Here is a 57671-nt window from a genome sequence, read left to right as displayed (position 1 = left end):
GGTCGCCTCGGCGTCGGCATGGGGCTGGAGCTACGGCACGATCGAATGGATCGGCATCCTCAGCCTGGCCGGCCTGCTGCTGATCTGGTTCCTTACCTACTGGCCCCGCGCGGCGCTGGCCGCCGGCGGCGCGTGCGCGCTGGCTGCGCCGGTGCTGGCCTGGGCCTGGGCCTGACGCCGACACGGCGACATCCGCGGCAACGCCTGGCCCGCATACCGTGCCGGAGTAAACTGCGGCTTTTCCTTCGCATCCGCCGCAGTCATGAACACCCGCGTCCTTACCGGCATCACCACCACCGGCACTCCCCATCTGGGCAACTACGCCGGAGCCATCCGGCCGGCCATCCAGGCCAGCACCCAGGCGGGCGTGGACGCGTTCTTCTTCCTGGCCGACTACCACGCGCTGATCAAGTGCGACGATCCTGCCCGCGTGGCGCGCTCGCGGCTCGAACTGGCCGCGACGTGGCTAGCCTCGGGCCTGGACCCCGAGCGAGTCACGTTCTATCGCCAGTCCGACATTCCCGAGATCACCGAGCTGTGCTGGCTGCTTACCTGCGTCACGCCCAAGGGGCTGATGAACCGCGCGCACGCCTACAAGGCGTCGGTGGACCAGAACGCCGCCAAGGGCGTGGATCCGGACGACGGCGTCACCATGGGCCTGTTCTCGTATCCCATCCTGATGGCCGCCGACATCGTGCTGTTCAATGCCCACAAGGTGCCGGTCGGCCGCGACCAGATCCAGCACCTGGAAATGGCGCGCGACATCGCTCAGCGTTTCAACCATCTGTATGGCAGCGACTTCTTCGTGCTGCCCGAGGTGGTCATCGAGGAAGAGGTGGCCACGCTGCCCGGCCTGGACGGCCGCAAGATGTCCAAGAGCTACAACAACACGATCCCGCTGTTCGAGGGCGGCGCGTCGGCGCTGCGCTCGGCGGTGATGCGCATCGTGACCGATTCGCGCCAGCCCGGCGAGCCGAAGGACGCCGAGGGCTCGCACCTGTACACGCTGTATCGCGCCTTCGCCACGCCCGCGGAAAGCGCGCGCTTTCGGGCAGAACTCGAGGGCGGCATGGGCTGGGGCGATGCCAAGACGGCGCTGTACGACCGTCTCGAAGGCATCCTGGCGCCGATGCGCGAACGCTACGACGCGCTGATGGCGCGCCCCGAGCGCATCGAGGAAATCCTGCAGGCCGGCGCACAGAAGGCCCGCGCCATGGCGGCGCCCGCACTGCTGGTGCTGCGCGAAGCGGTGGGCCTGCGCAACCTGGGCGGCTCGCAGCCGGCCGCCAAGACGGCCCAGCCGGCCCGCAAGGCCGGCAAGGGCGCGCGCTTCGTCAGCTTCCGCGACGCGGACGGCAGCTTCCGCTTCCGCCTGCTGGCGGCCGACGGCGAGGAGCTGTTGACCTCGCAGGCCTATGCCGATCCCAAGCAGGCCGGGGCCGCGATGAAGCGCCTGCCCGCCGACGGCCTGCTGCAAGAGGCCGACCAGGGCTACGCGGCTCATCTGGACGGCGCCGTGGTGGCGGGCAGCCCCGCGGGCGCCGACGCGGCCGACGTGGCCGGCATGCTGGCCCGCGCGCGCGAGGCCCTGGCGGAGCTGGCGCAGCAATAGCCACCGATAACGGCGTTCCTCCAGCAGTCATCTTCACGGGCATTTCCCGGCCAATTTACGCCGGAAAATGCCCGTAGACATTTTGTTTCGCCTGACACATGCCGTGTTAAGTTTTCGACTCCGTCGGAGACTGACCGCGGCGCCGTAAGGCGCCCGGCGCCGGGATGGCCGCCGGACCTCCACGGCTTCCATCACGTTTCAAGCGAGCATCATGTCCATATCCCTGCGCCCCGCCATGCGGGCTGTCTGGACCATATTGCTGTGTCTGGCCTGCAGCGGTCATGCTCGCGCCCTGGAACTGAATCCCGAACGGCTGCGCAAGACCGCCGAAGCCGCCTACGGCCCCCAGGCCGTGCAGGCGGTGTCCGCCTGGCTGCTGCAGCTGCGCAACGACGCCGCGCTGCCCGAGCGCGACAAGCTGGACCGCGTCAACGACTTCTGGAACCGCAGCGTGCTGCCCGACGATCCGCCCGCCGCGCGGCGGGCAATGAACTGGGCCACGCCGCTGGAGATCCTGTCCCGCGGGCGCGGCGCCTACGCCGACTACGCCATCGGAAAGTACTTTTCGCTCGCCATGCTGGGCGTGCCGATCGACCGCCTGCGCTTCATCTACGTGCAGGCGCAGCGGCCAGATGCCGCCGAACCCATTCCGCACATCGTGCTGGGCTACTATCCGACGCCCGGCGCGATGCCGCTGGTGCTGGACAACCTCGCCGATACGGTGCTTCCCGCCGTGCAACGCGCCGACCTCACGCCGGTATTCAGCTTCAGCACGGGCGGCCTGTACCTGGACGAGCGCGGCGCCGCGCCTGTCGATCGCGCGGGCCGGTGGCGGGAACTGCTGCTGCGCATGCGGCAGGAAGGCCTGGAACCCTGATTGGAGCGAGTAGGAAAGTGTCGAAGTCGATCCTGCGACGGTTGTTGCTGAGCGTCTCCGGGGCCGTCGCGGTCATCCTGGCCGGAGTATTGGCGCTCAGCGTGTCGGCGGCACGCGAATATCTTTCGGGGCAGTTGCAGATGCAGAGCCGCGACGCGGCCGTCGCGCTGGCGCTGTCGCTGTCGCAACCGGGCAGCGCCGACCCGGCGGTGCGCGCGCTGCTGGTCACCGCGCTGTTCGACGGCGGAAACTTCAGGGAAGTCAGCTTCCAGGACGCGCAGGGCAACCCCGTGGTGCAGCGTCGCGCCGGCCAGGCGCACCCGGCCGTGCCAGCCTGGTTCCGCGACGTGGTGCCGCTGCGCGCCCGGTCGGCCACACAGGCCGTCAGCGACGGCTGGCGGCAGATGGGTACGGTGACCGTCGTGGCCGACGATACTTATGCGTGGGAGTCGCTGTGGCGCAGCTGCGTGCGCATGACGGCGCTGGTGCTGGCGGCCGGCCTGCTGTGGGCGCTCTCGGCCTGGTTCCTGGTGCGGTGGCTGCGCCTTCGCGTGCTGCCCGAACTCGGCGACGAGGTGCGCGCGCTGGGGCAGGGAATCTGGGAGGGCCCGCCCGCGGCGCCCCGCGTGTCGGAGCTGGCCGGCCTGGCCCAGGCCGTGAACCAGGCGCGCGAGCAGCTGCGCGCCCAGGCCGAGTCGCAGGCGGCACGCACCGAGTCCATGCAGGCAGAACTCGACCGCGACCTCGTCACCGGAGCGGCCAGCCGCAAGGCCTTCCTGCACGAGCTCGAGTGCGCGCTGGCCGAGTCCGGCGAAGAGGCCGCCGCGCATCGGCGCTATCCCATGGGGCACGTGCTGGTGTTCCGGCAGCGCGACCTGGCCGGCATCAACCGGCACATGCACCGTGCGCTGGTGGACCAGTGGCTGCGCATGGTCTATGACCGCATCCATGCCGCGGTGGCGGCGCGACGTCATCCCGGTGCGGTGCTGGGCCGGTTGAACGGATCGGATTTCGCGCTGCTGTTCCCGCATTCCACCACGCCGGTGGCCACGCTGCTGGCCGAGCGTCTGCGCGCCGAATTGCGGCACCTGCGGATTCCGGTGGGCGAGGGCGAACTGTGCCGCTGGGCGCTGGCGCTGACCAACTACACGCATGGCGCGCGGGTCGGCGAAGTGCTGGCGCGGCTGGATCATGCGCTGATGCAGGCCGAGAACGCGGGCGACGACCGCTTGCAGCTGGCTCCCGAGGAGGTTCCGCCGGCGCTGACCATGGGCGAATCGGCCTGGAAGGAAGTGATCCAGAATGGCCTGCGGCTGAGCCTGTACGCGCTGGCGGTCGAGCCCGTCGTCGACCTGGACGGACACGTCGTGCGTCACGAGGCGCAGCTTACGCTGCAGGCCAGCGGCGAGGCCGAGCCCATGCCGGCCAGCATGTTCATTCCCGTGGCCGTGCGGCTGGACCTGTCGGCCGACTGCGACCTGCAGGCCGTGCGCCTGGGCCTGGAGTGGCTGGCGCAGCACCGCGGCGAGCTGTCGGTGCGCCTGTCGCTGCCGTCGCTCAGGCAGTCCGGCTTCCTGGTGCAGTTGCAGCGCCTGCTGGTCGAGTCGCCGGCGCTGGCACGCCGCCTGTATGTGGAAGTCGATGCCCATGGCCTGGTCGAACAATACGCCAGCATCGAGGACCTGTGCCGGCTGGCGGCTCGCATGGGCACGCGGGTGGGACTGCGCCGCCTGGCGCAGCAGTTCAACGCACTGACGCGCCTGCACGGCCTGCCGCTGGCCTATGTGAAGCTGGGCGGAAGCTTCGTGGGCGGCCTGGCGGCCAGTCCCGGCAGTCAGGCGCTGGTGTCCACGGTGATCGACCTGGCCAGCCAGCGCGACATCGACGTGTGCGCCGAGGACGTGCCGGACGCGGCCACGCGCCGGGTACTGGAGCAGTTGGGCGTGCGCTTGATGCGCGGGCCGGGCGCGACCGTCTGAGGCAGCCGGCACGCGCGCGGGCGCGGGCGCCGTGACGAAACGGGGGCATCGTCCCCGTGCCTTCAGCGCTTGAGTTTGGCGAAGGCCTCGGCCATGGCGTTGTTCGCGGGCGCTGCCGACCGCCCGGCGTCCTGCCCGGACCGCCTGCCGCCGCGCTCGCCGCCGGCGCCGCGCGGCGCCGCGCCAGGGCCGTTGCCGCCCCGGCGGGCCGGCTCGGCGGCGTCGTTCAGCCGCATGGTCAGCGCCACGCGCTTGCGCGCGACGTCGACCTCCAGCACCTTGACGTTCACGGTCTGGCCCACGCGCACCACGTCGCGTGGATCCTTCACGAACTTCTCCGCCAGCGCGGAGATGTGCACCAGCCCGTCCTGGTGCACGCCGATGTCGACGAACGCGCCGAAGTTGGCCACGTTGGTGACCACGCCCTCGAGCACCATGCCGGGGTACAGGTCGTTCAGCGTTTCGACGCCTTCCTTGAACTGCGCCGTCTTGAACTCCGGGCGCGGATCGCGGCCGGGCTTTTCCAGTTCGGCGAAGATGTCGCGCACTGTCGGCAGGCCGAAGCGCTCGTCGGTGAAGTCCGCCGGCGACACGCCCTTCAGGGCCTCGCGCTGGCCGATGATCTGCTTCACGTCGGCCTTGATGCGCGCCACGATGCGCTGCACCACCGGATAGGCCTCCGGGTGCACCGCCGACGCATCCAGCGGATTGTCGCCATTGGGAATGCGCAGGAAGCCGGCCGCCTGCTCGAAGGCCTTGTCGCCGAAGCGCGGCACGTCTCGCAGCTTGTCGCGCGTGGGGAACGCGCCGTTGGCGTCGCGCCAGGCCACGATGTTCTTGGCCAGCAGCGTGTTCAGGCCCGAAACTCGCGCCAGCAGGGCGGCAGAGGCCGTGTTCACGTCCACGCCCACGGCGTTCACGCAGTCTTCGACCACGGCGTCCAGCGAACGGGCCAGCTCGCGCTGGTTGACGTCATGCTGGTACTGCCCCACGCCGATGGCCTTGGGATCGATCTTCACCAGCTCGGCCAGCGGATCCTGCAGCCGGCGGGCGATGGATACCGCGCCGCGCAGCGTGACGTCCAGGTCGGGAAACTCGAGCGCCGCGGTTTCGGAAGCCGAGTACACCGAGGCGCCGGCCTCGGACACCACCACGCGGGTGAGCGCAAGATCGGGGAAGCGCGCCATCATGTCGGCCACCAGCTTCTCGCTTTCGCGCGAGGCCGTGCCGTTGCCGATGGCGATGAGCTCGACCTTGTGGCGCGCGGCCAGCGCGGCCAGGGTGGCGATGGTGCCTTCGCGGTCGCGGCGCGGCTCGAAGGGGTAGACGGTGGCCGTGTCCACGACCTTGCCGGTGCGGTCGATCACCGCGATCTTGCAGCCGGTGCGGATGCCGGGGTCCAGGCCCAGCACGGCCTTGGGGCCGGCAGGCGCGGCCAGCAGCAGGTCTTTCAGGTTGGCCGCGAACACGCGGATGGCCTCGGCCTCGGCGCTGTCGCGCAGCCGGCCGAACAGCTCGCTTTCGAATGCGGTCAGCAGCTTCACGCGCCAGGTCCAGCGGCACACTTCGCCCAGCCAGCGGGCGCGGGGCGGGGCGTCCAAGGCGAACAGTCCCGTTCCCAGCTTGAGGAAGTTCGCGACGCGCGCCACGCAGGGGTGGGGCGTCAGCGCCTCTTGTTCGGCCTCGAGTCCGACGCGCAGTTCCAGCACGCCCTGCTGGCGGCCGCGCATCAGCGCCAGGACGCGGTGCGAGGGCAGGGTGCGCAGCGGTTCGTTGAAATCGAACCAGTCGCGGAAGTTGGCGCCCTCGGCTTCCTTGCCGTCGGCCACCTTGGAATACAGCACGCCCGTGGCCCACAGGTGCTCGCGCATGTCGGCCAGCAGGTCGGCATTCTCGGCATAGCGTTCGGCCAGGATGTCGCGCGCGCCGTCCAGCGCCGCCTTGGCGTCGTTGATGGAGGCCTCGGGATTCAGATACTGCGCGGCCAGTACGGCAGGGTCGCAGGCGGGATCGCCCAGGATGGCGTCCGCCAGGGGTTCGAGGCCGGCCTCGCGGGCGATCTGGGCGCGCGTGCGGCGCTTGGGCTTGTAGGGGGCGTACAGGTCTTCCAGGCGCTGCTTCGTGTCGGCGGCGGCGATGTCGCGCTGCAGGTCGGGCGTGAGCTTGCCCTGCTGGGCGATGGATTCGAGAATGGCGCCGCGGCGCGTTTCGAGTTCGCGCAGATAGCCCAGGCGCACTTCGAGGTCGCGCAGCACGGTGTCGTCCAGGCCGCCGGTCGCTTCCTTGCGATAGCGGGCGATGAAGGGCACGGTGGCGCCGCCATCCAGCAGTTCGACCGCCGCGGCGACTTGCGTGGCGCGCACCTGCAGCTCGGTGGCCAGTTGGGCGACGATGCGGGCAGGGTCGACCCCGGCCGCGGGGTTCGTGATGGAGGAAGTTTCGGACATCTCGCTACGGCGGCAAAGGAAAACAAGGGGCGGATTTTGCCATAAGCGGCCGCGGCGGCCGCAGTGAAGCCGGCCCTGCGCGCATATGTGTCTTTTGGTTTCGCGCTAGGAGTTCGCCGCGCCTGCCGCATCGATCCCGCGCTGCAGCGCCTCGCGCAGCTCGGCCAGCGGCGTGCCAAAAACAGCCCTGTGGGCGGGCCGTGCGGCCGGGGACCACCGCCGCCCGGGTATCATGCAGGCCAACACTGTGTGCAAGTCATGCTGGATCTGGACATCTCTGAATTTTTTGCCGCCGATGGCCCGCTGGCCCGCGCCTTGCCGGGCTATCGGCGACGCGACGCGCAGGTCGACCTGGCGCGCGCCATCGAACGTACCATGGCGGGGCGCGGCACGCTGGTGGCCGAGGCGGGCACCGGCATCGGCAAGACGTGGGCGTACCTGATCCCGGCCTTCGCGCAGGGCGGCAAGGTGCTGGTCTCCACCGGCACGCGCACGCTGCAAGACCAGCTCTTCGCCCGCGACCTGCCGCGCGTGCGCGCCGCGCTGTCGCTGCCCGTGACGGCCGCGCTGCTCAAGGGCCGCGGCAACTACGTCTGCCACTATCACCTCGACCGGCTGCAGGGCGACGAGCGCGCGCTGAAGTCGCGCGCCGAAATCTCGCAGCTGCGCCAGATCCAGGTATTCGCCGGCATCTCCAAGACCGGCGACCGCGCCGACCTGGGCCAGGTTCCCGAAGATGCCGACATCTGGCAGCGCGTCACCTCCACCCGTGAAAACTGCCTGGGGCAGGACTGCCCGCGCATCCGCGACTGCTTCGTGGTGAAGGCGCGCCGGCAGGCGCAGGAGGCCGACGTGGTGGTGGTGAACCACGCGCTGTTCATGGCCGACATGGTGCTGCGCGAAGAGGGCGTCACCGATCTGTTGCCCGAAGTCGATACGGTGATTTTCGACGAAGCCCATCAATTGCCCGATACGGCCACGCGCTTTCTGGGCAACAGCGTGTCCACGCACCAGTTGCTGGACTTCGGCCGCGCCATGGAGGCCGCCGGCCTGGCCTATGCGCGCGAGGCGGCATCGTGGGGCGAGGTCTCGCGCCAGGTCGAGACCGCCGCGCGCGAATTGCGCCTGGCCTGTGCCGCGCTCGAGCGGGCGCCCGGCCGCAAGGCCACGTTCGAGGCCATGCCGGACCCCGAGGTCTTCGATGCCGCGCTGGCCGAACTGCGCAAGGTGCTCGATGCCGCCACGCGTGCCCTGGCGGGCGTGGCCGAGAAACATCCCGACCTGATGGCGGCCGCACGCAGCGGCGCCGAACTGGTCACGCGCCTGTCGCGCTGGGCCGCGCCGGGACGCCCGGGACAGCCGGCCGAGCTCGATCCCGGCTGGGGCTCCGACGTGAACGGTCCTCAGGCACAGGAGGCCGCTGAAACCGTCGACCCGGCCGTGGCGGCGGCGCAGGCGGCCGGACGGGCGGTGCTGCAGCAAGCCGCCGCCGAAGCATCATGGAGCGGTCCGGCCGTGCGCTGGGTCGAGCACGGCCAGCACCACGTGCGCCTGCACGCCGCGCCGCTGTCGGTGGCGCAGGCGTTCTCGCGACATCGCAAGCCCGATCAGGCCTGGATACTGACCTCCGCCACGCTGTCGGTGCACGGCGACTTCAATCACTTCACCAGCCAGCTGGGCCTGGACGATGCCGAGACCGGCCGATGGGAATCGCCCTTCGACTACGCGTCGCAGGGCTTGCTGTTCGTGCCGCGCGACATGCCCGAGCCGCAGTCGCCGCGCTTCCACGACCGCTTCATCGAAACCCTGATGCCGCTGCTCGAGGCCAGCCCTGGCGGATCGCTGGTGCTGTGCACGACGCTGCGGGCGGTCGAGCGCGTGGCGCAGGGCCTGGCGGACGCCTGCGACGACGCGGGGCACGACTGGCCGATCCTGCGCCAGGGCGAGGCCACGCGGCGCGATCTGCTCGAGCGCTTCGTCACGCTGAAGCATCCTGTGCTGGTGGGCAGCGCCAGCTTCTGGGAAGGCATCGACCTGCCAGGCGATGTACTCACGCTGGTGGCCATCGACAAGCTGCCTTTTGCGCCGCCGGACGATCCGGTGGTCGAGGCGCGGCTGCGCGCCTGTCGGGCACGCGGCGGCAATCCCTTCGAGCAATACCAACTGCCCGAGGCGGCGATCGCGCTCAAGCAGGGCGCGGGACGGCTCATCCGCACCGAGAGCGACTGGGGCGTACTGATGGTGGGCGACGCGCGGCTGGTCGAGAAGCCGTACGGCAAGCGGCTCTGGCGCGGCCTGCCGCCGTTCGCGCGCACGCGCGAGCTGAACGAGGCGTTGGGCTTCTACCAGCGAGGCATGCTGGAGCGAGGCATCGCCGATCCGGATGCCGCGGCCAGCCAGGAAAAGGAATAGCGCGGGCGGAGCCGCCCGCGGCGGCGTTCTGCGATGTCAGCCCGCGATGTGAACAGGGCCGCCGAGGCGGCCCTGCGCATCAACGCCACGAGAAGGGATTCCACCAGCTCTTGTCGGCGGACAGGCCCTCGGTTTCGAACTTGCTGTTGGGATAGTTCTGCTTCAGCACGCGCTGCGCGTCGCCCTTCAGGTCGGTCATGCCGAGCTTGTCGTAGGACAGCTGCAGGATGTACAGCGCTTCTTCGGCTGCCGGCACGCCCTCGAAGTCGGTGATGACCGTCTGCGCGCGATTGACGGCGGCCACGTACGCGCCGCGCTCGTAGTAGTAGCGCGCCACGTAGACCTCGTTCATGGCGATGGCGTTGACCAGCCAGGTCATGCGCTGCTGCGCATCGGGCGTGTAGCGGCTGTCGGGGTAGCGTTTGACCAGGTCGGCGAACGCGTCGTAGGACGCGCGCAGGCCCTTGGGGTCGCGCTCGGCCGGATCCTGGCCGGTGATGTTGGTCATGAAGGCGCTGGCCGGCGTGAAGTTGATCAGCCCCTTCAGGTACAGCATGTAGTCGGTACCCGGGTGATTCGGGTAGAGCTGCTGGAAGCGGTCGATGGCGGACAGCGCCTGTTCGTTCTCGCCGTCCTTCCAGTTGACGTAGGCCAGTTCGATCAGCGCCTGTTGCGCGTGGATGCTGAACGGATAACGGCTTTCGATGGAGGTGAGGCGGGTGCGCGCCTGGTCCCAGTTGCCCGACTGGACTTCTTCCTTGGCGTCGGCGTAGAGCTGTTCGGCGCTCCAGCCGGCGGTGGGATCGTACTCGCTGTTGGTTCCGCCGCAGCCGGCGACCAGCAGCGCGGCGGACAGCGCGATCGCCGCACGCAGGGCCGGCCCGCGTCGGAAGCTGGAGTACGAGGGGGCAGCGTTGCGGTGAATCACGAGGGCAGTTTCCTAAGTGGTAGCATGGCAGGCCGATTATATGATTTGTCTCCATGTCTGATATAGCCGTCTCGCCAGACCCGCTTTCCGACGACGAGCCTTTCGTGATCACGCTGCCGTTGCGGACCCAGGCCGACCGTCTGGACAAGGTGCTGGCCGGGCTGCTACCCGGGCATTCGCGCAGCCGGCTGCAGGGCTGGATCGAGGCCGGACACGTGCACGTGAACGGCGCGGCGGCCAAGGTTCGGCAGATCGTCGGCCCCGGGGACCGCCTGGCGGTGTGGGAACAGCCGGCTCCGGAAGACCTGGCCTTCGCGCCCGAACCCGTGGCCTTCGCGGTGGTGGCCGACAGCGCGGACTGGATCGTGGTCGACAAGCCGGCCGGGCTGGTCACGCATCCCGGCGCCGGCAACTGGAGCGGCACGCTGCTCAACGGCCTGCTGTATCGCTACCCCGAGCTGACCCGCGTGGCGCGCGCAGGCATCGTGCATCGACTGGACAAGGACACCTCGGGACTGATGGTGGTGGCGCGTACCGAACTGGCCCAGACGCACCTGGTGCGGCAGCTGCAGGCCCGCACCGTCGGCCGCGAATACCTGGCGCTGGCCCACGGTTGGCTGGCTGCCGACGGCACGGTAGACCGCCCCATCGGGCGCGACGCGCGCGTGCCCGTGCGCATGAGTGTCGACAGGCCCGTCGCGCCCAAGCCCGCCATCACGCATTACCGCGTCGACCGGCTCGGCGCCGCGTCCGAGGCCGAGCGCGTCACGCAGGTCATCTGCAGGCTCGAGACCGGCCGCACGCACCAGATACGCGTGCACCTGGCCAGCCTCGGGCATCCCCTGCTGGCCGATACGCTGTATGGCGGCCGTCCGCTGGCCGGGGCCCAGCGCCAGATGCTGCACGCTCGCGCGCTGCGCTTCGACGATCCGGGCGGTGGCGGCGCCGTCGAATTCCAGTCGGCGCTGCCCGCCGACATGACCGACGTACAGGATGGGTTGCAATGGAACGCCTGATCCAAGGGCTGCCGGTGGTCGGGGGTCAGGCCTGGCCCGGCGTGCAATATTTCTGCACGACCCGCGGCGGCGGCGTGGGCGTCGCCCCGCACGACACGCTGAACCTGGGCTTGCGCGCGGGCGACCGGCCCGAAGCGGTTGCCGAGAACCGCCGTCGCGTGCGCGCCGCCGTGCCGGGCGAGCCGCTGTGGCTGCGGCAGGTGCATAGCGCCCAGGTGATCGATGCCGACGATGCCGCCGTGCCCGACGAACCCGCTGCCGATGCCAGCGTCACCGTCCGGCCCGGCCGCGTGCTGGCCGTCATGGCGGCCGACTGCCTGCCCGTGGCGATCGCAGATGAAGCCGGCACGGTATTAGGAGTGGCGCATGCCGGCTGGCGCGGGCTGGCGGGCGGCGTGCTCGAGAACACGCTGAACGCCATGCGGGCCAAGGCGCCGCGGGCCGCGGGATGGCGCGCCTGGGTCGGTCCGGGCATCGGCCCGTCCGCCTTCGAGGTCGGCGAAGACGTGCTGCGGGCCTTCGCCGATCGCGATGCCGAGGCGGCGGCTTTTTTCGTGCCGCGCGACGGCGTGCCGGGCAAGTGGATGGCCGACCTGCCGGGACTGGCTGCACTGCGCCTGCGCCGTGCCGGCGTGGCGCATCCCGAGCTCAGCGGCCTGTGCACATACGCCGATGCGCGGCGCTTCTTCTCGTATCGTCGCGATCGCGAGACGGGCCGCATGGCGCTGCTGGCCTGGCTGGAGCCGCGGGTGTGATCCGCGGGCGCCGTGCCGTCGCGCAGGGTCCGCTTTTCCGGGCTCACGATGGACGCCGCGCACGCGCGAAATGTCCCAGGTCAAATTATCCTTACATACCCGCATTGACAGTGTCAGGCCCGCAATGCACCATCGAATCGCGCAGTTCCGATAACAAGGTGTCGCAGTGACCGCTCATCTATCCGCTGCATGGCCCGTTCCGGTGAGCGTGGCACCGGACGCCTTGGCAGAGATCCATGCCGATTTCTCACGCGACTGGCTGCGCTTGTGCGAAGACGCAAAGCGCGGCGCGCTTGCGCCTCCATCGGATCGCCGCTTCGCCGGTTCCGCCTGGACCCGCAGCAGCGAACACATGCTCATCGCCCATGCCTACCTGCTCTCGGCGCGTGCCATGGGCCGCATGGTCGACGCCGCGCAGGTAAGCGAGCCGCTGCGTGAACGGCTGCGCTTTTCCATCATGCAGTGGGTCGACGCGCTGTCGCCTTCCAACTTCCTGGCGTTCAATCCCGACGCGCAGCAGTCCATCGTCGAGACCGCCGGCCGCGCGTTGACGGCCGGGCTGGCGAACCTGGTGCAGGACCTGCGCAAGGGCCGCATCACCCAGACGGACGAGACGCAGTTCGAAATCGGCCGCAACGTGGCGGTCACGCCCGGCGAGGTGGTGTACGAGAACCGGCTGATGCAGCTGATCCAGTACGCCCCATCCACCCGCACGGTGTATGCGCGTCCGCTGGTGGTGGTGCCGCCCAACATCAACAAGTACTACATCCTCGACCTGCAGCCCGACAACTCATTCGTGCGGCATGCGGTCGAGCAGGGCCACACGGTGTTCATCGTGTCGTGGCGCAATCCCCTGCCCAACGACGGTGATGGCGTCGACAAGGCGACCTGGGACGACTATCTCGACGAAGCCGTGCTGCGCGCGCTGGCCGTGGCCGCCGACATCACCGGCCAGGACCAGGTCAACGCGCTGGGCTTCTGCGTGGGCGGCACCATGCTCGCCTCGGCGCTGGCGCAGGCCCATGCGCGCGGCCAGCGGCCGGCCGCCTCGCTCACGCTGCTGACCTCGCTGCTCGATTACCACGACACCGGGGTGCTGAAGGTCTTCGTCGACGAGGGCCATGCGCTGCTGCGCGACCAGCAGCTGGGCAAGGGCGGGCTGATGCCCGCGCGCGACCTTGCCACGACGTTCTCGTTCCTGCGGCCCAACGAGCTGGTCTGGAACTACGTCGTGGGCAACTACCTGAAAGGTCAGACGCCGCCCGCCTTCGACCTGCTGTTCTGGAACGCCGACAGCACGAACTTGCCAGGGCCTTTCTTTTCCTGGTACTTCCGCAACACGTATCTCGAGAACAACCTCAAGGTGCCGGGCCGCGCGCAGGCCAACGGCGTGCCCATCGACCTCACGCGCCTGGACATGCCGGCCTACCTGTTCGGCTCGCGCGAAGACCATATCGTGCCCTGGACTTCGGCCTACGCCTCCACGCAGCTGCTGCGCGGACCCAGGCGCTTCGTGCTGGGGGCTTCGGGCCACATCGCCGGGGTGGTCAATCCGCCGGCGCGCAGGAAGCGCAGCTATTGGGTGGCAGCCGACGAGACCGGGCTGCCTGGCGATCCCAACGCCTGGCTGTCGGCGGCCGCCGAGCATCCCGGCAGCTGGTGGACGGACTGGGCGCAATGGCTGGCCGGACACGGCGGCCCCCAGGTACGCGCCCGCACGAAATTGGGCAACACCCGTTATCGGCCGATCGAGCCGGCGCCGGGCAGGTATGTGAAAGTCAGGGCGGTCTGAGCGTCCGCCGCGCCGGCGGACCAGGCAGCGACACAAAACGTGCGGCATATAGGAGGAAGAACCATGAGCGGCAAACTGGCATATGTGACGGGCGGCATGGGCGGCATAGGCACGGCGATCTGCCAGCGCCTGGCCAAAGAGGGTTTTCGCGTCGTGGCGGGCTGCGGTCCCAGCCGCAACTATCAGCAGTGGATCGACGAGCAGGCGGCGCAGGGCTACACCTTCCACGCCTCGGTGGGCAACGTGTCCGACTGGGATTCCACCAAGGCCGCGTTCGAGCGCGTGACCGAGGAGCTGGGCCCGGTCGACGTGCTGGTCAACAACGCCGGCATCACCCGCGACGGCCTGTTCCGCAAGATGTCCGTCGACGATTGGCGAACGGTCATCGACACCAACCTCAACAGCCTGTTCAACGTGACCAAGCAGGTGCTGGACGGCATGGTCGACCGGCAGTGGGGGCGCATCATCAACATCAGCTCGGTCAACGGCCAGAAGGGCCAGTTCGGACAGACCAACTATTCCACGGCCAAGGCCGGCATCCACGGCTTCACCATGGCGCTGGCGCAGGAAGTCGCCAGCAAGGGCGTCACGGTCAACACCATCTCGCCGGGCTACATCGGCACCGACATGGTCCGCGCCATCCGGCCCGACGTGCTCGAGAAGATCGTCGCCACCATTCCGGTGCGCCGCCTGGGCACGCCCGAAGAGATCGCCTCGATGACGGCATGGCTGGCGTCCGACGAATCGGGCTTCGCCACGGGCGCCGATTTCTCGCTCAACGGCGGCCTGCACATGGGCTGAGCGCGCCGCGCCGCCGCGAGACGAATGCGGCCGTCGAGGAGGACGGCCGCGGCAGTACACTGCAATTCAATGCCATTAGAAGAGATCGCCCGATCTCGGGGACAGTCATGACGCAAGCACAGAATGGCGCGACGCCGCGCCTGATAAAGAAATATCCGAATCGCCGCCTGTACGACACGCAGACCAGTACCTACATCACGCTGGCCGACGTGAAGCAACTCGTGCTTGCCAGCGAGGAATTCCAGGTGGTCGACGCCAAGAGCGGCGAGGACCTGACGCGCAGCATCCTGCTGCAGATCATTCTTGAAGAAGAGAGCGGCGGCATGCCGATGTTCTCGTCGACCATGCTGTCGCAGATCATCCGCTTCTACGGCCACGCCATGCAGGGCATCATGGGCTCGTATCTCGAGAAGAACATCCAGGCCTTCATGGAGATCCAGCAGCGCATGGCCGAGCAGTCCAAGGGCGTGTACGGCAGCCAGTTCGGGCCCGAGGCCTGGACGCAGTTCATGAACGTGCAGACGCCCATGCTGCAGAAGATGATGAACAACTACATCGACCAGAGCAAGAACCTGTTCGTGCAGATGCAGGACCAGATGCAGGACCAGACCCGCGCCATGTTCTCCAGCTTTCCGTTCCCGCCGGGAAGCACGCCGGGCAATCGCAAGTAAGCAGGCACGGGGCGGGCCGCACCGCCCCAGTCACGGCTGCGTGACGATTCAGTGCCATGTCAGCTCATCGCGCTACAGTAATGAAAACTGTTCTTGTTTAAGTTCCCGGGCCGCGAGCCCGGGGCGCGTTGACTGAGGAAGTCCTGATGATCAAGCAAACCGTGGCCCTGGCCGTAGGCCTGGGCCTGTCGGTTGCCGCCAGCGCGGCGGAGTATCCCATCGGCAAGCCGGCCGAACGCGGCGGGATGGAGATCGGCGCGGTATACCTGCAGCCCATCGAGATGGATCCCCCGGGCATGATGCGCGCGGCCAAGGATTCCGATGTGCACCTCGAGGCGGACATCCATGCCACCGGCGACAACAAAAGCGGCTTCCCCGAAGGCGAGTGGGTGCCCTATCTGGTGGTGAAGTACGAATTGCAGAAGGCCGGCAGCGCCAACGTCATCAAGGGCACGTTCATGCCCATGGTGGCCAACGACGGGCCGCACTACGGCGACAACGTCAAGCTCGAAGGACCGGGCAAGTACCACCTCAAGTATTCGATCCTGCCGCCTGGCGCAGACGAAATGGGCCATTTCGGCCGCCATGTCGACAAGGAAACCGGCGTGGCGCCGTTCTTCCAGCCCTTCGACCTGGAGTACGACTTCGTCTACGCCGGCACCGGCAAGAAGGGCGGGTACTGATGCGCAAGGCGTTGGCCGCCGCGCTGCTGGTCCTGTCCGCGGGCGCCGCCGGCGCGGCCGAGCTGCCCACCTTCACGCTCACGTTCAAGCCGGACGGCACCTTCGAGCCCGAGCGCCTCGAGGTGCCCGCCGGCCGTTTCAAGATCGAGCTGATCAACGCCAGCAACGAGCCGGTCGAGTTCGAGAGCATCCCGCTGCGCAAGGAAAAGGTGCTGGGTCCGGGGGTCAACTCTTTCGTGGTGATCACCATCTCGCGTCCCGGCGAGTATCCCTTCTTCGATGATTTTCACCAGCAGGTGCGCGGCACGCTGGTGGTCAAGCCCGAGTAGCGGGCCCAGGTACATGGAACAGGTTCTCTTCATCGTATGGCGCGAAAGCGTCGAGGCGCTGCTCGTGGTGGGCATCCTCTACTCGTGGCTGCGCGCCGCGCCCCAGGGCGCGCGCGGGCTGCGCTATCTATGGGGCGGCGTGGCCGCCGGCCTGGCGCTGGCCTTCATGCTGGCGCTGGTGCTGCTGGGCATTTCGTCCTGGCTCAGCGACGAGGGGCAGGAATGGTTCCAGGCGGGCATGTCGCTGGTGGCATGCGTGCTGGTGGTGCAGATGGTGGTCTGGATGAAACGGCACGGACGCACCCTGAAGCGCGAGCTCGAAGGCGGCGCTCGCCAGTCGGTGGCCCAGGACAACTGGTGGGGCCTGCTGGTGCTGGTGATGATCGCCGTGGCCCGCGAAGGCAGCGAAACCGTGGTGTTCCTGTATGGCACGGTGTCGGCGGGACAGGGCGGATCGCCCGCGATGCTGGCCCTGGCCGGCGTGGCTGGCTTCGTCATCGCCATATTCACCTTCTGGCTGCTGCAGCTCGGCGGCAAGCTCATCACCTGGCGGCGCTTCTTCCGCCTGACCGAGGTATTGCTGCTGCTATTGGCCGGTGCGCTGCTGGTGGGCGGGCTGGACCACCTGATCTCGCTGGGCGTGGTGCCCCCGCTGGTGGACCCGGTGTGGGACAGCTCATGGCTGCTGGACGACAGCAGCGGCGTGGGCAAGGTGCTGGCGGATTTCGCGGGTTACCGCGCCTACCCGGCGCTCACGTCGGTGCTGTGCTGGCTGGCCTATTGGCTGGTGGTGTGGGCGCTGCTGCGCCGCGCCGATCGGCAGGCCGCCGCGGCGCCGGCGAGCGCGCCCGCGCAATGACTTAGGGTCCGGCCCATGCAGCCGCATGGCCGGGCAAGGATGGATCTTCATGGCTGCCGTACTCGGACGGGCAACCGTCCGCATCGCGGATTTCCTGCGTGACCATGCCCCGCTGCTGCGCAAGCTGCAGTGGGGCATCGTCGCGATCTACGCGTTCCTGCTCATCGTGCCCGCGCTGCTGCCGCTGCCCGACAACGCGGCCTCGGTGTTCGACAATCTCACGGTGGTTGCGCAGTTCGCGTTCTGGGGCGTGTGGTGGCCCTTCGTGCTGGTGTCCATGCCCATACTGGGGCGGGCCTGGTGCGGCTGGCTGTGTCCCGAAGGCATGCTGACCGAATGGGCCAGCGAACGCGGCCAGGGGCATGCGATTCCCAAGTGGATGCGCTGGGGCGGCTGGCCGTTCGTCGCGTTCGCCATCACCACCGTGTATGGCCAGCTCGTCAGCGTCTACCAGTATCCGCTCGCCGTGCTGGCGGTGCTGGGCGGATCCACGCTGGCGGCCATGGCGGTGGGCTGGCGCTACGGCCGCAGCAAGCGCGTGTGGTGCAAGTACCTTTGCCCCGTGAACGGCGTGTTCACGCTGCTGGCCAAGCTGGCGCCCTGGCACTTCAAGGTCGATGAAGAAGCATGGCGCCATCCGGTCATCCGCATCCAGCCGGTGAACTGCGCGCCGCTGGTGCCGCTGCGGCACATGAAGGGCTCGGGCGATTGCCATGTATGCGGACGATGCAGCGGCTATCGCGGCGCCATCGCGCTGACCCCGCGCTCGCCCGAGCAGGAGATCGTGCACGTGGCCGATGGCGACCCATGGCAGACCGCGCTGATCTGCTTCGGGCTGATGGGCATCGCGGTGGGGTCGTTCCTGTGGAGCGCCAGCCCCTGGTTCGTCACGCTGAAGCAATGGGCCGCCACCTGGCTGGTCGAGCGCGACATCATGTGGCCGCTGCTGGACAACGCGCCATGGTTCGTGCTCACCCACTATCCCGAAGTCAACGACAGCTTCTCTTGGCTGGACGGCGCCGCCATCCTGGCCTTCGCGGCGGGGGCGGCCGCCGTGGTGGGCGGCGCTTCCTTCGCCTCGCTGTGGCTGGTCGATCGCATCGTTCCCATGCGCGAGCCGGCCACGCGCCTTGGAGGCCTGCACAAGCTGGCGCAGGCCCTGATCCCGTCGGCAGGCATCGGCGTGTTCCTGGGCCTGTCTGCCACCACCATCTCGCTGCTGCAGCACGAAGGCATGGGCACGCGCTGGGTCGGCCCCGTGCGCTTCACGCTGCTCGCCCTGGCGGTGTTGTGGTCGCTGCGCCTTGCATGGCGCGTGTTGGCGCTGCGGCCCGGCGGGGCGGCGCGCCGCGTCGCGGCGTGGGCGGTCTTCGCGGCCGGGCTCGCGCCGTTCTGCTGGGCATGGGTGCTGTTCTTCGCGCTCTGGTAGCGCCGCGCAGCCGCGCGGCGCGGCCGGCGGCATCACAGTTCCGCGCATGCGGACCGGAACAGAGTTGCGCTAAGGTGTCGGGCATTCCCCGTCTGGAGTCCCGCCATGCCCTCGTATGCATTCCGCCTGGTCAACGTGTTCGCCGAAAGCACCTTCGGAGGCAATCCGCTGTGCGTGTTCGAGGATGCGCGCGGCATGGACGACGCACTGATGCTGAACCTGGCAGTGCAGTTCAACCTGTCCGAGACCACCTTTATCTTTCCGTCCGAGCAGGCCGATGCGCACGTCCGCATCTACACGCCCGGCTATGAAATGCGCTTCGCGGGCCATCCCACGCTGGGCACGGCGCACGTGGTGCGCGACCTCGGCATGGCCGGCGATGCGCTGACGCTGGAGGTCAAGGCGGGCGTCGTGCCTGTCGTTGCGCAAGGCGATCGGTGGACCTTCACCGCGCCCAGCCGCGGCGCGCCTGCCGTCACGCCGCCGTCCGCGCCGGCCGGCGATATCGCCGCGCTCATGGGGCTGTCCGCCGACGATCTGCTCGACGAGCCCATGTGGGTCGACACCGGCATCGACCAGTTGCTGATTCCGGTGAAAAGTCTCGAAGCCGTGCGCCGCGCGCGGCCCGACAGCTCTCGTCTCGACGCCTGGCCTCGCAGCAGCCTGGGGCGGCGCACCGCATACGTGTTTGCGTTCGGCGACACCGCCGACGACGGACGGCAGGCGGTGCTGGCGCGTTATTTCTTCGCCAAGGACGCGGGCGGCGTGGTGGAAGATCCCGCCACCGGTTCGGCTTGCGCCAACCTCGGCGGGTGGCTGCTGGCCGGGCGGCGCCCGATGCCGGCGCGCATCGCGGTCAGCCAGGGCGAGCAGGCGGGGCGCCCGTGCACGCTTTATCTGGACGTGGAGGCAGAGGGCGTGATTCGTGTCGGCGGCCGGGTGGTGGCGCTGGGGCGGGGAGAGATCGTGTTGCCTGACGCAACCGCCGCTCGCAGCGCCATGCAGGGCACGGGCCGCTGAAAGGCATGGACTGAAAAAAACCCGCCAGCGAACTGGCGGGTTCCGCAGGGGACGGTCCAGGCTTACTTCGCCTTGGACGGGTCCACCTTGATGTTGTTCTTGACCTGCTTGACGCCGTCGACGCCGCGGGTCACGTCAGCTGCGTGGTTAACCTGCTCGGCGGTTGCGACACTGCCGGTCAGGGTAACGACGCCGTTGTTGGTTTCCACGGCGATGTCCAGGGCGCTGAGCGCCTTGTCACCCACGAAGGCGGCACGCACCTTCGTGCTGATTGTGGCGTCCGATACGTACTCGCCCACCGACTGTTTCTCGCCCGCGCCATCCGCCGCATGGGCGGTGGCGGACAGGGCGGTGCCGGCTCCAACGAGCACGGCGGCCATCCATTTGCGTGTCATCATCATGCATAACCTCCGTTATCGTCGGAAGGCGCCGCCCAGGATCGAGAGCAGGGCAAGCACCAGGAATACGAAGAACAGGATCTTGGCGATACCGGCCGCGCCCGCGGCAATGCCGCCGAAGCCCAGGACCGCCGCGATGATGGCGATGACGAAGAAAACTACAGCGTAGTAGAGCATCGTGTTTCTCCTCGAGAGTGGGGCCGCGCCCTATCAGGGATTGCGGTCGAAGAACTCGCGCACTTCGCGCTGCGCGTCTTCGCGCGTCTTGCCGTAGCGCTCCTGGATCAGGCCGGCCAGGCGTTCCGCGTTGCCCTCGGTGCGGGTCAACTCGTCGTCGGTCAGATCACCCCAGGCAGCCTTGGCCTTGCCCTTGAGCTGCTTCCACTTGCCAGCAACGATGTCGTTGTTCATGTCGTCCTCTCCTTGCCAAGATGCGGGAGACTTCCGATGGCCGTCGGTTGCCGCCGCGATTGAGTACGAAAGCTGATCAGCTTGCTGTGTAGCCACTACACCAGGGGGTCACAGGGGCTGTCAAACAGGCGGTGTGGGCAAATGTAAATGCTGCGGAAGCCGTATTCTGCGGGGCAGGCGCGGCCGGTCGTGCGCGCGCGCGCAGCCCGCATAGGAGCCGCAATCGCGACGATCGCCGGACCGCGTGGCCGGCGGATGGGGCGCCGCGAGCGGGTCGTCCAGGGGCTGTTACACCTGGGTGACCATTTGACCGTCTTTGAGGGGAGTACGTAACCGAGGCTGTCGGGCTTATCGCGCCGGCGCCACGGCCACCGCGGCATTGCGCTCGCTGACGCGCTGCGCGATGTGCGCCAGCGCCTCTTCCACCTGGTCCACCAGAATCAGGCAAAGGTCGCCGGGCGCGAGACGGGCCAGCGCCCGATCGATGGCCAGGAACTCGCCGCGGATCTCTTCGATGGCGCTGGCTCGCTGCGCGCGGGCCAGGCCCTGGCGCAGCAGCGCTAGCACTTCGCCATCGGCGCGGCCGCGCTGGCACTGGTCTTCGTACAGCACCACCTCGTCGAAGGCGTCGCCCAGGATCTCGGTCTGGCGGCGCAGGTCTTCGTCGCGCCTGTCGCCCGCGCCGCTGATCACGACGCTGCGGCGGCGCGCGGGCAGGGCGTCGACGGCCTTCACCAGCGCCAGGATCGCATCGGGATTGTGGCCGTAGTCCGCGATCAGCGTGGCGCCGCCGTAGTCGAACATGTTGAAGCGTCCCGGGGCGGTCGCCGCGTCGTTGACGAAGCCCGCCAGGCCGGCGCGTATGGTGTCCCAGGGCAATCCCAGCGCCCAGGCGGCGGCCACGGCCGCCATCGCGTTCTCGATCTGGAAGGCGATGGCGCCCCCGCGCGTGAGCGGTATGGCCGACAGCGGCAGCAGCACGCGCGTGTCGCCCTGGTGGGCGACGATGGCGTCGTCCTGGCGATAGACCACGCGCTGGCCCTGCGCGCGGTGGGTGGCAATGATGGGATGGTCGGGGTCGTTGGCGAAGAACGTGACCGAACCCGGGCAGGCGCTGGCCATGTCGGCCACGATGGGGTCGGCGGCGTTCAGCACCGCCATGCCGCCCGGGCGCACGTACTGCACGATCACGCGCTTGACCACGGCCAGGTCTTCCACCGTGGCGATGTAGCCCAGGCCCAGGTGGTCGCCCATGCCGATGTTGGTGACGATGGCCACGTCGCAGCGGTCGAAGGCCAGGCCCTCGCGCAGGATGCCGCCGCGCGCCGTCTCGAACACGGCCGCGTCCACGCCGGGATGCAGCAGGATGCGGCGCGCGCTGCGCGGACCGCTGCAGTCGCCGGTGTCGATGCGCTGCGACTGCACGTACACGCCGTCCGAGTTCGTCATGCCGACGCGATTGCCGGCGCAGGCCAGCAGGTGCGCGGTCAGGCGCACGGTGGTGGTCTTGCCGTTGGTGCCGGCCACCGCCACCACGGGAATGCGGCCGTCGTCGCCGTCGGCGAACATCTGCCCGACGATGGCTTCGCCCACGGGGCGTCCCTTGCCGAACGAGGGGTTCAGGTGCATGCGCAGGCCCGGCGCGGCGTTCACTTCCACCACGCCGCCATGCTGGTCTTCCAGCGGCAGGTGCACGGTCTCGGCCACCACGTCCACGCCGCAGATGTCCAGGCCTATCATGCGCGCGGCAGTCACCGCGCGCGCGGCCAGGTCGGGATGCACTTCGTCGGTGACGTCGGTGGCCGACCCGCCCGTGCTGAGGTTGGCGTTGTTGCGCAGCACGACCAGCGTGCCGGCCGGCGGCACGGTGTCTGCGTCATAGCCTTGCTTGGCCAGCGTGGCCAGCGCGATGTCGTCGAAGCGGATGCGCGTCAGCGAGGTGGCATGGCCATCGCCGCGCAGCGGATCGGCGTTGACCTGTTCGACCAGCTGGCGGATGGAATGCACGCCGTCGCCCGTGACCTGCGGCGGATCGCGCCGCGCCGCCGCCACCAGATGATTGCCCACCACCAGCAGGCGGAAGTCGTGGCCGGGTATGTAGCGTTCGACGATGACGTCGGAGCTGATGTCGCTGGCGGCCTCGTAGGCCTGCATCACGCGTTCGCGCGTGTCGATGTTGACCGCCACGCCGCGCCCCTGGCTGCCGTCGCGCGGCTTGACCACGACCGGGCCGCCCAGCTCCTGCGCGGCTTCCCAGGCCTCTTCGGCCGACTCGACCAGCCGGCCGCTGGGCACGGGCACGCCGGCCGCGTCCAGCAGCATCTTGGTCAGGTCCTTGTCCTGCGCGATGGATTCGGCGATGGCGCTGGTGTTGTCCGTTTCGGCGGCCTGGATGCGGCGCTGGCGGCTGCCCCAGCCGAACTGCACCAGGCTGCCCTGCGTCAGGCGGTGATAGGGAATGTTGCGCGCCACGGCGGCGGCCACGATGGCGCCGGTGCTGGGGCCCAGTCGGATGTCCTCGTCCAGTTCGCGCAGCCGCGCCAGCGCGGCCTGCAGGTCGAACGGCTGGTCGTCGCGCGCGGCCTCCAGCAACGCGCAGGCCAGTTCGAGGGCCAGCTTGCCTACCGCTTCCTCGCTGTATTCGACCGCGATCTGGAACACGCCAGGCTCGACCGTGGCCGAGGTGCGGCCGAAGGTGACGGGGCAGCCCGCATGGGCCTGCAGGCTGACGGCGATGGCCTGCAGCACGTGCGCCATCGACACCGCGCCCTGATGGCCCTCCGGCCGCAGCAGCCCGATCTGCGGGAAGCGGGCGCGCAGCCGCGCTTCGAACTCGGGCATGTCATCGATGGAGCATTCGGGATCGCTGCACGCCACGATGGCTTCGATGGCCGTGTTGCGGCTCCAGAGGTTGGGGCCGCGCAGGGCGCGGATGCGGGAGACTTCCATGGCGGATTTCCTGTCTCGGAAACGAACGAAAAAGTCAGGCGTGCTGGATCCAGCGCCGCACCGTCTCGGTGGTGGGCCCGGAGTTGGCTTCGTCGGATTGCAGCAGCACCAGATCGCCGGGCTGCGCCTGCGCCAGCGTGTGGCGGATGGCGGTGGCATGGTCCGGCTCGTCGCGAATGTCGCGCGCGCGGCCGCCCTGTTCGGCGCCCTGGCGCAGCAGCGCGCGGGCCTGGCCGGGCGCTCGCTTGGTGGGCGTGGTGGCATCGTCGTAGAGCACCAGGCTGTCGAAGGCCTGGCCCAGCAGCCTGCCCTGTTCGAGCAGGGCGTCGTCGCGCCGGTCGACGCCGGCGCCGTACACGGCGGTAAGCCGCGTGCCGCCGAATTGGCCGATGGCCGCGATCAGCGCGCGCAGCGCGGGCGCATTGTGCGCGCCGTCCACCACCACCGTGACGCCGTCGCGCTCGAACACGGTGAAGCGCCACGGCGCGTCGTTCTGGTCCACGCCGAAGGTCTCGACGCCGACGCGTATCACGGCCAGCGGAATGTCCAGCGCCCAGGCCGCCGCCACCGCGGCCAGCACGTTCTCGATCTGGAAGGCGACGCGGCCGCCGCAGGTCAAGGGCACCGCCGAGACCTGCGCCACGGCCTGTTCGTCGCGGCCGCGCGCCAGCACGATCTGGCCGTCGCGCACGGTGACGGCGCGCTTGCCCAGCGCCAGGTGCGAAGCCAGCGTGGGCAGGGCGGGATCGAGCCCGAAGTACACGACTTCGCCATCGGACAGACCGGCCATCTCGACCACGCGCGGATCGCGCGCGTTCAGCACGGTGGCGCCGCCGGGCAGCACGACGTCGACCTGCGTGCGGAACACGCCGTACAGCCGGTCGGCATCGCCGATGTCGAAGTCGCCCAGGTGGTCGCCCTCGTCGATGTTGGTCACCACGCCGACCTGGCAGCGGTCATAGGCCAGGCCCTGGCCCAGGATGACGCCGCTGTCGTTCTCGATGACGGCGGCTTCCAGCGTACGGTTCATCAGCAGGCGGCGGCCCGCGGCCCAGTCGGCGCGGTCGCCGGACTGCAGCATGCGGCGGTCGATGTAGAGCCCTTCGCTGCATGCCAGGCCGGTCTGCCGGCCGGACAGCTGCAGCAGGCGGGCGATGAGGCGCGACACCACGGTCTTGCCGTTGGTGCCGGTGACGCCCACCACGGGGATGCGGCCGTCGTCGTCTTCGCCGAACAGATGGTCGACGATGGCGCGGCCCACCGGCTGCGGCTTGCCGTCCGCGGGCTTCAGGTGCATGAGCAGGCCCGGGCCCGCATTGACCTCGACGATGGCGCCGCGCTGGTCGGCCAGCGGGCGCGAGATGTCTTCGGCCACCAGATCCACGCCCGCGATGTCCAGGCCCACGGTGCGGGCCGCCAGCACCACGGCGGCCGCGGTGTCGGGATGCACGCGCTCGGTGACGTCGAAGGCCACGTTGCCGCTGCGCTGGATGAGCACGCGGCGGCCGGCCGGGGGCACGGTGTGGGCGTTCATGCCCTGGCGCGCGATCTCCAGGCGCGCCGCCGAGTCCAGGCGCACGGGGTTCAGCGGGCAGGTCTCGGCGCGGCCGCGCCGCGGGTCGGTGTTGATCTGGATGTCGATCAGGTCTTCGATGGTGGACTTGCCGTCGCCGGTGACCCAGGCGGGCTCGCCGGCGGCCGCGGCCACCATGCGGCCGCCCACCACCAGCAGGCGATGCTCGTTGCCCAGGACGAAGCGCTCGACCATCACCCCGCTGCCTTCCTCGACGGCCACGGCATAGGCCGACTCGACCTCTTGCCGGGTCATCAGGTTGGTGAACACGCCGCGCCCGTGGTTGCCGTCATACGGCTTGACCACCACCGGCAGGCCGATGTCCTGCGCGGCTTCCCAGGCGTCTTCGACGCTTTCCACCAGGCGGCCCTCGGGCACCGGCACGCCGCAGGTCTGCAGCAGCGACTTGGTCAGGTCCTTGTCGCGCGAGACGCCTTCGGCGATGGCGCTGGTGCGGTCGGTCTCGGCGGTCCAGATGCGGCGCTGGCGAGCGCCATAGCCTAGCTGGACCAGGTTGCCGTCGAACAGGCGGATGTAGGGGATGTCGCGATCGTCGGCGGCATCGACGATGCAGGCCGTGCTGGGCCCGAGGCACAGCGAGTCGACCATGCCGCGCAGCCGCGACACGGCGCTGTCCACGTCGAAAGGACGGTCTTCGATGGCGGCCATGACCAGGTCGCGGCCTTCCTGCAGGGCGGCTCGCGTGACGTCTTCCTGCCAGGCGCGCACCACCACCTTGTAGACGCCGCGGGTGGAAGTTTCGCGCGCCTTGCCGAATCCGCCGGGCAGGCCGGCCAGGTTCTGCAGTTCGAGCGTGACGTGCTCGAGGATATGGCCGGGCCAGGTGCCTTCGCGCAGCCGCATCAGGAAACCGCCGCGCACGCCCGGGCTGCAGCGGTGCTCGATCAGCGTCGGCAGCCACGTGGAGAGCCGTTCGTAGAACCCGGGAATGAGATTCGAGGGAAAGTCTTCCAGTTCGCCGATGTCGACCCAGGCTTCCAGTACGGGGCGATACGTCCAGATGTTCGGGCCGCGCAAAGCCACGACATCGAGGAATTCAATGTCTCGTTTCTTCATGGATAATCAGGGAGGAACACTGGCCGGCGTGGCAGGCGCATCCCCGGAATTGTTGTGACTTGTCTGGGGGCGTGGCGTGCGGTGGGGTGCCGGTGGGTCGCTGGACGAATTTCCTTAGGGGAATGGGTCGTATCGGTCGCTACTATACGCCGGCTTTATGCCCGTATAAACTCGCGCCCTCGTATGCGTCCCCCTCGATGTTGCAAGGAAGGGACACGTTAACCCACGGCGGCACCGAGGTGGTTTTTCCCGGCCTCCTCCCCGCCGGAGCAATAGATGAGCATTGCGCATCCCCCAACCAGCCCGGCAGGCCCCGTGCTGGAGGAAGCCCTGGAGACGGGCGAAACCGTGCTGGCGCGGCTGGAAACAGACCTGGACGAACGCCTGCGCTACGTGCCCGGCCTGGTGGTGGTTACAGACCGCAGGGTGCTGGCGCTGGCGCCGGGCCAGTCGTCCTGGCAATCCTGGCGCTACGAAGCCGGGCTGACATTGCATACGCACGACCATGCCGGGGCCGCCTGCCTGGAACTGGACGACGGCCATGTCCGTCTGGCGTCGTGGCGCTACACGCTGGGCCGTTCGCCGGCGGCGCTGCGCGTGCTGACCCAGTTCGAACTGCAGCAGGCCCGCGCGGCGGCGCGCGCGGCCGGCCGCGCCGATACGGCCGTGGCCCCGCTGCGCACCTGTCCCGAATGCCAGGCGCCCATTCCCGCCGATGCCGACGAATGCCCGGCCTGCGCGGCCGAGGACGCCCCCAAGCCGGTGTCCAGCTGGGCGCTGCTGCGCCTGTGGCGCTTCGCGCGGCCCTATCGCCTGAGCCTGCTTGCCGGGTTCGTGCTGACGCTGCTGTCCACCGCCGCCACGCTGGTGCCGCCTTACCTCACCATGCCGCTGATGGACGACGTGCTGATCCCGTTCCAGAACGGCCAGCCCATCGACTACGGCATGGTGCGGCTGTACCTGCTGGGGCTGTTCGCCTCGGCGCTGCTGGCCTGGGGCCTGGGCTGGGCGCGCACCTATGTGCTGGCCTGGGTCAGCGAGCGCATCGGCGCCGACCTGCGCATCGCCACGTATTCGCATCTGCAGCACCTGTCGCTGGAGTACTTCGGCGGCAAGCGCACCGGCGACCTCATGTCGCGCATCGGCAGCGAGACAGACCGCATCTGCGTGTTCCTGTCGCTGCACCTGCTGGACTTCGCCACCGACGTGCTGATGATTGTGATGACGGCGGTCATCCTGTTCTCGATCGAACCGACGCTGGCGCTGGCCACACTGCTGCCGCTGCCCTTCATCATGTGGCTCATCCACTTGGTGCGCGACCGGCTGCGCCATGGCTTCGAGAAGGTCGACCGCGTGTGGTCGGAAATCACCAGCGTGCTGGCCGACACCATTCCGGGCATCCGGGTGGTCAAGGCCTTCGCGCAGGAGAAGCGCGAGGTGCAGCGCTTTCGCGAAGCCAATCACCGCAACCTGGACGTGAACGATCGCGTCAACAAGGTGTGGTCGCTGTTCTCGCCCTCCGTCACCTTTCTTACCGAGATCGGCCTGCTGGTGATCTGGGTGTTCGGCATCTGGCTGGTGGCCGAGCATGACGTCACGGTAGGCGTGCTGGCCGCCTTCCTGGCCTACATCGGGCGTTTCTACACGCGGCTGGATTCGATGAGCCGCATCGTCTCGTTCACGCAGAAGGCGGCCGCGGGCGCCAAGCGCATCTTCGACATCCTGGACCACGTCTCCAGCGTGCCCGAGGCGCAGTCGCCGGTCAGCCTGCCCGACATGCGCGGACGCATCGAGCTGCGCGAAGTGGGGTTCCGCTACGGCAACCGCTCGGTGATGCGCGGGCTGAGCCTGTCGATCGCGCCGGGCGAGATGATCGGCCTGGTGGGCCACAGCGGCTCGGGCAAGAGCACGCTCATCAACCTGATCTGCCGCTTCTACGACGTGGCCGAGGGCGCGGTGCTGGTCGACGGCGTCGACATCCGCTCGCTGCGCATCTCCGACTACCGCCGCCACATCGGCCTGGTGCTGCAAGAGCCGTTCCTCTTCTTCGGCACCATCGCCGAGAACATCGCCTACGGCAAGCCCGACGCGACGCACGAAGAGATCGTCGCGGCGGCCCGCGCGGCCCACGCGCACGAGTTCATCCTGCGCCTGCCGCACGGCTATGACTCGTTGGTGGGCGAGCGCGGACAGGCCCTGTCGGGCGGCGAGCGCCAGCGCATCTCGATCGCGCGCGCCTTGCTGATCGACCCGCGCATTCTCATCCTGGACGAGGCCACCTCGTCGGTGGATACGACCACCGAGAAAGAGATCCAGAAGGCGCTGGACAACCTGGTGCGCGGCCGCACCACCATCGCCATCGCGCACCGCCTCAGCACGCTGCGCAAGGCCGACAGGCTGGTGGTGCTGGACCGCGGCCGCCTGGTCGAAGAGGGCACGCACGCGACCCTGATGGCGCGCCGCGGCGCGTACTACGACCTGTACCGCGCGCAGATGCGTCAGGCGGAAATCGCCGACTCGGGATCCGGCGATGCCGATTCCGACATGGTGTGAAGGGAGCAGCGATGAGCAACGATTCTTTCGAATTGCAGCGCAACGCCCATGGCCGGCTGGTCTACGTGGGCGCCGACGGCGTGCGCCACGAAGGCGTGGCGCCGGTGCGCGCCTTCCCGATCTCGCGGCCGCAGCAGGGGCTGTCGCTGCTGGCGGCCGATGGGCGCGAACTGGCGTGGATCGAGCGACTCGACGATCAGCCGCCCGCGCAGCGCGAGCTGATCGAGGCCGAGCTGGCGGGGCGCGAGTTCATGCCCGAGATCCGGCGCATCGTGTCCGTGTCCACGTACGCCACGCCGTCGACGTGGCAGGTCGAGACCGATCGCGGTCCCACCACGTTCGTGCTGCGCGGCGAGGAAGCCATACGCCGCCTGGCGGGCCATGCGCTGCTGATTTCCGACAGCCATGGCATTCATTACCTGATCCGCGATGCGGCCGGACTGGACCGCGGCAGCCGGCATCTGCTCGATCGATTCCTGTAGGCCGCCGGCCGAACCGCCTGCCGGCGCCCGGCCGGTCAGCGCTTGAACGGCGCCCGCGATTCCAGCTCGTGCACGTACTCATGCATGGCCGACGATTCGTGAACGAGGAAGTCCTGGATCGCATCGGCGAAGCGCCTGTCCGATACCCAGTGCGCCGAATACGTGGGCGCGGGCAGAAGACCGCGCGCCATCTTGTGCTCGCCCTGCGCGCCGCCCTCGAACCGCGCCAGGCCGTGCGCGATGCAGTATTCGATGGCCTGCATATAGCAGGTTTCGAAGTGCAGGCCGGGCACGAACACTGCGCTGCCCCAGTAGCGGCCGTACAGCGCGTCGCCGCCGCGCAGGTTCAGCGCCGCGGCCACCGGCTCGTCGCCGCGCATGGCCAGCACCAGCACCATGCACTCGGGCATGCGCGCGCGGATGCGCGCGAAGAACCCGGCGTTAAGGTACGGCGGGTTGCCATGCTCGTAATACGTCTGGCAATAGCAGCGATAGAAGAAGTCGAGTGCGGCCTCGTCGATCTCGTCGCCCGTCAGCCAGCGATACGAAATGCCGGCCTGTGCCACCTTCTTGCGATCCTGCCGGATCTTCTTGCGCTTGTCGTGGCTCATGGCCGCCAGGAACTGCTCCAGGTCGGCATAACCTGGATTGGTCCAGTGGAACTGAACGCCTTCGCGGATCATGTAGCCCGCCTCGCGCAGCGCGGCCAGGTCGTCCTGACGCGGAAACAGCAGGTGCAGCGAAGATACCTTCAAGCCCTGGGCCAGTTCGACCAGGCCATGCGCCAGCGTCATGCGGTCTTCGTGGTTCGCGGCCAGCAGTCGGGCGCCTGCCACAGGCGTGAACGGTATGGCCGACAGCAGCTTGGGGTAGTAGCGCAGGCCGTGCCGCTCGAAGGCGTCGGCCCACGCGAAGTCGAACACGTATTCGCCGCGCGAATGCGTCTTCAGGTACAGCGGCACCGCGGCGGCCAGCTCGTCGTCGCGCCGCAGCGCCAGGAAGTACGGCGTCCAGCCGGTGTCGGGAGAGGCGCAGCCGGTGTCGTGCAGGGCGGACAGGAACTCGTGCCGCACGAAGGGCTGGTCGCCCGCCAGGGCGTTCCATTGGCGGGCATCCAGCGCGGCGAGGGAGGTTTCCAGGCTGAGTCGTGCGGAGGAGGGCATGGCGCAATGATAAAGTCGGCGGGCATTCGCAACCACTTCGATTCCATGAACATCGCAGCATCCGCCGCCTTGCATGCGCGGCTTTTCGTGTTCCGCCAGCACGCCGGCAGGGTGTCGCCATGACGCGGGAAGGCTCTGACGGGCAGGCCTCGCGCAAGGCGACCCTGCGCACCGAGGCCCTGCGTGCGCTGGCTGTCCACGCCTGGCAGGACAAGGTGGCGGCTGTCCAGGCATTGGACGCCGACCTGCCGATCGGCGCCTCGGCCGTCCTGGACGAGCCGGCTGGCCTGCCAGGCCGCCCGGCGAGGCCCGAACTGGCGCCGCGCGCGCATGCCCGCCAGCGCTCGGTGCGCTCGCCGCTGGGCCGCGCGATACTGCTGCACTCGCTGGCCCATATCGAGTTCAATGCCATCAACCTGGCGCTGGATGCCATCTGGCGCTACCCCGGCCAGCCCGACGACTTCTACCGCGACTGGCTGCGCGTGGCGCGCGAAGAGGCTTACCACTTCTCGCTGCTGAACGATCACTTGGCCACGCTGGGCCATGCCTATGGCGACTTCCCCGCCCACAACGGCCTGTGGGAAATGGCCGAGAAGACCCGCGGCGATCTGCTGGCCCGGCTGGCCCTGGTGCCGCGCACGCTGGAGGCGCGCGGCCTGGACGCCTCGCCGCTGATCCGCGCCAAGCTGGCGGATGCCGGCGACGAGGCCGGCGCGGCCATCCTGGACATCATCCTGCGCGACGAGATCGGCCATGTGGCCATCGGCAATCGATGGTTCCGCGCGGGCTGCGATGCGCGCGGCCTCGATCCCGTGGCGTGCTATGCCGACATGGCGCGGCGTTATGGCGCGCCGCCGTTGCGCGGGCCGTTCAATATGCAGGCGCGGCGCGAGGCGGGATTCGAAGAAGCGGAGCTGGAGGCTTTGGTGCAGGCAGAGTCGGACCACCGTCCGCAAGAGTAACGTTCCTCCGTCATGGCGGCCCCGGCGCGTCTGCATCTTGTTGCAGGCTGAGACAGGCCGCGGCCGATAGCCCGGGTGCCGCGCGTATAGAATGGCCCGATGACTCATCGCCGCCTCCTGCCCCTGCTGGCCCTGCTGGCCGCCCAGTCCCTCCACGCCGTATCCGCGCAGCCCGTGCCGGCTTCGTCGCCCGCGTCCGCTGCGCCCCCGGCCGACGCCGCCGCCTACCGCTCCTGCCTTGCCAATCTGCGCGGCGAGGCCGTACAGCGCGGCGTGAAGGCCAGCGTCTACGACGAGCAGATCACCTTCCTCGCTCCGGACATGAGCGTGCTGCCCTTGCTGGACGCGCAGCCGGAGTTCAAGACGCCCATCTGGGACTACATGGCCGGCCTGGTCGACCAGGAACGCGTCGACGACGGCCTGGCCGCCATGGCGCAGTGGCGCGACGAGTTGGCTCGCGCGCAGGAGCAGTTCGGTGTGGACCCCGCCACGGTGGCGGCGGTGTGGGGCGTGGAAAGCAATTTCGGGCGCATCCTGGGCGGCAGGCCGCTGTTGACCTCGTTGTCCACGCTGTCGTGCTTCGGCCGGCGCCAGGCGTATTTCCGCGGCGAGTTCTATTCCACGCTGCGCATCCTGCAGGACGAACACGTAGCCGCCGATCGCCTGAACGGCTCGTGGGCCGGAGCCTTCGGCCAGACGCAATTCATGCCGTCCACCTATCTGCGACTGGCGGTCGATTTCGACGGCGATGGCCGCCGCGACCTGGTCGACAGCGTGCCCGACGCGCTGGGCTCCACGGCCAACTTCCTCAAACAGGCGGGCTGGCAGCCCGGCCTGGGCTGGGGTTTCGAGGTGAAGCTGCCCGAGGGGCTGGACACGTCGAATGCCGGCCGCCGCAACAAGAAGCCCATGTCCGCATGGGCGGCGCAGGGCGTGCGCCGCGTCGACGGCGGCGCGCTGCCCGATGGCGACACCTCCGTCGGGCTGTTCCTGCCCGCGGGGCCCAAGGGCCCGGCTTTCCTGGTCACGCGTAATTTCGACGCAATCTATTCGTACAACGCGGCCGAGAGTTATGCGCTGGCCATCGCGCACCTGTCGGACCGGCTCCGCGGCGGCCCGCCGCTGGCCACGCCCTGGCCCACTGACGATCCGGGCCTGTCGCGCGCCGAGCGCCGGCAATTGCAGGAAATGCTGGTGGCGCGCGGCTACGACATCGGCAAGCCGGACGGCGTGATCGGCGCGCGCACGCGCCAGGCGCTGCAGTCGGTGCAGCGCGAGCTGGGCCTGCCGGCCGACGGCAGGGCGGGGCGCAAAACGCTCGAGGCGTTGAAGGCCGCGCCCGCGTCCTGATCGCTCAGCGCAGGATCAACAACGGCAGGCGCACCTGTGCCAGTATGGACGTGGTGATGCTGCCCAGCATCAGGTGGCGGATGCGCGAATGGCCGTAGGCGCCCATCGCGATCAAGTCCACCGAGTGGTGCCGCGCATAGGCCGCCAGCGCTTCGGCGGGCTCGCCGGGCACGTGCGCCGTCTGCGGCTGGAAGCCCGTATTGGCCAGTTCGGCGCGCGCGTCGCGCAGCGCCGCATCGGCCGCCGCCGTCTCGCCGCCCACCATCACCACGTGCGCGCGCAGCCCCGCCAGCAGCGGGCTGCGGCTGACCATCTCGACGGTCTTGCGGGAGGTTGCGCTGCCGTCGTAGGCGACCATGAAACTGGCAGGCTCGTGGAAGACGGTGCCCGCCACCAACACGGGCCGATGCAGTGCGCGCACGGCCGCTTCCAGTCGATGATCGGGCAGCAGGCGCGACGGCTTCAGCGGCCTTTCGTGGTGCCCCAGCACGAACAGGCGCGTGTCGGGTTCCAGCGTGACCAGCGTCTCGACCAGGTCGCCCTGGTACTGCCGCGCATCGATGCGCGTTTGGCCTTGCGCGCGGGCGCGCTCGGATACCAGTTCCAGCAATTGTCGGCCTTGTTCCTGGGCCACCGCGGAGCGCTTTTCGTCCAGCTCGGCAAGCTCGCGCAGCAACGCTTCCTGCGCGCCCAGCCAGATGCTGCCACTGAGGTCGGATACCGGCATGTAGTCCGAGTGGTATTCCAGTACGCGCAGAAACTGCAGGTCGGTGTCCAGACGCCGCGCGGCCCAGATGGCGTAGTCGCAGATGCCTTGTGCGCGCGTGACGCCATCGATGCAGGCGATCACTTGTTTCATGGCAGTCTCCTTGGTGGGCCGCTGGCCGCGGCCGTCCGGACGTCGCCCGGGTCGCGTGCGCGACGGCACGTGCCATGGGGCGTCCGCCCGGTTCGTTGCCTCCCCGAAACCACTATCCCGCGTGCCGCGCGAAAGTTCAAGCACCGCGCGCAAGAAACGCGCCGCAACAACGAAGCGCCTGCCGCACCGGGCGCCCGGCGCCGCGGCCTCAGCTGAGCGTGTGCTCGTCGGCGTCGTCGACCACGCGGTTGCGGCCGGCCTTCTTGGCGCGGTGCAGCGCCGCGTCGGCGCGGATCAGCAGGCGGTCCAGCGACGTGTCGTTCAGGTCGCGCATCCACGTGACGCCCACGGTGATGGTGGACGCCAGGCGGCTGCCATCCTCCAGCACGATTTCCATGTTCTCGACCGCGGCGCGTAGCCGCTCGCCCACGGCCAGCGATTCCTGGCGCGAGGCGCCGAACAGCAGCAGGCCGAATTCCTCGTCGCCCAGCCGGCCGAAGATGTCCTCTTCGCGCAACACCATCCGGGCCTGCCGCGCGAAGGCCTGCAGGATGCGGTCGCCGGCCCAGTATCCATACTGGTCGTCCACCTGGCGGAAACCGTCCAGGCACAGCATCAGCGCCGCGGCATGGCAGCGCGACGGCGCATGGGCCAGCCACGCCTGCGTGCCGCGCTTGACGAACGCGCTGCGCGTCAGCGCGCCGCTGAGATGGTCATGGTGGGCGGCGTGTTCCAGTTCGGCCAGCAAGCGGTTGCGCGCGGTGTTGATGCTGGCCACGGTCAGCGGCGCCAGGGCGAGCAGCGTCAGGCCCAGGCGCATCGAGGTGGCGGCGTGCATGAACGAGGCCAGCACTTCGGACGGCATGATGCGCGAACTGTAGATCTGCGCCCACACCACCGCCGCCATGGTCAGCAGCGCCACCACGAACAGGCGGTAGGTGAGCGCGCACCACAGCAGGGCCGGGATGGGAAAGAAGATGGCGCCCGGACCGCCGATGGCCATCGCCGCCAGCATGGACGCCGCCAGCGCCAGCGCGGGTATGCTGCGCGTGAGAAGGCCGCTGTAGTCGGCCGAGCGGCGCAGCAGCGCCACGCGTCGCAGGCCCGGCCAGGTCAGCACCACGGGCAGCAGGATGACGTAGCTGGCCAGCTCGCCGATGAACCAGTACGACAGTCCCGTCAGCGTGTCCTGCGCGTACTGGGAGGTGGTGATGCCGCCGCCGATCAGCGCGGACGCGGCCGCGGCGGCCGCGCAGATGCCGAACAGGTGCAGCACCGAGCCGGGCCGTTGCAGGCGTTGTTCCTCGGGTTCCAGCCGCAGGAACAGCGTCCATCCGGTGAAGACGCCGGCCAGGTTGGCCAGGGTGAGCCACAGCGTCATCATGGGCGGGCCGCCGGCGGACAGGTCGGCCAGCACGTAGCCCGAGAAGGCGCCCAGCCAGCCGGCCGGCCCGGACAGGCGCGGCCAGCGCACCATCACGCCCAGCATGATGGCGTTGGCCGGCCACAGCGTGGCGATGAATCCCGAGGGGCGGCTCCAGATTCCGAGCATGCACGATACGTACAGCAGGGCCGCAGCCAGCAGCGCCGAAACGGCGGCCCGCTGCAGTCTGGCGAATCCGGTGGCTGGCGCCTGGCCTTGCGCCGGAGCCGATTGGTACATGTTGTTGTTTTCCTGGCAGGGACTGCGTTCGTGTCGCACCTCGCCGCTGGCCTTGGCGCCATGCGGGGCAAACGGCAGACCGGCGGCGGCAGCGACGGACCGCTATTCTAGCCAGCCGCCGACGCGGCGTCGCCCACGGCATCGCAGCGTGGACGCCGGCCGTGGTTGACCCGGCCGCGACGTATCCGGCACCATCCGGACGTATCCTGACGGGAACCTTAGCGGCCGGATGCGCTCCATTGCACAGCCGCTCGGCTCATTTCATTGACGAAAAGGAAGACCATCATGGCTGTGACGCAGTACCGATCCACGCTTGCTTCCCCCCGCGCCGCGCTGCTGGCCCCGATGCTGGCGGCCGCCCTGGCGTTCCTGCCGGCCGCGGGCGCCGTCGCGCAAAACACGGCCTACCAGCCCGAAGTGGGGCAGGCCGGCAAGGACGTCGTGTGGGTGCCCACCTCGCAGGCACTGGTCGAGAAGATGCTGGACATCGCCAAGGTCACCCCCAAGGACTACCTGATCGACCTGGGTTCGGGCGACGGCCGTACCGTCATCACGGCCGCCCAGCGCGGCCTGACCGCTCACGGCATCGAGTTCAACCCCGACATGGTCGCCCTGGCCCGCCAGGCCGCCACCAAGGCGGGCGTCGCCGATCGCGCCACCTTCACCGCCGGCGACCTGTTCGAGGCCGACCTGTCGCGCGCGCAGGTCATCACCATGTTCCTGCTACCGTCCATCAACGAGAAGCTGCGTCCCACGCTGCTCGACATGAAGCCGGGCACGCGGGTGGTGTCCAACACCTTCCGCATGGGCGACTGGCAGCCCGACGAAACGGCCACCGTCACCGACCAGTGCCAGAACTGGTGCACGGCGCTGCTGTGGATCGTGCCCGCCAAGGTCGAAGGGGCGTGGAAACTGGGCAATCGGGATCTGAAGCTGTCGCAGCAGTACCAGATGCTGACCGGCACGCTGGGACAAAGCCCCATCTCCGACGCGCGGCTCAAGGGCAACGAGATCTCGTTCACCGCCGACGGCGTGCGCTACACCGGCACGGTCGACGGCAAGCGCATGACCGGCAAGGCCGACAAACAGGGCAACTGGACCGCCAGCCGTTCCTGATGCCCGTCGATGCGGCGGGGCGTTGCCGCCCCCGCCGTTCTTATCTCAGCTGCGCGCGGCCTGCGCCAGCTGCGCCCGGCGCTGACCGCCCAGGCGCTCCAGCATCCAGCCCGGATACTCGGGCGGCAGCGCGCTCACTTCCTCCAGTCGCTCCAGCTCTTCGTTCGTCAGCGCGATGCGGGTGGCGGCGATGTTGTCGTCCAGCTGCTCGACCCGCTTGGCGCCCACGATCACGCTGGTCACCACGGGACGGTGCAGCAGCCACGCCAGGGCGATCTGCGCCACCGACACGCCGCGCGCCTGCGCGATCGCGCGCATGACGTCGATGCAGTCGTAGGCCCGGTCGACGTTCACAGGCGGAAAATCGAATACGACGCGACGGCTGCCGGCCTCGGCCGCCTGGTCGCGCCCGTACTTGCCGCTGAGCAGTCCGCCCGCCAGCGGGCTCCACACCATCAGGCCCACGCCTTCGCTTTGCAGCATGGGCGCCAGCTCGCGTTCCAGGTCGCGGCCCGCGATGGTGTAGTAGGCCTGCAGGGACTCGAATCGCGCCAGTCCCAGCCGCTGCGAAATGCCTAGCGCCTTCATGATCTGCCATGCGGCCCAGTTCGACACGCCGACATAGCGCACGTGGCCGTGGCTGACCAGCGTGTCCAGTGCGTACAGCGTTTCCTCGATAGGCGTGGCCGGATCAAAGCCGTGCACCTGGTACAGATCGATGTGGTCGAGCTGCAGGCGCGCCAGGCTTGCCTTGACGCCATCCAGAATGTGATAGCGCGACAGGCCCCTGGAATTGTGGCCTTTCGTGCCTGTTTCTCCGAAGACCTTGGTGGCGATCACCACGTCCTCGCGGGCCACCTTGAGGTTCTTCAAGGCCTGGCCGGTGATGATCTCGGAACGGCCCTGCGAGTACACGTCGGCCGTGTCGATGAAATTGATGCCGGCTTCCAGCGAGCGCGCCACGAGCCTGTCGGCCTCGTCCTGCTGCAGGGCGCCGATCTTGCTCCATATTTCGCCCTCGCCGCCGAACGTCATGGTGCCGAGGCACAACTCCGACACGAACAGGCCGGTACTGCCGAGTTTCTGGTATCGCATGCTGGAACTCCTTGGATGATCCGTCGGCGGTCGCGGAAGGTGTCGCGCGATGGCGGCGGACAGGGGAACGGTGGGGCGTGAGCCGCGTCGGAAGTATGCGCCGGACACCGGGCGCGCTGCTGCCCGATCATGCCGGTTTGTTGCCTGATTCTACGAATGTCGTCGATGTCGTCGGCAGCGGCGGCACGGAGCCTGGAAAAACCCCACTTGGCGCTTCGCACGAATAGGCATAAGTTTCGGACGATCAGGCAACTATGCACCCTGCGGCGCATTGATAATTATTCAGATTCAAGTCAGAAAAATGGGCGGCCGGCGCCTCGCGCGCACGGACCGAGCAGGGAAGGCGCGGCGCCGCGGGGCGCACGTCAGGAGAAGCCGCAAGACCGCGTGTACGCCATCGAACCGAGCTGTATCCAGCCAACCTACAGGAGTCCAGCATGAGGACTATGCGTTCCCTGCTCACCACCCTGGTCGCCACCGCGACCCTGTTCACCGCATCCGCCGGCGCCCAGGCCCCCGCCCCGCCGTCACGCGCCCCGGACGTCATCTTCGTGCCCACGCCGCAAGAGGTCGTGAACGAAATGCTGAAGGTGGCCAAGGTGGGCCCGAACGACGTGCTGTACGACCTGGGGTCCGGCAACGGCATCATTCCGGTCACCGCCGCACGCGAATTCGGCACGCGCGGCGTGGGCTTCGACATCGACCCCGCCCGCATCGCCGAGGCCAATGCCAACGCCAGGCAGAACAAGGTGACCGACAAGGTCAAGTTCGTTCAGGCCGACCTGTTCGAGCAAGACCTGTCCGAGGCCACTGTCATCAGCCTTTACCTGCTGCCTTCCCTCAACCTAAAACTGCGTCCCAAGCTGCTGGCCCTGAAGCCTGGCACCCGCATCGTGTCCCACGCCTTCGACATGGGCGACTGGAAGCCCGATCAGACCGTCAACGTGAACGGCCGCACCGTCTATTTCTGGACGGTGCCCGAACGGAAGTCGTAACAGGCATAGTGATCACTGCATGCCGTTGTATGCTTGATCAGTCAAACATTATTGATCGTTCCCGCATGCGTGATCCTTCTCGTCTGAATGATGCGCCCGATGCCGGTTCGCCGGCATCGCCCGACAATCAGGCGTTTTACCCCTCCAGTTCCGGATCGGATTCCGGACTCGAGCGAGCCCAGCTCGAATTGGTGTTTCTGCTGCGCCGCCTTGCGGGCAATCTGGAAGGAACGGCCAACACAGCCATCGAAGGGCTGTCGATCCATCGCCTGATGAATCCCAGCGGTCCCAGGCACGCCATCCAGCGCACGGCCCTCGGCGTCATCGCACAGGGTTCCAAACGCCTGCTGGTGGGCGACGAGATCTACGAATACGACCCCATGCACTACATGGTGTCGTCGGTCGACCTGCCCGTGGTCGCCCACGTCACCGCGGCCAGTTCCACGCAACCCTATCTTGGCCTGAAACTCGAGTTCAGCGCCGAGGACATCCGCGAACTGCTGCGCAACGGCGGCCTGCCGCCGGCGACCCAGACCGGCCCGGCGCGCGGACTCTACGTAAACCGCATCGGCGCCACCCTGCTGGACGCCGTGCTGCGGATGCTGCGCCTGCTGGAGGCCCCGGCGGACGTGCCCGTGCTGGCGCCCATGATCAAGCGCGAGATCCTGTATCGCCTGCTGGCCAATGGACAGAGCGCCCGGCTGCGCCAGATCGCCCTGCAGGACAGCCAGACTCAGCGCATCGCAGATGCCATCCGCCTGCTGCGCGAGCGTTTCAGGCAGACCGTGCGCGTCGAAGACCTGGCGCGCGAGGTCCACATGAGCGTGTCCTCGTTCCATCACCACTTCAAGGCCGTCACGGCCATGAGTCCGCTGCAGTACCAGAAGCAGCTGCGCCTGCAGGAGGCGCGCCGCGTGATATTCATGGGTACTGTGGACGTGGCCATGGCGGCGCATCTGGTGGGCTACGAAAGCGCGTCGCAGTTCAGCCGCGAGTACAGCCGCCTGTTCGGCGCCTCGCCCATGCGCGACCGGCGCAGGCTGCTCGAAGACGCGCGCTGAAATTTTCCTGTTTGCACGCGGCTCCGCGGCTTTCATGGATTTTGCAGGCGCGCGTACGGCCTTCCTGCTTGCGCGCGCGGATCCGCGTCGGCCTGCATCCGCGGTAATGCTAAACGCCCGTCAGCCCGGCCCGCCGCCCAGCAGGCCGCGCAGCCTGCGCCGCAGCGGCGTGTCGTCGGCGCCTTCGGCGCCCAGCTGACGCAGGGCGACATCACGGCTGGCGCCGCTGCGCAGATCGATCTCGCGCACGACCTGGCCCTGGTCGTAGACGAAAGCCACGTCGGCCAGTTCGAGCACGTCGTCGGCGTCGTGCGAAATCATCAACGCCGGGATGTTCCATTGCCGGCGCACTTCGGCCAGTTCGCGGCGCAGCGACGCGCGCAGCATGGGGTTGAGCGACGCAAAAGGCTCGTCCAGCAGCAATACCTTCGGTTCGCAGGCCAGCGCGCGTGCCAGCGCAACCCGCTGCTGCTGTCCTCCCGACAACCGGGCCGGCCGGCTGTCGGCCATTTCGGCCAGGCCGAAACGTTCCAGCAGGTCCTGCACGCGCCGCGCATCCCTCGCCGCCAGGCCGCGCCTGTGCCACGAGGTCAAGCCGAAGCCGACGTTCTCGCGCACCGACAGATGAGGGAACAGCGCGTAGTGCTGGAACAGATAGCCGATGCGGCGTTCCTGCGGCGGCACGTCGATGCCGCGCGCCGCGTCGAACAGCGTGCGGCCGTCCAGCAGTATCCGTCCCGCACGCGGCTTCTGCAGGCCGGCAATGGCCTGCAGCGTCAGCGACTTGCCGGCGCCTGACGGTCCGTACAGCGCCGCGAACGGCGCGTCGGTGGCGAAGCGCGCCGCCAGGTCGAAGCGCCGCGCGCCGTCGCGCAGGTGCAGTTGCAGGTCTACGTCGATCACGGCTGGCCGAAGCCGTAGCGTTGCAGCACCTCGCGCGCCTGCGGCGTGCCGAGGAAGTCGACGTACTGTTGCGCCAGCGCCTTGTGCGGGCTGTCGCCACCTACCGCCACGGGATAGCTGACGGGGGTGTGACCCGTGGCGGTCAGCACGATCCTCACCCTGTCCTTCATCACGGCGGCATCGGTACGGTAGACGAAGCCTGCGTCGACTTCGCCGCGGCGGACATAGTCGAGCACCTGGCGCACGCTGTCGGCGGGCACGAGCTTGGGTTCCAGCGCGGTCCACAGCCCGGCGCTTTCCAGGGCCTGCCGCGTATAGCGGCCCACGGGCACGGTGGCGACCTTGCCGACGGCAATGCGCTTGACCGCCGCGCCGGTCAGGTCCTGTACCGACGCAATGGGCACCGCGTCCTGCGCGGGAACGATCAGCACCACACTGTTGGTGGCGAAGTCGCGCCGCGTGCCGGCATCCACCAGCTTCTGCGCCACGGCCTTGTCCATGGTGGCCTGGTCGGCGCTGGCGAACACGTCGACCTGCGCGCCGCCGCTCATCTGCTGCAGCAGCGTGCCGGAGGCGCCGTAGTTGGCGCGCACGGTGGCGCCGGGCGCCTGGGCCGAGAACAGCTGGTTGATGTCGTTGAAGGCGTCGGTCAGGCTGGCGGCGGCCGAGACGGTCAGTTCCGCAGCCCGGGCCGACAGCGGTACGGTCAGGGCAAGCAGCAGGCAGGCGAGACGTGATCGGCGCATGCGGGTTCCTTGGTTGGGATCAGCGTAGCGAGAGATAGCGGTTCGACATCACCAGGATGGCGATGGACAGCAGCGAGGTGACGATGACGAGCACGAGCGCAAGATCGTCCTGGCCGGCCTGCACGGCGTCGTAGATGGCCATGGACAGTGTCTGGGTGCGCCGCGGAATGGACCCGGCCACCATGAGCGATGCGCCGAATTCGCCCATGGCGCGCGCATAGGCCAGCAGCGTGCCTGCCAGGATGCCGGGCCACGCCAGCGGCAGGGTGACGCGCATGAACACCGACCACGGCGACTGGCGCAGCGTGCTGGCGGCCGACTCCAGCGTGCGGTCGACGTGGGCGAAGGCCGCGCTCGCCGACTTCAGCACCAGGGGCAGCGCTACCACCGCCGATGCCACCACCGCGCCATGCCAGCTGAAGATGATGCTGTAGTCCAGGTGCTCGCGCAGCCAGCTGCCCAGCGGACTGCGGCGGCCGGCGGCCACCAGGATGGCATAGCCGATGACGGTGGGCGGCAGCACCAGCGGCAGCATGAATACAGCCTCGAGCACAGTACTGCCGGGAAACGGCCGGCGCGCGAACAGCCATCCCAGGCTGACGCCCACCACCAGCGCCAGCAGGGTGGCCAGTGCGGCCACCTTCAGGGAAAGCATCAGCGGGAACCAGTCGAAGGAGGCCATCGCGGAGAGCGTCATGCACGGAAGAATACAACGACCCCGGCGGCAGGACCAGCGAATGTTCGAAGCGGGGGCAGGCAGGGCGTCGCGCTTAGCGCGCCAGCATGGCGGTCAGCGTGGCGATCTCGTCGGCCGCGGCCGCGCGGGCGCGCGCCTCGATGGCCCGGTAGCAGCGGATCAATTCGAGCCCGGCGTTCGTGACCACCGTGCCGCCGCCGCGCGCGCCGCCCGCCGCGCTCTCCACGGCAGGCTCGCGCAGCGAGCGGTTCAGTTCGTCCACCAGCAGCCAGGCGCGGCGGTACGACATGCCCAGTTGCTGGGCGGCGGCCGTGATGGACCCGGCTTCGATGATGGCCTCGAGCAGCGCGATCTTGCCGGGACCGATGGCGATGCCGGCATCGCGATAGACCCGCAGGCGGAACTGCACGCGGGGCGTGGTGGAACTGGTCATGGCGCGTGGGGGAAACGGCTAGGGCTATGCTTCGTCGGCGGCGTCCGCCCGCAGCGCCACCGCCACGGTTTCGGTCGTGTCGGGCTCGACGGTGAGCACGTCGTCCATGACGCGCGCCGTTTCCACGCACAGCATGCGCTGCCAGGCGTCGTCCGCGAACTCGTCCAGCCGCCGGGATTTGTCTATCCAGGGGTTCCATATCACCGCCGAGCGCGAGTTCGCCGCGGCGATGCGTATGGTGCGGTCCCAGCCCGGGTCATGCACCTCGATGGGCTGGTCCACCTCCTGGTAGATGCGGTCAGTCTCGCCTTCGATGGTGATGGCGCCCAGCTGGCGGCGCGGCTCCCAGCCGCGCACGGTGTCCAGATAGGGCTTGTCGTGCAGGCCTTCGATGCGAATGTTCCGGCTGTCCGACACCGCCAGGTAGGTATGCAGCGCCAGGCTGGTGGTGAAGGCATCCGAGCCGGTATTGGCGATGGCGAGAGCCAGTTCCACGGCGGCGCCGAAGCGCGCGCGCAGCGTCAGGCGAGCGGCGTGCCGCCATGGCCCCAGGCGCTTGCGCAGGTCCAGCATGAAGACCAGTTCGCCCCAGTCCTTGCCGGTGTCCTGGCTGAGCAGCTCCCATTCCACGTTGCGCACCAGCCCGTGCGACGGCGCGTCCTCGGGGGCGTCCACGCAGTCGCGCACCGACTGCGGGTTGAACGCATACACGCCGAACCACGGCCAGCATACCGGCACGCCGCCGCGCACCGGCACGCCCGCCTGGAAGCTGGCCTGCTCGGAGAGCCAGACCAGCGGCTGCTCGCCGGCCGGCGTGTAGCTAAGCAGCTGTGCGCCCTGGCGCGCCATCAGGGCCGTGCCGTGCGGCGTCTCGACACGCAGGCAGTCCAGCGCGCCGAGGCGTTCGGGAATGATGCGGATGGGGGAGGGCTTGTTCATGGCGGTCTGCTCCTGGCTGGGTACGGTCACGCGCTCGTCAGCATGCAGAGTACCCGATGCCTGCGCCGTGCGGGCTTGTCCTCGATGTCGGCGAAAAGCGAAGTTTGACAGCGCTGTAGCGCGGTTTACTTCTGCTTGCCATCGGTCAGGCGCGGCGTCTGTCTCATTTCGGCAGGTTGGCATATGTTTGAGGGCGCCCGCCATCCGGCGGCGCTGGGCCGTGAAGCGCGGCCCACGGCCCTCCATGGAGATGCATGTGGCAGACCAGAATGATTCGACACGGACGGACGCCGACGATGGCCTGGCGGACAAGCTGGCGCGCCAGGCGGAGGCGGGCGGCGATGCGGCCGCCAGAAAGGAATCGGCCGAGGAATTGACCGAGAAGCTGCCCTCCAAGGCGGCCGCCGTGCACGAGATCATCCGCAAGGAGGGCGAGAAGGAACTGCGCCGCGATTTCTTCGCCCTGTTCTGGTCCGCCATCGCGGGCGGCCTCACCATGAGCGCCTCGATGCTGGGCCGCGGCGTGCTGCAGGCGTACGTGCCCGACGCGCCCTGGGCCGTGCTCGTCGAGGCGATGGGCTACACCCTGGGCTTCATCTTCGTGATTACGGCGGGACAGCAGCTGTTCACCGAAAACACGATCACGCCGGTGCTGCCTTTCATGTCCCAACCCACCTGGCGCAAGTTCAGCCAGCTGATGCGCCTGTGGGGCACCGTGCTGCTGGGCAACTTCGTGGGCGGCCTCATCGCCGCGGCGGTGTTCGCCTATCTGCCGATGTTCTCGCCCGCGGTGAACGACGAGTTCGTCGCCATGGGACGCCATCTGCTCGAGGCGCCGAATGGCGAGTCCTTTGCCACCGCCGTGCTGGCCGGCTGGCTGATCGCGCTGCTGGTGTGGATGATCCATGCGGTGGAGTCCGGCAGGGTGGTCTTCATCTTCCTGGTCACCTACCTGATGGGCATATCCGACGTTGCCCACGTGGTGGTGGGCACTATCGAAGTCACCTATCTGGTGCTGCTGGGCGAGGCGACGATCTCCGAGTCGCTCGCGAACTTCGTGCTGCCCACGCTGCTGGGCAATGTGGTCGGCGGCACGTTCATCTTCGCGCTGATCAGCCACGCGCAGGTACGGGCCGACGTGGACCGCGGCCGGGCCAATGACGTGCGCGGCCCGCTGGGCACGTCGGATACCAGCGGTCCGCGATCGTCGCGCTTGCCGCCGGCGGTGTGAGTCCGGCGCGGCGGCGTCGTTCAAAGCGCCAGTTGCAGCGGACCGCTGCCGGCCGCCGGCACCGCGCAGCAGATCAGGGCCTCGCCCTCCGGCGCATCGAACGCCGGCTTTTCGGCATAGGCCACGGCGCCCGCGATGATCCGCGTGCGGCAGGTGCCGCAGCTGCCGCCGCGACAGCCGAATTCCGGCGTCAGTCCGCGCTGCTCGGCCAGCTGCAGCAGCGAACCGTCGCCGGGCTGCCAGCGCGCCTCCTTGGCCGACGCCATGAACAGCACCTTGACCGACTCGGCGGACGGCCGGTGCAGGGGCTGCCCACCCTGCGTGGCTGCCTGGACCGCCACACCCGTGCTGCGCCGGATCGAGGACGCGCCGAACGCCTCGGCATGGATGCGCGTATCCGGCACGTTCAGCGTCCGCAGCCCGTCGTACAGCGCCTGCATGAAGGGCGTGGGCCCGCACAGATAGAAGTCGTAGTCGTCAAAGGGCAGGAAGCGGCGCAGCGTGTCGACGTCGATGCGGCCGGCCGCGTCGTAGTCCTGCGGCACGCGGGCATCGCCCGGCGCGCTCAGCAGCCGGACGACGTGCACGGCGCCGCCGGCCTGCTCCTTCAGCATGGAAAGCTCGTCCGAGAAGGCACGTTCTTCGCGGTTGCGCGCCGAATGGAAGAGCCATGTCTGCCGCATGCCCTGCTTGCGCAGGCCCTCGTACACGACGTGGCGCAGCATCGCCAGCATGGGCGTCACGCCGATGCCGGCGGCCAGCAGCACAGCGGGTCGCGGCTCCAGCGGATCGATGGTGAACGCGCCTGCCGGCGCCCGGGTCTCGATCAGGTCGCCCACCCGCACGTGGTCGTGCAGGTGGCGCGACACCGCGCCGTCGCGCTTGACGCTGATGCGATAGATGCCGTCCGATGGCGCCGCCGACAGCGTGTAGGTGCGCATCAGCGGCTGCTCGTGGCCATGCGGCGTGACGCGGATGGGCAGGAACTGGCCTGCCTGGTGCACCAGGTACCCCGCGCCGTCCGCCGGTTCCAGGTGGAACGAGCGCACCACGCTGCTCTCGTCCAAGATGTGCGTCACGCGGAACGGCCGCCAGCTGTTGGCCAGTCCGGCGGCGCGCAGGCGATCCGCGGCCTCGTCCCAATCGCCGGTCAGCAGCGAGCTCGGCGCGGCGCCGTCCTCCTTGCGGTCCCACCGCATGGGCAGGGCCTGTAAGCGGCGCACGATGGCCTCGGGGATGAAGCGCCACAGCCGTTCGGCGCCCTGGAAGGCAGCGATCTCGGGCGAGTCGATGATGACTTCCGCGCGTCCGCTCATCTGCAGCAGTTCTCCGGTATCCAGGTCGGCGAAGGTCACGCCGGCCATCGGGTTGACCATGAAGTTGCCCAGCGTGTTGAAGAACAGATTGCCGTTGAAGTCGGGGATCGTCATGCCGCCGTCGGCGTCCAGGCGCACGAAGCCCGGCTTGCCGCCGCGATGCGACACGTCGACCTGCCGGCCGGCGTCGGGCAGATCGACATACGACGACACGAAGAAGGCTTCCGACCTGGCGATCAGCGCTCGGGCGGGCGCATCGAGCGCGTCCAGCACCTGCGGCGCCACGGAGGTCTGTTCGGTGGGGTCGCGGGTGAACACGATGCTGCGCTGGTGGATGTAGCGCGGGCAGTTGCCGAAGCTGTGCACCACGTCGACGTGCGAGATCCTGCCTTGCGCATGGCGCAGCACGCCATTCATGCGGTTGCGACGCCGGGTCGCCAGGTCGATGCCCAGCAGGCCCACTGCGTCGCCGTCCTCCAGCCCCGCGTCGGCGGGGTCGCTGGCTTCGCGGGCAATGGCAAGATCCAGGCGACGCGGGTCAGGTGAGGTCGCGAAGCCGCGACGCCCCGCGCGCAGCGTGGCCCACGTCCGGCCATCCGGCGTGACAGTGCCGATGACGATGAACGGCACCTGGGCGTAGAACTCGCGATGCTGCTCCGGCATGTAGTCGCGTACGAAGCGGCGGCCGACGTCGTCCATCCTGGCCGCTGCGCCGGCATGTTTTTGCAGGGTCAGTTCGCCGGTATGCCAGGGGGGATTGGGCATGGGCGCCTCCGATAGATCGGTATGGTTCCCGGCCTCGGGTACAGGCGAGCCGGGTTCGGGAAAGGCCGAGGCAGGCGGTCAGGCGGCCAGGCCGACCGGCGTGCGGGCGAACGAGACGAAGCCGGGCAGCGCCTCGACACGCGCCAGCCAGGCGCGGACATGGCCATAGTCCTTCAGGTCGACGTTGCCCTCCGGCGCGCGCGCCGTGTAGCTGTACAGCGCCACGTCGGCGATGGTGGGATGGTTTGCGGCAATCCATGGGTGGAGCGCCAGCGCATCGTCCATGCGCTTGAGCACGACGTGCGCGCGGCTGATGGCGGCATCGGCGTCCAGCGGCGCGGCGAACACCGTGACGAGGCGAGCCGCGGCCGGGCCGAACGCGATGTCGCCCGCGGCCACCGACAGCCAGCGCTGCACGGCAGCGGCCTCGGCAGGCGTCTCGGGCAGCCAGTCGGTCCTGCCGAATTTCTTGCTCAGGTAGACCAGGATGGCGTTCGAGTCCGGCACGACGATATCGCCGTCGACCAACACCGGCACCTGGCCGAACGGATTGAGCTTCACGAAGTCGGGCTGCTTGTGTTCGCGCCGGGCCAGGTCGACCTCGACCAGTTCGACGGACTGGCCGGTCAGGGACAGGAACAATACGGCGCGGTGCGAGTGGCCGGAGAGGGCGTGGTGATAGAGTTTCATGGCGACGTCCTATGTTGTCGGTTCGCACGTAATGCCGTGCTGAAACGCATCATAGGTAAGCCGCCACGCCCGAAAAACGGGCGCCGGCGCAAGACATCATTCTTGATTGAGCAATAGTCCGGCTGCTAGTTCAACGACTTCTCTGCGCGCAGGCGGTCTATCGCCAGGTCCAGAAAGGCGCGCACTTTCTGCATCGCATGGCGGCCCTCGCGGTGGATCAGGTGGATGGGCACCGACGGCGTCTCATAGTCGGCGAGCACCACGCGCAGGCGGCCGTCCCCCAATTCGCCGGCCACCTGATACGACAGGACCCGCGCCATGCCCAGCCCCGCCACGGCGGCCGCGATCGCGGCATCGTTCGTGGTGGTGCACAGCCGCGGCGTGATCCGCACAGGCTTTGCTTCGCCGTGGTCCATGAAGCGCCACTCGGGCAATGTGCTGACGCCCGTGGTGTGGATGAGCGTATGGGCGGCCAGATCCTTCGGCGCCTGCGGCACGCCGTGCAGTTCGAGGTACGACGGCGACGCGCACACGACGCGCCGCACGCGGCCCACCGCAATCGCCTGCAGCGACGAACTGGGCAGCTCGCCGATGCGCATGCCCACGTCCACTCCCTCGCCGATGAAATCCACGTTGCGATCCAACAGCAGGCAGTTCACGTCCACCTCGGGATAGCGCTGCAGGTACTCCACCACGATGGGCATCGCATATCGCGCGCCGAACAGCACCGGCGCCGTCAGCACCAGTTGCCCGCGCGGCGCCGCGTGGGTTCCGGCGACCGCCAGTTCCGCCTCTTCGACGTCGGAGAGGATGCGCTTGCAGTTTTCGAAGTATGCGTCGCCGGTTTCGGTGGGCCGCACGACCCGGGTGGTGCGCGTCAGCAGCCGTGCGCCCAGGTGCGTCTCGAGTTCGATGATGGTGCGGCTGACGACAGACAGCGAGACATCCAGCTTGCGCGCAGCCGCAGTGAAGCCCCCGCTTTCGACCACGGCGACGAAGGTCTTCATGGCTTGCAGTCGGTCCACGCGCGCGCTCCGGGGGTAGGGGTGGTCAAGAGTATATCGATGACGGAACATGTCGGGCGTCGGTCGCAGCGCGTTTCGAGGGGACGCCTGATGACCGAGCATGAGACCGGACCAGACAGAACGACCTGGCCTTTCGGACTGTCTTTTGCCGTGCCGGGCAGCGCGCGATCATGCCATCGGCTTGTGCGAAGCTATGTGCGGGCTGCTTTCAGCGAGGATGGTCTGCGCATCCGGTACAGGACGTGTCTCGATAGGCGATATCCGGCCACCAGGGCTACATGTGAAAAATCTTCTTGCGGGATCGTGCTGCATCGCTCTACCCGTGGTCTGCGGCTCGATGACGCCTTCTTCCTCGGCGTGCTGGTTTCCCGTGTCAAGCGGCCGTCTTGGCCTTCTCCTTTTCCCAATGATAGGCGGGGGGCATCATCCAATCCTCTGCCTCGCCTCCATAAGCCGCACCGATGAATCCTGGCAGACGATTTGCCACCCTATCCGCCAGCAGTCCAATGCGCTGGGCCAAGCTCTCCACAGAATGGCGCATCGCTTCTGTGTCACGGTCATCGTCCGAATGGACCATAAGAACGGCAAAACGCTCGATGGCTTTTGATGTTGCGGCAATGTCGTTCAGAACCCAACCGATTTGATCGTTGGTGAGTTGGCCAGAATTGTCCTTAGTCATGATGCGGTCCCCGTTATTGCGTTGTGGTCAGGGGCCCGAGGCACCGCGATTGCCATCGCCCCCGTTGCCTGAACCCGTCAGGCTGCGGTCTTGCTAATCGAACTGACGGACGCGCTTGCCTGCAGCTTATCCAGGTGATCGGCCCAGGCTTGCATCATTTCCCGTCGCTCCTTGATGAACTTCATGCGGTTGTAGGGCGTGTCCAAGGCATTCGGCACGGCGTGCGCAAGCTGGTGCTCGATGACCTCGGCCGGATAGTGCAACTGCTCGACCAGCAGTTTGCGCGCTGTGGCCCGAAAGCCGTGGATGGTCAGGGTTTCCTTGTCGTAACCCATCCGCTGCAGGGCTGCCAGTAGGCCCTCCTTGGTCATTGGGCGCTTGGGACTGCGCTTGCCAGGAAAGACGTGTTCCATGCTGCCGGTGTAATGCTGTAGGTCGCTCAGCGGTACCAGGTGCGCTCGGTGCCGGTCTTGCTGGTGTCCCGCCATTCGGCCTTGTCCAGGTGAATGTCCAACCAGCGAGCCCCGCGCAATTCGCCGGGCCGCACGAAGATCAGCGATGCCAGTTGCAAGACGGCTCGGGCGCCGACGCCGCGCTTGTAGGTTTCGATGGCGCGCTGCAGTTCTCCCAGCTCGGAAGCGTGATGATCGCCGCGGAGTTGTTCCACGATAGACCTTTAGCGCCTCCCCCCACCCTCGCAGGTCAGGCCGGGGCCACGTTGGGCCCGGTCGGTAGCGAAGGCGGAGCGCATGACCTGCGATATGTTGGTCTGGCCCGGTGGGCCGTCTCGATGACGTCGCGCTCTCTATGCGGCGCAGGCCTTCCAGCACCATGGGCGCGTTGATTTCGGGCACGGAGAATCGCCGATCCAGGGAAAGATGTCCTTCTCCAGCGGGGCAGTATTACTCCGGCTCTGACAGCTAATGGTGAACTACTCCCAAAACTACTCGCACAACGGCGCGGCAGTCAACAGATGAACTGGACATTGCCGGACGAAAAAAAGCCGGTAACCCTTGATTTCCTTGGGTTTTCCGGCTTCTGAGTACTTCGGCGGATGTGTAGTGGTGGAGCCGGCGGGAATTGAACCCGCGTCCGCAAACCGTCCACAATCAGTTCTACATGCGTAGTCGGCCTATTTCGATTTAACCCTGGACTTAGCCGGACGACAGGCCGGACCAGGGCGATTCACGTAATTTAAACGTACGCCGTGTGACCCCAGCGGACGCCGATTCCTTGTGAATAACACTGCAGCGGTTCAGGAAGATGCTGCTTCGGGGGATATAGGCCCTAGGCAGGATTCCTTAGGAGGGTTGCCCCTCCTCCGCCCGACCCAAGGACAGATCGGTGCAGCGGCTCACCGCTTAAGCGGCGAGAGCGAAACGCTCGTCGTTGGCGTTTGATTGTTTCCAGTGGTTTTACGAGCGTACTGGTGCTCGGCATGCCCTGAGTTGCTTCGTGATCCACGTCGAATCCGGATCGGCCCCAGACCTTGTATTGTACTCCTTTACGCATCCCCACGCCCGGCTGCGGATTCACGAGTGCCGGCAGGCCGCCGGGCGTTCGGCGGCGGGCAGCGGGGCCGCGCCGGACCCGCGCCGGGAGGCCGTCATCAATCCGACCGCCAGCACCATGCCCATAGCCAGGACGCCCGCGGCGGCGGCGCCCAAGGCTGCCAAGCCATGGTGGTCGATCACGTAGCCGCCCACCACCGCGCCCAGGCCTATGCCCGCATTCGCCCCGGAAATATTCAAGGACGCGGCAAAGGCGGGCGCCTGCGGCGCGGCTTTCATCAGTCGGACGTGGCAGACGATGAAGAGGGCGGCCTGCGCGATGCCCCAGGTCGCCAGCGCGGCCGCCAGCAGCGGCGGCATGCGCATCACCTCGGTGACGAACACCAGCCCGACCGCCATCATCGACCCGAACAGCAGCGTGGCGCCCAGCGGACTGCGATCCACCAGCCGGCCGCCCAGCCAGTTGCCCAGGATGCCGATGCCGCCGAACGCCATCATGGTCCAACCCACCACCTGGCCGTTGAACCCGGCCAGCCGTTCCAGCATGTCCGCCAGATAGGTGTAGGCGGTGAACATGCCGGTGAACACCAGCAGGGACAGGACCACATGACCGACCACTACCGGGCTGCGCAGGATGCGCACCTGCTCGCCCAGCCGCACCGCGGCCGCGGTGCGGTGCAGGCTCGGAAAGCTGGCAGCCAGCATCAGCGCCTTGGCGAAAGCCACCCCGGCCAGGATGCCGAAGGCGGCGCGCCATCCCAGCGCGTCGGAAATCAGTACGCCGATGGGAATGCCGAACACCGTGGCGGCCACGATGCCGAACGCCACCATGGATATGGCGCGGCCGGCGCGCTCGGGCCCGACGATTTCGACCGCCGTGGCGCTGGCCAGCGACCAGAACACCGGAAGGGCCAGCGCCGGCACGAAGCGCGCGAAGGCCATGGTGCCTATGTCGGGCGCCAGCGCGGCCAGCGTATTCGACAGGCCGAACAGCAGCAGTACGCCGATGAACAGGCGCTTGCGGTCCATATTGGCCATCAGCGCGGTCAGCAGGGGGCCCGCCGTGGCCACCGTGAACGCGAACAGCGACACCAGCAGGCCGGCTTGCGAGACCGTGACCTGCAGGTCGCGGGCCATGGGCGGCAGCAGGCCGATGATCAGGAACTCGGTGGTCAGGATGGTGAAGCCCGAGGCGGAAAGCAGAATGATGGGAAGCGGCATGGCGAAACGGACCGATCGCGGCGGCAAGGCCGCGAATCGAAAGGCAGAGTGAGAAAGGGGACACCCCGCAGAGGCAATCACACGAGGATTGCTACTGTAGGGGGCATGGAAAGGGCGATAAAGAGAGACGAGCCGGTTTCAGTGTTCGGCTGGCGCTGACAATGGCGGCGAATGCCGCTCTATTGCAAGGCGTAGAAGGGGGCGGGAGGCGCCGGCACGCCGGACGACGGCAGGGCCGCAGCGCCGGCCTGCAGACGCGCCCGAATCAGGCCATTGTCTGCCGTACGTCGGCCGGCAGCAGGTCGCGGATGGCCGGCCACAGGGCCTCGACGCTATCGGCGCATGCTTCAGCCTGCCACGCCGTGGCATCGCCGTCTATTCCGATGTACCCGTAGGCGGCGGCCACGGCCGGCATGCCGGCCGCGTGCGCCGCCTGCACGTCGCGCAGGTCGTCGCCCACGTAGACGCAGCGCTCGGGCGAGACGCCGGCCTGGCGCGCGGCCAGCAGCAGTGGTGCAGGATGCGGTTTGGGATGCTCGGCCGTGTCGCCGCACACGGTGGCGGCGCTGTGCGGGGCCAGGCCCAGGTGCTCGATGATGGGCACGGCCAGCCGCGTGACCTTGTTGGTGACGATGCCCCACGACAGGCCATGGCCGCGGATGCGCTGCAGCAGCTCGGCAATGCCCGGGAACAGCCGGGTGTGCACGGTGGACTCTTCGGCATAGTCCTGCAGGAACTGTAGCCGCACGGCCTCGTAGCCCGGGTCCTCCGGCTTGAGCCCGAGGGCTACGCGCAGCAGGCCGCGCGCGCCGTGAGAGGCCTCGGGCCGCAGGGTTTCGTAGGGCAGGGGAGCCAGGCCCTGCCGGGTGCGCTGCCGATTGGCCGCCGCCGCCAGGTCGGGCGCGGTGTCGGCCAGGGTGCCGTCGAAGTCGAACAGGACCAGGGCCGTCATGGCGTGACGCCCCCGGCGTGGCGCGCGTATCCGCCGATCACGAGTCGGTCCTTCAGGCTGCCGTGCGGGCTCATTTGCGCGTCGCCATCAGGTAATTCACCGACGTGTCGTCCGACAGCGTATAGATCTTGGTGATGGGGTTGTATTCCATGCCGCGCATACGCACGGTTTCCAGGCCGGCTTGCCGCGCCGCTGTGGCCAGTTCGCTGGGCTTGATGAACTGTTCGTAGCTGTGCGTGCCGCGTGGCAGCAGGTTCAGTACGTATTCGGCGCCGATGATGGCAAACAGGAAGGACTTGGGGTTGCGGTTGAGGGTGGAAAAGAACACCCAGCCGCCCGGCTTGGCCAGCGTGGCGCATGCGTGCACGATGGACGCCGGATTGGGCACGTGCTCGAGCATTTCCATGCACGTGACCACGTCGTATTGCCCGGGCTGCTCTGCGGCCAGTTCCTCCACCGGCACCTTGCGGTATTCCACCGGTACGCCGGATTCGAGGCCATGCAGTCGCGCCACTTTCAGCGATTTTTCGGCCAGATCGATGCCGGTTACCTGCGCGCCGGCCACTGCCATGCTTTCCGACAGGATGCCCCCGCCGCAGCCGACGTCAAGCACGCGGTTGCCCGCCAGACTGCCGGACTGTTCCTGTATCCACCCCAGGCGCAGCGGGTTGATGGCGTGCAGCGGCTTGAACTCGCTTTCCGGATCCCACCAGCGAGAGGCCAGGGCGCTGAACTTGTCCAGCTCGGCCTGGTCGGCGTTGACGGGGCGTGCGGAGGTGTCTGTGGTCATGGCGGCCGTCCGGAGGGAAAGCGTGTTGCGGGCGAAAGGAGCGAAGCGAACGCGCAAAAAAAGGGCCTCGCAACGCGAGGCCCTTTATTGTACCGGCTGTAGGCCGGTGATCGATTAGCGGCGGGTACCGACGATTTCGATTTCCACGCGGCGGTTCTTGGCGCGGCCTTCGCGGGTCGAGTTCGACGCCACGGGTTGCTTCTCGCCCTTGCCTTCCGTGTAGATACGGTTCGGGTCGATGCCCTTGCTGACCAGGTAGGACTTGACCGAAGCGGCGCGGCGCTCGGACAGCTTCTGGTTGTAGGCGTCGGAGCCGATCGAGTCGGTGTGGCCAACGGCAATCAGGGTTTCCAGATTGATCGTGTTGATCTGGGAAGCCACTTGATCCAGCAGCTGGCGGCCTTCCGGCTTCAGCGTCGACTTGTCGAAGTCGAAGAACGTGTCAGCGTTGAAGACGACCTTCGAAGCCGTCGGCTGGGCACGCGGGGGCGCCGGTTGGGCAGCCTGGGCAACGGGCACGCCGTCGCAGCCCGGGATACCGGTGGCCGGGGTCCAGAACGCATCGCGCCAGCACAGTTCGTTGGTGCCGTTCTTCCAGACGTTGCCAAACGCGCCGCGCCAGTTGTCGATGGTTTGGGCGGAGGCTGCACCCGAGGCCGTAACGGCGGCAAAGGCAAGCGCCAGAGCGAATTTGGAGGGTTTGTTCATGTTTCTCCTCGTTGAGCTTGAAGCTGGATAGATGACTCGCAGCGACCCCCGCCGCATATCAGGAAAACGGGGCCAGTATAGCAACACCGAGAACGGGTTCAAGGAGCTGCCTGCTGGGTCTCCTGCGTGCTGGAAACAATCTTAAGGCATTTGCTTGGCTTTGGCTCCCCTGGACCCTCGCAAACGCCCGGGATATCGGCATTTCTGTGCTCCGCGCGATGTTCATGTTGGTTTTTGGCAACAAGGCTGCAATGACAAAATGTTGCGCCTGAAGGGGGCGTTTTGACGGCTGCCGGAACCCCCGTCCGCAGGGCCTTTGGACGCCGGATGATAAAATTTCCCGTTTGCCCTGCCCGGGTTCATCCCTTACACGATTCTGTCGCCCCCACATATGGATTCCTTTGCCAAGGAGACGCTTCCGGTATCGCTGGAAGAAGAGATGCGCCGCAGTTACCTCGATTACGCCATGAGCGTGATCGTGGGGCGGGCCCTGCCCGATGTGCGCGATGGCCTCAAGCCCGTGCACCGGCGCGTGCTCTACGCCATGCACGAGCTCAACAACGACTGGAACCGGGCCTACAAGAAATCGGCCCGTATCGTCGGCGACGTCATCGGTAAGTACCACCCGCACGGCGACCAGTCGGTCTACGACACCATCGTCCGCATGGCGCAGGACTTCTCCATGCGCTACATGCTGGTCGACGGCCAGGGCAACTTCGGCTCGATCGACGGCGACAACGCCGCGGCGATGCGTTACACCGAAATCCGCCTGGCCAAGATCGCCCACGAACTGCTGGCCGACATCGACCAGGAGACCGTCGACTTCGGTCCCAACTACGACGGCAGCGAGCAAGAACCGCTCCTGCTGCCTTCGCGCCTGCCCAACCTGCTGGTCAACGGCAGCTCGGGCATCGCCGTCGGCATGGCCACCAACATCCCGCCGCACAATCTCTCCGAGGTGGTGGACGGCTGCCTGTACTGCCTGCGCAACCCGCAGTGCACGGTCGATGAGCTCATCGAACTGATCCCGGCGCCAGATTTCCCCACCGGCGGCATCATCTACGGCATGTCCGGCGTGCGCGAGGGCTACCGCACCGGCCGCGGCCGGGTCGTGATGCGCGCCAAGACCCACTTCGAGGACATGGAAAAGGGCAACCGGCAGGCCATCGTGGTCGACGCCATTCCCTACCAGGTCAACAAGAAGACGCTGCAGGAACGCATCGCCGAGCTGGTCAACGAGAAAAAGATCGAGGGCATCTCCGACATCCGCGACGAGTCGGACAAGGACGGCATGCGCCTGGTCATCGAGCTCAAGCGCGGCGAGGTGCCCGAGGTCGTCCTCAACAATCTGTACAAGAACACGCAGCTGCAGGACACCTTCGGCATGAACCTGGTGGCGCTGGTCGACGGCCAGCCCCGCCTGCTGAACCTGAAGCAGCTGATCGACTACTTCCTGCAGCATCGCCGCGAAGTGGTCACTCGCCGCACCGTGTTCCAGCTGCGCAAGGCTCGCGAACGCGGCCACGTGCTGGAAGGCCTGGCCGTCGCGCTGGCCAACATCGACGACTTCATCGCCATCATCAAGGCGGCGCCCACTCCGCCCGTGGCGCGCCAGGAACTGATGGCGCGCAACTGGGATTCCTCGCTGGTGCGCGAAATGCTGGCGCGCGCCGACGACGGCACGCCTGGCGGGCGCTCGGCCTATCGGCCCGACGACCTGGCCGCCGAATTCGGCCTGCAGGCCGACGGCATGTACCGGCTGTCGGACACGCAGGCGCAGGAAATCCTGAACATGCGCCTGCAGCGCCTCACCGGCCTGGAGCAGGACAAGATCATCGGCGAATACCGCGAGGTCATGGACACCATCGCCGACCTGCTGGACATCCTGGCGCGTCCCGAGCGCATCACCACCATCATCAGCGACGAACTGTCGGCCATCAAGGCCGAGTTCGCCACCGGCGCCAAGGACGTGCGCCGCTCCGAGATCGAGGTCAATGCCACCGACATCGACACGGAAGACCTGATCACGCCGATGGACATGGTGGTCACCATGTCCCACAGCGGCTACATCAAGAGCCAGCCGCTGTCCGAATACCGCGCGCAGAAGCGCGGCGGGCGCGGCAAGCAGGCCACCGCCATGAAAGAGAACGACTGGATCGACCAGTTGTTCATCGCCAACACGCACGATTTCCTGCTGTGCTTCTCCAACCGCGGCCGCGTGTACTGGCTCAAGGTCTGGGAGGTGCCGGCGGGCACGCGCGGTTCGCGCGGCCGTCCCATCGTCAACATGTTCCCGCTTGCCGACGGCGAGAAGATCAACGTGGTGCTGCCGGTCAAGGAATTCAGCGACGACCACTACGTCTTCATGGCCACCTCGCGCGGCACGGTCAAGAAGACGCCGCTGTCCGACTTCTCCAACCCGCGCAAGGCCGGCATCATCGCGGTCGACCTGGACGAGGGCGACTATCTCATCGGCGCCGACCTCACCGACGGCAAGCACGACGTGATGCTGTTCTCCGACGCCGGCAAGGCCGTGCGCTTCGACGAGAACGACGTGCGCCCGATGGGCCGCAACGCGCGCGGCGTGCGCGGCATGCAGCTCGAGGACAGCCAGTCGGTCATCTCGCTGCTGGTGGCCGGCGACGAAACGCAGAGCGTGCTGACCGCCACCGAGAACGGCTACGGCAAGCGCACCTCCATCACCGAGTACACGCGCCACGGCCGCGGCACCAAGGGCATGATCGCCATCCAGACCTCGTCGCGCAACGGCAAGGTGGTGGGCGCCGTGCTGGTCATGCCTTCGGACGAAATCATGCTCATCACCACCGGCGGCGTGCTGGTGCGCACCCGCGTGGCGGAAATCCGCGAAATGGGCCGCGCCACCCAGGGCGTCACGCTGATCAGCGTGGATGACGGCAGCAGCCTGTCGGGCGTGCGCCGCGTGGTCGAAAGCGATGCCGACGAGGACAACGGCGAAGGCGGCGAAGGCGCGGCCGACAACGGCGACAACGACAACGGCGCGCAGCCGCAGGGCGACGCCGGGGACACCCCAACCACCGGATCTACGGAGTAAGCACACATGGCGCGTCCATGGAATTTCTCGGCGGGTCCTTCCGCCTTGCCTGAACCGGTGCTGCAGCAGGCGGCGGCCGAGATGCTCGACTGGCGCGGCAGCGGCATGTCGGTCATGGAGATGAGCCATCGCGGCAAGCACTTCGTCCAGATCTGCGACGAGGCCGAGGCCGACCTGCGCGAACTGCTCGACCTGCCGTCCGACTACGCCATCATGTTCATGCAGGGTGGCGGCCTGGGCGAGAACGCCATCGTGCCGATGAACCTGATGGGACGTCGCGGCACGCCGTCGGCCGACTTCGTGCTTACCGGCCACTGGTCGGTGCGCTCGCACAAAGAGGCCGGCCGCTATGGCGACGCGCAGGTGGCCGCCACCAGCGGCGCCGCCGTCGACATCGACGGGAAGCCGCAGGGCGCCTGGACGTGGTCGCCTCCCGCGGACACGTGGCGGATCCGCAAGGATGCCGCCTATCTGCACCTGTGCAGCAACGAGACCATCGGCGGCGTCGAAACGGTGCAGTGGCCCGACATGGCCGCGCTGGGGGCGCCCGACGTACCCTTGGTGGTGGACGCGTCCTCGCACTTCCTGTCGCGGCGCCTCGACGTCACGCGCGCCGGCCTGGTGTTCGCGGGCGCCCAGAAGAACGTCGGCCCGGCCGGCGCCACTGTGGTCATC

The 57671-nt window shown here is 68.2% G+C and carries 51 protein-coding genes and 1 other RNA gene (2 of these 52 running past the window's edge); 25 read left to right on the top strand and 27 right to left on the bottom strand.

The features are described 5' to 3' along the window. From CAL15_RS16255 to CAL15_RS16240, 4 genes are all read left to right on the top strand, one after another. Positions 1–175: the 3' portion of a DUF3325 domain-containing protein gene (locus CAL15_RS16255; RefSeq protein ID WP_086079547.1), read on the top strand. 155 nt of this gene lie to the left of the window's left edge; the window shows 175 of its 330 coding nt (coding positions 156–330); its start codon lies beyond the left edge, outside the window; the stop codon is at positions 173–175. 87 nt (positions 176–262) lie between these two features. Next, entirely contained in the window at positions 263–1612 is a 1350-nt protein-coding gene (locus tag CAL15_RS16250) for a tryptophan--tRNA ligase (protein WP_086079546.1), read from the top strand. Positions 1613–1823: 211 nt separating this feature from the next. Further along, the gene (locus CAL15_RS16245) at positions 1824–2489 is read left to right on the top strand and encodes a hypothetical protein (protein ID WP_086079545.1); all 666 of its coding nucleotides are present in this window, start codon (positions 1824–1826) and stop codon (positions 2487–2489) included. 17 nt (positions 2490–2506) lie between these two features. After that, positions 2507–4468 (top strand): bifunctional diguanylate cyclase/phosphodiesterase, encoded by a 1962-nt coding sequence (locus tag CAL15_RS16240; RefSeq protein ID WP_086079544.1) that lies wholly within the window; start codon positions 2507–2509, stop codon positions 4466–4468. 62 nt (positions 4469–4530) lie between these two features. Here CAL15_RS16240 and tex read toward each other — a convergent pair whose 3' ends face one another. Next, complete coding sequence (gene tex, locus CAL15_RS16235; RefSeq protein ID WP_086079543.1) at positions 4531–6915, bottom strand: RNA-binding transcriptional accessory protein Tex; 2385 nt, start codon at positions 6913–6915, stop codon at positions 4531–4533. A 258-nt stretch (positions 6916–7173) separates the two neighbouring features. Here tex and CAL15_RS16230 point away from each other — a divergent pair, with 258 nt between their 5' ends. Then, positions 7174–9327, top strand: coding sequence for an ATP-dependent DNA helicase (locus CAL15_RS16230; RefSeq protein WP_086079542.1), 2154 nt, complete (start codon positions 7174–7176; stop codon positions 9325–9327). 79 nt (positions 9328–9406) lie between these two features. Here the strand turns inward: CAL15_RS16230 and CAL15_RS16225 are convergent, their stop codons facing one another. Further along, a complete protein-coding gene (locus CAL15_RS16225) occupies positions 9407–10201 on the bottom strand; it encodes an outer membrane protein assembly factor BamD (RefSeq protein ID WP_086081139.1) in 795 nt (264 codons plus the stop codon). A gap of 107 nt (positions 10202–10308) precedes the next feature. Here CAL15_RS16225 and CAL15_RS16220 point away from each other — a divergent pair, with 107 nt between their 5' ends. From CAL15_RS16220 to CAL15_RS16175, 10 genes are all read left to right on the top strand, one after another. Next, positions 10309–11271: an RluA family pseudouridine synthase gene (locus tag CAL15_RS16220; protein ID WP_086079541.1), complete on the top strand. Its 963-nt coding sequence runs from the start codon at positions 10309–10311 to the stop codon at positions 11269–11271. Then, positions 11259–12026 carry a peptidoglycan editing factor PgeF gene (gene pgeF, locus CAL15_RS16215; RefSeq protein WP_086079540.1) on the top strand — a complete coding sequence of 256 codons (768 nt, stop codon included), beginning with the start codon at positions 11259–11261 and terminating at the stop codon, positions 12024–12026. Before CAL15_RS16220 ends, pgeF begins: the two co-directional genes overlap by 13 nt. Positions 12027–12192: 166 nt before the next feature. Beyond that, positions 12193–13818 (top strand): class I poly(R)-hydroxyalkanoic acid synthase, encoded by a 1626-nt coding sequence (phaC, locus tag CAL15_RS16210; protein WP_086079539.1) that lies wholly within the window; start codon positions 12193–12195, stop codon positions 13816–13818. A gap of 63 nt (positions 13819–13881) precedes the next feature. Next, positions 13882–14619, top strand: a complete 738-nt coding sequence (gene phbB / locus CAL15_RS16205; RefSeq protein ID WP_086079538.1) for an acetoacetyl-CoA reductase — start codon at positions 13882–13884, stop codon at positions 14617–14619. A gap of 107 nt (positions 14620–14726) precedes the next feature. Further along, on the top strand, positions 14727–15290 hold the full coding sequence (phaR, locus tag CAL15_RS16200) for a polyhydroxyalkanoate synthesis repressor PhaR (protein WP_086079537.1): 564 nt from the start codon (positions 14727–14729) through the stop codon (positions 15288–15290). A 146-nt stretch (positions 15291–15436) separates the two neighbouring features. Further along, entirely contained in the window at positions 15437–15973 is a 537-nt protein-coding gene (locus tag CAL15_RS16195) for an iron transporter (protein ID WP_086079536.1), read from the top strand. Continuing rightward, positions 15973–16302, top strand: coding sequence for a cupredoxin domain-containing protein (locus CAL15_RS16190; RefSeq protein ID WP_086079535.1), 330 nt, complete (start codon positions 15973–15975; stop codon positions 16300–16302). Before CAL15_RS16195 ends, CAL15_RS16190 begins: the two co-directional genes overlap by 1 nt. Before the next feature lie 13 nt (positions 16303–16315). Beyond that, a complete protein-coding gene (locus tag CAL15_RS16185) occupies positions 16316–17161 on the top strand; it encodes an FTR1 family iron permease (protein ID WP_086079534.1) in 846 nt (281 codons plus the stop codon). A 49-nt stretch (positions 17162–17210) separates the two neighbouring features. Next, positions 17211–18590 (top strand): 4Fe-4S binding protein, encoded by a 1380-nt coding sequence (locus CAL15_RS16180; RefSeq protein ID WP_086081138.1) that lies wholly within the window; start codon positions 17211–17213, stop codon positions 18588–18590. A gap of 105 nt (positions 18591–18695) precedes the next feature. Beyond that, on the top strand, positions 18696–19610 hold the full coding sequence (locus CAL15_RS16175) for a PhzF family phenazine biosynthesis protein (protein ID WP_086079533.1): 915 nt from the start codon (positions 18696–18698) through the stop codon (positions 19608–19610). A gap of 62 nt (positions 19611–19672) precedes the next feature. Here CAL15_RS16175 and CAL15_RS16170 read toward each other — a convergent pair whose 3' ends face one another. The 5 genes from CAL15_RS16170 to cphA (CAL15_RS16145) form a co-directional block, all read right to left on the bottom strand. Continuing rightward, complete coding sequence (locus CAL15_RS16170) at positions 19673–20008, bottom strand: BON domain-containing protein (protein ID WP_086081137.1); 336 nt, start codon at positions 20006–20008, stop codon at positions 19673–19675. Between the two features lie 15 nt (positions 20009–20023). Then, entirely contained in the window at positions 20024–20185 is a 162-nt protein-coding gene (locus CAL15_RS16165) for a DUF1328 domain-containing protein (RefSeq protein WP_082852992.1), read from the bottom strand. A gap of 33 nt (positions 20186–20218) precedes the next feature. Beyond that, entirely contained in the window at positions 20219–20419 is a 201-nt protein-coding gene (locus tag CAL15_RS16160; protein WP_086079532.1) for a CsbD family protein, read from the bottom strand. A gap of 348 nt (positions 20420–20767) precedes the next feature. Further along, complete coding sequence (gene cphA / locus CAL15_RS16150; RefSeq protein WP_086079530.1) at positions 20768–23368, bottom strand: cyanophycin synthetase; 2601 nt, start codon at positions 23366–23368, stop codon at positions 20768–20770. A gap of 34 nt (positions 23369–23402) precedes the next feature. Beyond that, positions 23403–26018 (bottom strand): cyanophycin synthetase, encoded by a 2616-nt coding sequence (cphA, locus tag CAL15_RS16145; RefSeq protein WP_086079529.1) that lies wholly within the window; start codon positions 26016–26018, stop codon positions 23403–23405. 276 nt (positions 26019–26294) lie between these two features. On the opposite strand from cphA (CAL15_RS16145), the gene CAL15_RS16140 reads away from it, so the two are divergent. Then, a complete protein-coding gene (locus tag CAL15_RS16140; RefSeq protein WP_086079528.1) occupies positions 26295–28571 on the top strand; it encodes a cyanophycin metabolism-associated ABC transporter in 2277 nt (758 codons plus the stop codon). A gap of 11 nt (positions 28572–28582) precedes the next feature. Next, positions 28583–29053 carry a cyanophycin metabolism-associated DUF1854 family protein gene (locus CAL15_RS16135; RefSeq protein ID WP_086079527.1) on the top strand — a complete coding sequence of 157 codons (471 nt, stop codon included), beginning with the start codon at positions 28583–28585 and terminating at the stop codon, positions 29051–29053. Between the two features lie 35 nt (positions 29054–29088). Here the strand turns inward: CAL15_RS16135 and CAL15_RS16130 are convergent, their stop codons facing one another. Further along, positions 29089–30216 carry a GNAT family N-acetyltransferase gene (locus CAL15_RS16130; protein ID WP_086079526.1) on the bottom strand — a complete coding sequence of 376 codons (1128 nt, stop codon included), beginning with the start codon at positions 30214–30216 and terminating at the stop codon, positions 29089–29091. 119 nt (positions 30217–30335) lie between these two features. On the opposite strand from CAL15_RS16130, the gene CAL15_RS16125 reads away from it, so the two are divergent. Then, complete coding sequence (locus CAL15_RS16125; RefSeq protein WP_086079525.1) at positions 30336–31178, top strand: ferritin-like domain-containing protein; 843 nt, start codon at positions 30336–30338, stop codon at positions 31176–31178. Between the two features lie 99 nt (positions 31179–31277). Then, positions 31278–32528: a lytic murein transglycosylase gene (locus CAL15_RS16120; RefSeq protein WP_086079524.1), complete on the top strand. Its 1251-nt coding sequence runs from the start codon at positions 31278–31280 to the stop codon at positions 32526–32528. Between the two features lie 4 nt (positions 32529–32532). On the opposite strand, the gene CAL15_RS16115 is transcribed toward CAL15_RS16120, so the two are convergent. After that, a complete protein-coding gene (locus tag CAL15_RS16115; RefSeq protein ID WP_086079523.1) occupies positions 32533–33387 on the bottom strand; it encodes a universal stress protein in 855 nt (284 codons plus the stop codon). 208 nt (positions 33388–33595) lie between these two features. Further along, positions 33596–35050: a GGDEF domain-containing protein gene (locus tag CAL15_RS16110; protein ID WP_086079522.1), complete on the bottom strand. Its 1455-nt coding sequence runs from the start codon at positions 35048–35050 to the stop codon at positions 33596–33598. A gap of 285 nt (positions 35051–35335) precedes the next feature. Here CAL15_RS16110 and CAL15_RS16105 point away from each other — a divergent pair, with 285 nt between their 5' ends. Then, the gene (locus CAL15_RS16105; protein WP_086079521.1) at positions 35336–36166 is read left to right on the top strand and encodes an SAM-dependent methyltransferase; all 831 of its coding nucleotides are present in this window, start codon (positions 35336–35338) and stop codon (positions 36164–36166) included. 45 nt (positions 36167–36211) lie between these two features. Here the strand turns inward: CAL15_RS16105 and CAL15_RS16100 are convergent, their stop codons facing one another. Further along, positions 36212–37261: an aldo/keto reductase gene (locus CAL15_RS16100; protein WP_086079520.1), complete on the bottom strand. Its 1050-nt coding sequence runs from the start codon at positions 37259–37261 to the stop codon at positions 36212–36214. A gap of 437 nt (positions 37262–37698) precedes the next feature. On the opposite strand from CAL15_RS16100, the gene CAL15_RS16095 reads away from it, so the two are divergent. Beyond that, entirely contained in the window at positions 37699–38256 is a 558-nt protein-coding gene (locus CAL15_RS16095; RefSeq protein ID WP_198299067.1) for a class I SAM-dependent methyltransferase, read from the top strand. A gap of 65 nt (positions 38257–38321) precedes the next feature. Then, a complete protein-coding gene (locus tag CAL15_RS16090) occupies positions 38322–39317 on the top strand; it encodes an AraC family transcriptional regulator (RefSeq protein WP_086079518.1) in 996 nt (331 codons plus the stop codon). Between the two features lie 120 nt (positions 39318–39437). Here the strand turns inward: CAL15_RS16090 and CAL15_RS16085 are convergent, their stop codons facing one another. From CAL15_RS16085 to CAL15_RS16065, 5 genes are all read right to left on the bottom strand, one after another. Further along, positions 39438–40220 (bottom strand): ABC transporter ATP-binding protein, encoded by a 783-nt coding sequence (locus tag CAL15_RS16085; RefSeq protein WP_086079517.1) that lies wholly within the window; start codon positions 40218–40220, stop codon positions 39438–39440. Next, positions 40217–40966, bottom strand: a complete 750-nt coding sequence (gene modA / locus CAL15_RS16080) for a molybdate ABC transporter substrate-binding protein (RefSeq protein ID WP_086079516.1) — start codon at positions 40964–40966, stop codon at positions 40217–40219. The genes CAL15_RS16085 and modA overlap by 4 nt, the downstream gene beginning before the upstream one ends. Positions 40967–40985: 19 nt before the next feature. Next, complete coding sequence (gene modB / locus CAL15_RS16075) at positions 40986–41663, bottom strand: molybdate ABC transporter permease subunit (protein ID WP_086079515.1); 678 nt, start codon at positions 41661–41663, stop codon at positions 40986–40988. 73 nt (positions 41664–41736) lie between these two features. Continuing rightward, entirely contained in the window at positions 41737–42096 is a 360-nt protein-coding gene (locus CAL15_RS16070; RefSeq protein WP_086079514.1) for a winged helix-turn-helix domain-containing protein, read from the bottom strand. 24 nt (positions 42097–42120) lie between these two features. Continuing rightward, positions 42121–43035: a D-hexose-6-phosphate mutarotase gene (locus CAL15_RS16065; RefSeq protein ID WP_086079513.1), complete on the bottom strand. Its 915-nt coding sequence runs from the start codon at positions 43033–43035 to the stop codon at positions 42121–42123. Positions 43036–43291: 256 nt separating this feature from the next. On the opposite strand from CAL15_RS16065, the gene CAL15_RS16060 reads away from it, so the two are divergent. Next, positions 43292–44266: a formate/nitrite transporter family protein gene (locus CAL15_RS16060; RefSeq protein ID WP_198299066.1), complete on the top strand. Its 975-nt coding sequence runs from the start codon at positions 43292–43294 to the stop codon at positions 44264–44266. 20 nt (positions 44267–44286) lie between these two features. Here CAL15_RS16060 and CAL15_RS16055 read toward each other — a convergent pair whose 3' ends face one another. The 11 genes from CAL15_RS16055 to ompA form a co-directional block, all read right to left on the bottom strand. Beyond that, positions 44287–46347 carry a 2Fe-2S iron-sulfur cluster-binding protein gene (locus tag CAL15_RS16055; protein WP_086079512.1) on the bottom strand — a complete coding sequence of 687 codons (2061 nt, stop codon included), beginning with the start codon at positions 46345–46347 and terminating at the stop codon, positions 44287–44289. 78 nt (positions 46348–46425) lie between these two features. Continuing rightward, complete coding sequence (locus tag CAL15_RS16050) at positions 46426–47037, bottom strand: glutathione S-transferase family protein (RefSeq protein ID WP_086079511.1); 612 nt, start codon at positions 47035–47037, stop codon at positions 46426–46428. A 125-nt stretch (positions 47038–47162) separates the two neighbouring features. After that, a complete protein-coding gene (locus CAL15_RS16045) occupies positions 47163–48062 on the bottom strand; it encodes a LysR family transcriptional regulator (RefSeq protein WP_086079510.1) in 900 nt (299 codons plus the stop codon). Between the two features lie 373 nt (positions 48063–48435). Continuing rightward, complete coding sequence (locus tag CAL15_RS24450; protein ID WP_157666676.1) at positions 48436–48741, bottom strand: hypothetical protein; 306 nt, start codon at positions 48739–48741, stop codon at positions 48436–48438. A gap of 77 nt (positions 48742–48818) precedes the next feature. Then, the gene (locus tag CAL15_RS16040) at positions 48819–49154 is read right to left on the bottom strand and encodes a tyrosine-type recombinase/integrase (protein ID WP_157666675.1); all 336 of its coding nucleotides are present in this window, start codon (positions 49152–49154) and stop codon (positions 48819–48821) included. 26 nt (positions 49155–49180) lie between these two features. Continuing rightward, positions 49181–49408, bottom strand: a complete 228-nt coding sequence (locus CAL15_RS16035; RefSeq protein WP_086079508.1) for a hypothetical protein — start codon at positions 49406–49408, stop codon at positions 49181–49183. A 395-nt stretch (positions 49409–49803) separates the two neighbouring features. Continuing rightward, positions 49804–50225, bottom strand: a transfer-messenger RNA (tmRNA) gene (gene ssrA / locus CAL15_RS16030). Between the two features lie 48 nt (positions 50226–50273). Beyond that, the gene (locus CAL15_RS16025; RefSeq protein ID WP_086079507.1) at positions 50274–51473 is read right to left on the bottom strand and encodes an MFS transporter; all 1200 of its coding nucleotides are present in this window, start codon (positions 51471–51473) and stop codon (positions 50274–50276) included. A 265-nt stretch (positions 51474–51738) separates the two neighbouring features. Continuing rightward, on the bottom strand, positions 51739–52425 hold the full coding sequence (gph, locus tag CAL15_RS16020; RefSeq protein WP_086079506.1) for a phosphoglycolate phosphatase: 687 nt from the start codon (positions 52423–52425) through the stop codon (positions 51739–51741). A gap of 70 nt (positions 52426–52495) precedes the next feature. Beyond that, positions 52496–53215, bottom strand: coding sequence for a bifunctional 2-polyprenyl-6-hydroxyphenol methylase/3-demethylubiquinol 3-O-methyltransferase UbiG (ubiG, locus tag CAL15_RS16015; RefSeq protein ID WP_086079505.1), 720 nt, complete (start codon positions 53213–53215; stop codon positions 52496–52498). A 114-nt stretch (positions 53216–53329) separates the two neighbouring features. Next, the gene (gene ompA / locus CAL15_RS16010; RefSeq protein ID WP_086079504.1) at positions 53330–53923 is read right to left on the bottom strand and encodes an outer membrane protein OmpA; all 594 of its coding nucleotides are present in this window, start codon (positions 53921–53923) and stop codon (positions 53330–53332) included. 391 nt (positions 53924–54314) lie between these two features. Here ompA and gyrA point away from each other — a divergent pair, with 391 nt between their 5' ends. Beyond that, positions 54315–56996: a DNA gyrase subunit A gene (gyrA, locus tag CAL15_RS16005; RefSeq protein ID WP_086079503.1), complete on the top strand. Its 2682-nt coding sequence runs from the start codon at positions 54315–54317 to the stop codon at positions 56994–56996. Positions 56997–57002: 6 nt separating this feature from the next. Then, positions 57003–57671 carry the 5' portion of a 3-phosphoserine/phosphohydroxythreonine transaminase gene (serC, locus tag CAL15_RS16000; RefSeq protein ID WP_086079502.1) on the top strand. The gene runs 462 nt beyond the window's last position, so the window shows 669 of its 1131 coding nt (coding positions 1–669); its start codon is at positions 57003–57005; its stop codon lies off the right edge, out of view.

The organism is Bordetella genomosp. 13, assembly GCF_002119665.1.
Taxonomy (GTDB): domain Bacteria; phylum Pseudomonadota; class Gammaproteobacteria; order Burkholderiales; family Burkholderiaceae_B; genus Bordetella.
Note: the sequence above shows the minus strand (reverse complement) of the source record. Positions and strands in the feature narration are given on the sequence as shown.

Coding starts and splice junctions, on each gene's coding strand:
- CAL15_RS16250 (WP_086079546.1), top strand. CDS start 263: ATGAACACCCGCGTCCTTACCGGCATCACCACCACCGGCACTCCCCAT.
- CAL15_RS16245 (WP_086079545.1), top strand. CDS start 1,824: ATGTCCATATCCCTGCGCCCCGCCATGCGGGCTGTCTGGACCATATTG.
- tex (WP_086079543.1), bottom strand. CDS start 6,915: ATGTCCGAAACTTCCTCCATCACGAACCCCGCGGCCGGGGTCGACCCT.
- CAL15_RS16230 (WP_086079542.1), top strand. CDS start 7,174: ATGCTGGATCTGGACATCTCTGAATTTTTTGCCGCCGATGGCCCGCTG.
- CAL15_RS16220 (WP_086079541.1), top strand. CDS start 10,309: ATGTCTGATATAGCCGTCTCGCCAGACCCGCTTTCCGACGACGAGCCT.
- pgeF (WP_086079540.1), top strand. CDS start 11,259: ATGGAACGCCTGATCCAAGGGCTGCCGGTGGTCGGGGGTCAGGCCTGG.
- phbB (WP_086079538.1), top strand. CDS start 13,882: ATGAGCGGCAAACTGGCATATGTGACGGGCGGCATGGGCGGCATAGGC.
- phaR (WP_086079537.1), top strand. CDS start 14,727: ATGACGCAAGCACAGAATGGCGCGACGCCGCGCCTGATAAAGAAATAT.
- CAL15_RS16195 (WP_086079536.1), top strand. CDS start 15,437: ATGATCAAGCAAACCGTGGCCCTGGCCGTAGGCCTGGGCCTGTCGGTT.
- CAL15_RS16190 (WP_086079535.1), top strand. CDS start 15,973: ATGCGCAAGGCGTTGGCCGCCGCGCTGCTGGTCCTGTCCGCGGGCGCC.
- CAL15_RS16185 (WP_086079534.1), top strand. CDS start 16,316: ATGGAACAGGTTCTCTTCATCGTATGGCGCGAAAGCGTCGAGGCGCTG.
- CAL15_RS16180 (WP_086081138.1), top strand. CDS start 17,211: ATGGCTGCCGTACTCGGACGGGCAACCGTCCGCATCGCGGATTTCCTG.
- CAL15_RS16175 (WP_086079533.1), top strand. CDS start 18,696: ATGCCCTCGTATGCATTCCGCCTGGTCAACGTGTTCGCCGAAAGCACC.
- CAL15_RS16170 (WP_086081137.1), bottom strand. CDS start 20,008: ATGATGACACGCAAATGGATGGCCGCCGTGCTCGTTGGAGCCGGCACC.
- CAL15_RS16165 (WP_082852992.1), bottom strand. CDS start 20,185: ATGCTCTACTACGCTGTAGTTTTCTTCGTCATCGCCATCATCGCGGCG.
- CAL15_RS16160 (WP_086079532.1), bottom strand. CDS start 20,419: ATGAACAACGACATCGTTGCTGGCAAGTGGAAGCAGCTCAAGGGCAAG.
- cphA (WP_086079530.1), bottom strand. CDS start 23,368: ATGGAAGTCTCCCGCATCCGCGCCCTGCGCGGCCCCAACCTCTGGAGC.
- cphA (WP_086079529.1), bottom strand. CDS start 26,018: ATGAAGAAACGAGACATTGAATTCCTCGATGTCGTGGCTTTGCGCGGC.
- CAL15_RS16140 (WP_086079528.1), top strand. CDS start 26,295: ATGAGCATTGCGCATCCCCCAACCAGCCCGGCAGGCCCCGTGCTGGAG.
- CAL15_RS16135 (WP_086079527.1), top strand. CDS start 28,583: ATGAGCAACGATTCTTTCGAATTGCAGCGCAACGCCCATGGCCGGCTG.
- CAL15_RS16130 (WP_086079526.1), bottom strand. CDS start 30,216: ATGCCCTCCTCCGCACGACTCAGCCTGGAAACCTCCCTCGCCGCGCTG.
- CAL15_RS16125 (WP_086079525.1), top strand. CDS start 30,336: ATGACGCGGGAAGGCTCTGACGGGCAGGCCTCGCGCAAGGCGACCCTG.
- CAL15_RS16120 (WP_086079524.1), top strand. CDS start 31,278: ATGACTCATCGCCGCCTCCTGCCCCTGCTGGCCCTGCTGGCCGCCCAG.
- CAL15_RS16115 (WP_086079523.1), bottom strand. CDS start 33,387: ATGAAACAAGTGATCGCCTGCATCGATGGCGTCACGCGCGCACAAGGC.
- CAL15_RS16110 (WP_086079522.1), bottom strand. CDS start 35,050: ATGTACCAATCGGCTCCGGCGCAAGGCCAGGCGCCAGCCACCGGATTC.
- CAL15_RS16105 (WP_086079521.1), top strand. CDS start 35,336: ATGGCTGTGACGCAGTACCGATCCACGCTTGCTTCCCCCCGCGCCGCG.
- CAL15_RS16100 (WP_086079520.1), bottom strand. CDS start 37,261: ATGCGATACCAGAAACTCGGCAGTACCGGCCTGTTCGTGTCGGAGTTG.
- CAL15_RS16095 (WP_198299067.1), top strand. CDS start 37,699: ATGAGGACTATGCGTTCCCTGCTCACCACCCTGGTCGCCACCGCGACC.
- CAL15_RS16090 (WP_086079518.1), top strand. CDS start 38,322: ATGCGTGATCCTTCTCGTCTGAATGATGCGCCCGATGCCGGTTCGCCG.
- modA (WP_086079516.1), bottom strand. CDS start 40,966: ATGCGCCGATCACGTCTCGCCTGCCTGCTGCTTGCCCTGACCGTACCG.
- modB (WP_086079515.1), bottom strand. CDS start 41,663: ATGACGCTCTCCGCGATGGCCTCCTTCGACTGGTTCCCGCTGATGCTT.
- CAL15_RS16070 (WP_086079514.1), bottom strand. CDS start 42,096: ATGACCAGTTCCACCACGCCCCGCGTGCAGTTCCGCCTGCGGGTCTAT.
- CAL15_RS16065 (WP_086079513.1), bottom strand. CDS start 43,035: ATGAACAAGCCCTCCCCCATCCGCATCATTCCCGAACGCCTCGGCGCG.
- CAL15_RS16055 (WP_086079512.1), bottom strand. CDS start 46,347: ATGCCCAATCCCCCCTGGCATACCGGCGAACTGACCCTGCAAAAACAT.
- CAL15_RS16050 (WP_086079511.1), bottom strand. CDS start 47,037: ATGAAACTCTATCACCACGCCCTCTCCGGCCACTCGCACCGCGCCGTA.
- CAL15_RS24450 (WP_157666676.1), bottom strand. CDS start 48,741: ATGACTAAGGACAATTCTGGCCAACTCACCAACGATCAAATCGGTTGG.
- CAL15_RS16040 (WP_157666675.1), bottom strand. CDS start 49,154: ATGGAACACGTCTTTCCTGGCAAGCGCAGTCCCAAGCGCCCAATGACC.
- CAL15_RS16025 (WP_086079507.1), bottom strand. CDS start 51,473: ATGCCGCTTCCCATCATTCTGCTTTCCGCCTCGGGCTTCACCATCCTG.
- gph (WP_086079506.1), bottom strand. CDS start 52,425: ATGACGGCCCTGGTCCTGTTCGACTTCGACGGCACCCTGGCCGACACC.
- ubiG (WP_086079505.1), bottom strand. CDS start 53,215: ATGACCACAGACACCTCCGCACGCCCCGTCAACGCCGACCAGGCCGAG.
- ompA (WP_086079504.1), bottom strand. CDS start 53,923: ATGAACAAACCCTCCAAATTCGCTCTGGCGCTTGCCTTTGCCGCCGTT.
- gyrA (WP_086079503.1), top strand. CDS start 54,315: ATGGATTCCTTTGCCAAGGAGACGCTTCCGGTATCGCTGGAAGAAGAG.